The sequence below is a fragment of the Streptomyces sp. NPDC006140 genome (assembly GCF_040628815.1).
GTDB lineage: Bacteria > Actinomycetota > Actinomycetes > Streptomycetales > Streptomycetaceae > Streptomyces.
The window spans coordinates 544920-602054 of the sequence record NZ_JBEXTS010000001.1 but is presented as its reverse complement, the minus strand read 5'-3'; the positions used below and the strand labels follow the sequence as shown (position 1 = coordinate 602054).

Genomic DNA, 57135 nt, shown 5'->3' with positions numbered 1-57135 from the left:
GTCCGGTGCTCGGGAGAGCGGTACCGCTTGGCCGCCATGACCACGCCGGCGGCGGGGTCATGCGGGTCGGCGCGCTCGACGAGATGGACGTCGGCCTCTTTGCCGGTCTTGAGGACGCCGAGCTCGGTGTCGATCGCGCCCTGCGAGGTCACCACCCAGTCCGGTAGCGGCTCGGGGCCTCGGCACAGGGGTTCGACGCTGAGCCAGGTCGACCAGCGCTGGCCGTCCTCGAGGTCGTCGTAGGAACGGAAGTCGAAAACGAACCGGTCGTCGATGTCGCCCAGGTCGTCCGGCGGCGGGACGTGGCGACAGGGGCCGGTGATGAAGTCGTCAGGAAATGCCGGGTGCTGAGGGTGCTGCGAGTGATCGTCGTGAGACATCGCTGGAGGTGCTCCATGAGGCGAGAGGGAGTCGGTCTGCGTGCAGGCCGAAGACAGTCGTGGTCACGGTCGTGCCTCCTCTCGTGGAGCACCGGGCAGCTCCCGGAGTCTCGCCCATGGTGAGGGCGGACACGGGGAGCGGCAACCGAATAAAGTGGGCCCGGGTCGAGGGGCCCAGCGGTGCCCGCGCGGTTGGGCGCGGGAGGAGTAGGCCTTGTCGCCCCGCCACGGCGGTGGGCCGGGTGCGGGGATGGCCGACCGGCAGACGGACCCGCACGTTGTTCAGTACCGGGATGAACTGAGGGCTGTCGGCGGCCTGCCCGGCGGTCAGGACGATCGCCATCGGCCGACAGCGCCGGTCGGCGGCCAGGTGAATCTTGGAGGTCACCCCGCCGCGAGACCGGCCGCTCCCCGGCACTCGGGGCATCGTGCGCTTCAGCTCACGGCCGTCGGCTGTTCCGCAGCGGCGAGCACTGATAGCGCAGCCCCTTGCCCACGATCCGGAACCGCTCGCGACCGGCCACCGAGAACGGGTTGGGTAGCTCGAACACCTGACGGTGCTCCGGGTCCAGGGCGGCGGTGATCAGCAGAATCCGGTACCGACCGCCACGCGCGTGGGTGCGCGCGGCATCCACCTCGGACGGCCCGAGCTCGAACTCCACGCGCTCGCCGACGGGTTCGCTCAGCGCCTTCACCTCGTACAGCCGTGTGGTGTCACGCCAGGCGACTTCGAAGTCGTACCCCAGGCTGTCCGATGCCTCCCGGTCGCCGTTGATGACCGCGGCGTACCCCGACCGCCAGCGCACCTCGGGGTAACGGCGCTGGAGCCAGGCCCGTGCCGCGACCTCCCCGACCAGACCGATGGCCGACCGCTGGTCCTCACTCACATGGTGCAGACGGGCCACGACCACCCGCGACGTGCCGGAACTCCCGCCCCGCCTGAGCTGGGGCACCGGCGCGACCGTGTCCAGGCGTACCCTGCCGGACTGGGCGAGGAAGGCCTCGTCGACGGTCCTGGAGGCCAGGTCCGCGATGGCGGAGAAGTGGTCGCGTCCCACGGCGACCTCCTTCTCGCCGATCATGATCGTGGCCGGGCCCGCCCCGCGTGATCCGGCGGTGCCCTGCGCCGGTCCGGTCCGGGGCGCCAGGTCGGCGGGGGTCAGGCCGAGGAGCCCCGCGTCGGCGGTGAGTGGCATGCCGGTCGGCCAGCCCACACCGCGCCGCACCACGTCGAGCAGTTGTCCCTCGGTCAGCTCGATGAGGTCGCTTAGCCCGGAGCCGTCAAGGAAGGTCCGCGCCTCCAGCAGGGGCGCGCCCTGCCAGCCGGTCGGTACAGGTGCTCCGTGCCGGTGGCACCAGGCGGACACGAGCCGGGCCAGCGCCGGAACCAGGGGGTCCAGTGCGGCGGTGTTGAGTTCGCGGAGCCGGTCGACGGGCGGGAGATCGGTGGTTCGGCCGAGATCGTCGTCGGCGCCGTGCGAGCGCAGCCAGGCCTGTGCCCTGGCCCGCATCTCGTCCTCGGGCGGGGTGACGAACCGGGGCAGCCAGTCGGGGTCCGGCAGCAGGTCGTGGAGCCGACGGGCCCCGGCGTACGCGGAGAGGTCCGCGCCGTCGCGGGCCGCCGCCACGTACCGTTCCCGCAGCCGGTCCACCAGGGTGCCGGCGTGGCCGCGTACGAAGTCGCCGAAGGCCTGCTCGTGGAGATCGGGGTGGGAGTAGGGGGCGTAGCCGGGGCCGAGCGTGCTGAGCGCCTCGTTGAACCGCTGGAATTCCAGGCCCAGTTCGTCGCGGAGTTCGGCCGGTGTGGTGCAGGAGCGGGCGAGGGCGACGAGTTCGGCGGCGGGCATGGGAAGCGAGACGGTGTACCGGTCGATGATCTGGACGAGTTCGTCCTCGCCTGCCGCGCGGTCGAGCGCCCGCGCGCTCTCCTCGTCCCATGCGGGGCCGAGGAGACAGCACAGGGCCGGGCGCAGCAGTCGTACCGTGTCGTGCACGTCTCCCGTGAGATTGCGTCTGATCTCGGCGACCTTGGCCTCGGTCGTGTCCAGTGCCATCGCCAGGGTGCGGTCGTCGATCCTTTCCGGATCATGGGTGTCGAGCTGCCGTTCCAGCTTGACCAGGACCAGCTCCAGCGCGTCCTGCAGCCCCGGCCTGCCCAGCAGTTGGGCGAGCGCGGACGTGCACGCCTGCAGTTCGTCCCAGCCCTCCTCGCTGCGCCAGACGACGACAGTGGGATATTCGGCGTCCTGCAGCGGCAGAGCGCGGGTGGTGGGCGGTGGTTCGGTGAGCACGCCCGAGATGACGACCTCCACCTCGTCGGCCCGGACGACACGCACGGTGCGCAGCCGCTCCACCAGGGCCCGCACACCGCGCTCGCTGCGGCGTAGGAACGCCCCGGACTTCAGTTCCACGGCCAGGGCCACCACCGTGACAAGCCATTCCCTGTCGGCGATGAGCGTGTCGGCGTGTCCGGTGGGGGTGATCGGTTCGCCGTCGCGGTGGCGGACCTGCACAACGGTCGCCGACGTGCGCAGGGTGCGGATGCCGTGCGCGTCGGCCATCTCCACGATGGCGTCCCCGCTCTCCGGTCCGGCGACCAGGACGGGATGGCCCGCCAGTTCGACGAGTGCCTCCTTCAGCGGCGCCTGCTCGTCGCAGACGTGCACGGGCACGTCCTCGGCCGTCGGTACGAAGGTGCCGAGGGCGTTGCTGCGACTGACCACGAGCCGTACCTCCTCGCCGGTGAGCCACGGCCAGCGGGTGTTCTGCGCGAGGTGCGACCACGCCCGCCCGTAGTGCTTCTTGAAGGAGACGCTGAGGTGCGTCGGCACGTCTCCCCGGTGGAGGATCTCGCCGAGGTGCTTGACGGCTGCTCCGGCGTGCCGAGGGTCCTCCCAGCTCCGCAGCCCGCACCGGTGGAGCCTCTCGGCCGCGGCCTTGTCGGTGAGAAGCCGCCGGGTCTGCAGCGGCAACGCCGGGACGAAGCCGGGCAGTTCCCCGTCAGTGCTGAACCACGCCTCGCCGGGCGTGACGAAGACCGGGCCGTCCGACTCGGCGTCCTCCACCGGAAGCCAGGGCGTACGCCGCAGGAAGGACGCGAACGGTGTGGGCCACGAGTGCTCGTCCCTCTTGTGCGGGTGCTCGGGCCGGTAAACGGTGACGTCGAACACCTCGTCGCCCCAGGTGCGGAATCCCAGGATGAGCAGTTCGGCGAACTCCCGCCGTGCGGTGGGGCCGAGGCCCGCCACCTCGGTCGCTCCCGGGAGATGGGCCAGTGGCCGCTGGAACGCGTAGGGCGTCCACGGGTGGGCGAACTTGTTCCACCGGGACCGTATGTCCGCCGTCCACACAGGCCCCAGGTCGTCGCCGAGGCCGAACCGCAGGGCCAGGCCACGGGGTGCCAGATCGTTCCCCTGCTGGGCTCCCAGGCGGTCCCCGACAACGGACAGCCGTAGTCCGTCGACCACGCCGACGGCCGTGAGGAATTCGAGGTACACCTCCCGGTCCCGCACCGGAGCGGGCCAGTCGTCGGGGCCGCTGATCCAGTGCCGCCGCTGGTCCGCCAGCTCGGGGATCCGGGAACCGCCCGCTTTGAGGAACCTCTCCAGCCGTTGCGCGCCTTCGGTGCCCCAGCCCGGTGAGATCGAGCAGCGTGCCGCCCTCGCCCAGCCGCCGTCGGCGAGCGGGACCCGGAAGGCAATCCGCGACAGCCGGTCGCGCTGCCCTGGCGTGAGCGCCGGGAACTGCCGCAGGGCGAAGGTGAGGGCGTCGCGGCTGAGGGCCTCCGAGGGCCGTGCCCCGAGCAGGTCGTGCAGCGCGTCGAGGACCTGGTCCAGCTGGTAGGAGCGGACCAGCCCGCCCCGCAGCAGGAAGTCCCGTCCGAGGCTCTCCCAGGTGATGTCGGGGTGGGTGAAGGCGATACGGCGGCGCAGCGCCTTGAGGTCGCCGGGGACGCGGGTACCGGCGTCGTCGTGCTCGTCCCCGGGGTGGAAGAAGACGGTGCCTTCCTTCTGGCCCTTCTTTCCCTGCTCCGCCACACCGCCGAGCGCAGGCCGCAGGCCCCCGTCCTGGTCGAGGATGATCCGCCGGCCCTGCAGCGCGGTGTGCTGGCCGGTGAAGGCCTGAGCCAGGTCGTTGTAGAAGTCCGCCCAGCGCGGGCTCGGCAACTCGCCACCTTCTGCCCGGATCTCCTCGGCCACCGCCTCGACCCAGTCGGCGGTCCTGAGCAGCGGAGGACGCAGGGCCCGGGAGACGACCGCCTTGGCCAGCCGGTCGGCACGGGCGTGCCGGACCTGGCCCGCGGAGGCGGCCAGTAGATGGGCTCCGGCCCTGGCGAGCGCCCCGGCGGTGAGGACCCGCCAGGGGCGTCGGCCGTCCGGCCAGGCGTAGGTGTCCCTCAGGGTGCCCCAGGACTCCCCGCCCTCCAGAGGGAGAAACGGCTCGAGGGCGAGCCCCCCGTCCACCGCCTTGCCGAGGCGGGCCGGGGCGTCCCAGCACATGAGGTCGAGGACGAGGTCCCCGGCACGGGCGTGCGGGGTCTCGGTACGCAGGCGTCTCGCCGATTCCACGCAGAGAACCGCCAGTTGGTCGAGCAGCAGATCGTTGAGGGCCACCGCCTCGCTGATGTCGAGCCGGGCGAGCTTGGTGAAGAACGGCGCGTGGGCGTGGCCCGGGAACGGCGCGGAGGACGCCTCCGACATCGGGATGAAGGTGTACATCCGGCCGTTCCGCGACAGCGGCCGGTCCAGTCGGAGCGCGACACCTACCCACGCCTCGCCCTGCCAGGCCACCCATTTCGCGTCGATCCCGTGGACGTCGACGCTGCGCTCGATCGCCACGCGCAGCGCCTCGGCGTCCAGGGTCCGCCGTGCCAGCAGATACCGCCCGGCGTCACCGAGGTCGACCTCGCTGATCCAGTCCGCGGTCCGGGACGCGACCAGGTCCCAGGGGCGTTGGGCACGTGACAGCACATGTCGTGTGCCGTCCTCGACCCCGTCACGGATCTCCACGACCAGTTCCCGTACGCGGTCGAGGAAGAGCAGCAGGGGCGCCTCGTCGTCCACCACGTTCTCGGCCTGCGCCACGACGAGGCTCCAGGCGTGGTCGTTACGCAGCGGCAGTCGTACGACGGTCGCGTAGCCGTCCGTGGCGAGTTCCTTGAGCACGGGGTCCGCGGCCTCGGCGGGCACCGGCAGTGCTAGCGGGGAGACGTCCTTGATCACCCGGGCGGCGAGGGCCGGGTCGTCGACGACGGCGTGAATGTCGTCCGGTCGGGCGAAACGGAAGCAGTAGCCGTCGAACGAGTCGGCGGCGGGCGACGCCTTGGAGTAGATCTCCGGCCAGTCGGTCAGCTGCAGCACACTGCGGAAGCCGAGCCCCTTGTTGCCGATGCCCTCACCGGCTCCCTTGCTGGAGAGGGCCAGTTCGGTGATGGCCTTGAAGTTCTCCACGGTGAATCCGGTGCCTTCGTTGGCGACGTACAGGACACCACCACCGTCCTCCTGGCGGATCGCCAGCACGGCGATCCTGCCGGTGCCCCCCGCCGCCAGGGCGTCGTGTCCGTTCTGGATGAGCTCCAGGATCGTGCGGCCCTCGTACTCCTTGGCCGTGTCCTCGCTGACGGACTTCAGACTCTCGGCGAAGCGCCAGTCTCCTCCCGCCCCGTCGAAGATCTCAATCCGCCGTCGTGTCAGGGCGGTGATCGCGTCCCCGAACCCCGCTCCTGATCCGTTGCCCCTCATCGGTGTGATGGCCGTTCCCCCCTCGCTGAGCCGGCATGCCTGTGCGTGCCTGCCGGGAATCGTGCTCGTCAGTGTGTCCGGAAGGGGGCACCAGCCACGTTTTCCAGCCAATTCCCTGAAAGCTCACATGTCGATGCGAGAGGGGGTGGGGCCCCCTCGGTCACCTGCGACGTCCGGGCGCCCTCAGATGTGGTGAACGGTGGGACGACCGAAAGAAGCTCGTCGGCAGCCCGAATTGTCAGAGGCGGGTGCTAGGGGCTGTCTGCGGTTGTGATCAAACGCGGGTTAAGCGAGAGCTGGTCGTTCTCGGGAAACCTCATGAGCCTGAGTGCATGCGCCACCGGGCGGCGTCTACGGCGCTTGGTCGCAGGCCCTATTCGGGCCTGGGCTCGGTCAGATAGACGCCGGCGAGCGTGCCGTCGTAGCCCGCGGCCTGGGCCGCAGCCTCCAGGCTCGGGTAGTCCTGCCCTCCGACGTCGATCATCGCCTCGTAGTCCGCTTGGGTCAGTTCACGCTCGACCCACTGGTGCGCAGCGGCAGCGGATGCTGATCTCGTTGCGGTCGCAGATCACCATCCAGTCGCGCCGGGCGCCGCACTGCGGGCACATCACGGGGATTCCGGTGATGACGATTTCCTCGGGGTGGGTGGTGGCACGGAGACCGATGTCGCCGTCGCCGAGTTGCATCTCCTGCTGGAGCCGCAGCAGAGGGTCGTTGCCGAGGGCCGTCTCCGGCAGAACGGTTCTCTTGGGGTGGAGGCCTTCGTTGAGGATCTGCATCATCTCCTTCTCCATATCAACCAGCCCTAACAGGCGCCGGCGGTCGGTGTCGAGCCCCTTGTGCAGCTCAGCGCCTCGGTCCTCGGGAGCGAGAGGCGACATGGCGGGTCTCAACCGGCGTCTCGGGCGGGGACGAGTGGGAGCGTGATTGCACGGCCCGCGCGTTCGTACGGGCACGGGGCGGGTCCATGGTGGCGGGGAGTTTGCCGATGCGTCGCAGCCGCCAGACGAGGACGTCGGTGACGCTGTCCGCGGTGTTCAGTTTCACGCCATTCGATGGCTTGCTGGAGCAGGGCATCGGGGTCGTGTCCTGCGCGCTCGGCCTGGTCCAGGGCGGCGGCGAAGGCGTCCCAGCCGGGCTCGCGGCGTACGGAGTCGGCCTGCTCGGGCGAAGCGGTTTCGAGGGTGCCGGCGTACCGCTCCCGTACGGGTTCGGGAAGGCGACGGCCGTGCTCGCGCATGACCTGCATGGGGGCAGCGGCGGCTGATCGGTAGGCAGTGCGCAGGTGTTGAGCGGCTCGTTGAGCGGCGGCTGCTTGCTGGGCGTGTCCGCGGGCGGAGTGCCAGCGCACTGCGGCGATGGTGACGAGGACCATCGTGGACAGGAGCATCGCGGTGGTGCCGCCGTCTTCGCCTTTGCCGAGGGCGTTGCCGGCGCGGATGATGCCGCGGGCGGCGGAGCGGACGGCTCGGTTGTCGGCGTGCTCGGCGCGGATGTGGGAGCGGGTGGCGCGTTCGAAGGCGCGAGCGGCCTCGGCGAGTTCCTTGCGGGTTGAAGCCGGGGCGGTCTGGGCGAGTGCGTCGAGGAGTTCGCCGACGCCGGCCAGTTGGGCGGCGGAGTCCTCGTCGTCGATCCCGTCGAGGATCGACGCAGCCCGTTCGACGACCGGGGCTGCCTGGCGTCGGGCGCGGGCCGGGCGAGGTGCTCGTTCACCGGCATGGTCGACGAGGGGTCCGTCGTCGGGAGGTCCGGCGTCGAGGCGCTGGCGGATCCTTGGCAGGGAGAGGTCCGGGGCGCGTTTTGAGCCGGAGAACCAGACGGGTTCGCCGTCACGGTTGCGGTCGCCGGGGAGGGCGACCTTGTATCCGAGGGTGTCGCCGGACGGGGCGATGCGCCGTTCGACCCGAAGGCCGGCTTCGGCCAGGCGGTAGAAGAACTCCTCCTCGCTGGCGGCTCCGGCCAGGGCGTGGCGGACGCTCTCCCGCAGCGTCTCGCGTGGCGTCTCGGTACGACCGGATCGCTCGGCCTTGGAGCGTTCGGCGCTGGTGGGGCGCTGGGCGGCGGTGCGGTCGCCGTCGTTGAGGACCTGAAGGCCGAACTCGGCTTCGATTTGTCGGCATTCGGCCTGGGCACGGATGCCGTCCTCGTGGCGGCGGGGGCGGCGGCCGTCTTCGCGGACGAGCGTGGCGACGATGTGGATGTGGTCGTCGGCGTGGCGTACGGCGATCCACCGGCAGGCCTTGGCGCCACCTTCCTCGGCGATACCGGTGGCGTGGACAATGCGGCGGGCGACCTCGGCCCATTCGGCGTCGCTGAGGTGACGGTCGCCGGGTGCCGTGCGGACGGGGCAGTGCCACACGTGCCGGGCCGGACGGCGGTTCTTCGGAAGGACGAGCACGGGCAGGTCGAGCCGGTCGGTGAGCTGCTTGAGCGTGGCGGCCGGATCGCGTCCGGGGTCGGGGGCGAGCCCTGACATCCAGGACGCGACGAGGTGCGGGTCAGTGTGCTCGTCCCGACGGCCGGGAGCATAGAGGTAGTTGGTAGTCCGTAGGTCCGGCTGCCGGTGGAGATGTCCGGGACCACCGTCAGCGCCGCGCGACCTCGATCGCGGCGGCCTCGACCCGGTCCGCGGCACGCAGGACACGGGCGATCGCGTCGTCCGCGTAGGCCGCCTGACCGCCGGAGTTGAGGATGCGGGCCACCTGGTTGAGGTTGTTGGCGGCGCGGGCGAGCTGTGCGCTGGCGGCCATCAGTTCTTCGACTCGGCCGCGCTGGTCCAACAGCCATGGCCGGGGACCTCCTTAGGCCTGGGCGACCGCGACCGCGGCGTCGGCCAGGAACCCGGCGGTCTTCAGGCCGACGGCTTCCGCGGCGCGCTTCACCAACTCGAGTACGTCGTGGGTCAGGCGGACGCTGCGGACTTGGTCGCGGTGCACACTCTGGCGCAGGCGGGGGCGCGTACGTGGCGTGGCGGCGGGGTTCGGTTCCTCCCCTGGCTGCGATCCGCCCTCGGTCGCAGCCTCCGAGTCCGGCACCCCCTGGTGCCGGGCCTCCCCCGCCCCTCCCGGGGCGGGGGCATGCGCTTCCGAAACTCCTCTGCGGCCCGTGGCAGCGGAGGAGTTTCAGAAGCTAGCGTGCCGGGCAGTGGTCTTGCTGCAGGTCGGAGGTGGTGTCGGCAGACTCGGAGCGTGTCATCAGAGCGTCTGGGCCTTCGTACGGCGCATGTCGCGGAGGACCTCGGCGACGAAGTCGAGGGCGAGGACCGGGTGGTGCATGGTGCGGGGGGCCTCGGAGAAGTGCAGTACCTGTCCAGGTTCTGGCCGCATCGGGCATGCTAAGCCCACACACACGAGGCTCGCCTTCCGCATTCCAGCCCGGGTCGGAGTTGGCTTGATCTTGAGGGTGGCCGTTCCGCCTTGCCGCGTCTGGTACGGCCGGGCCGCCTGCACCAGTGTGCCCGACGAGGTTCTGTCTCATTGGATAGCGAGGGGCGTCCGCAGCCATGACAGCTGGGACGCCCCTCGCGCCTGATGCGGCCGCAGCCCTCGATCAACCGCCTCGCTCGTACTTCACAACGGCCTCGGCCAAGGTGCGCTTCAGCTCACCCACCCAGCCGCCTTCCGGGTGGAACGTGAACATCGGGAAGTAGTCGTCTCCGAGCGGTGTCGGCTCCATCGAGGAGACGTACTGGCCCGGCCCGGTCTCGATGTCGAGCCACACCCGCACGGCAGTGCCGTCCTCCAGGAGCAGGACCGGGGAGTCATACCAGTCGTTGGTCTCGGGGTGCACTCCCGAGGTGTTCATCAGTCGCCAGCAGCGCTGATCCGACACCACACTGAAGCGGCGTCCGCCCGGGCCTCGGTACCGGCCCACTGGCGACCGTCTGACCCGGAAGAACACCTCATCCCCGTACGGCTGCAGCCGCTCCAGCGCCTCCGCGAGCAGAGAGTCCGCTTCCTGCCTCTCCCGTGTCTTCCGCTCGGCTTCCCGACGGATCCGGTTCTCCCAGAAGTCGGCCTGCTGTCGTGCGCCGCGTATCGCATCATCAAGGCCCATGCCACCAGGCTATCGGCGTGTGCTGACATACCAACTCGGCCCAGCGGAAAGCCGTTTGAGCCAGACGGGGACGGTGATACCAGGCCTGTCGCCTGAAGTAGCCCCTGCTTTCGTACACCGTGCGCACAAACCACGCCACCTTCGTGAGACACGCTCCGTCGTTCCGTGTCATGGCGCTAGCATCCGCAGGTTCTGGCACTGGGGGAAGGGCGAACGGATGCTGCCGTTACAGGACTGGCTGGACCGCTGGGGGGCGAAAGCAGAGGACTTCCTGAGCGGGGGTGACACGGCCGAGATCTACAACCGGTGTGTGCGGGCCGCGCTTGCCGATCCGGAGACGGAGCGGCTGCTGGGAAAACGGGACGGAGTGACCTGGGATGCCGTCCTGGAGCGGATGGGGACGGTGACGTACCACCGCTACGCCACCATCCGGTGCCCATCTACCGACCTGGACGAAGCGGTGGAGAAGCTGGATGAGGTGCTTGAGAAGCACGAAACGGCGGCTGGCGAGACAGAGTGGGACTGGCGGGTCGTCTGCTCACTCATCGTGCTCGGAGCCCTTGCCGTGCTCGTTTTCGGCGGACTGCTCGCGCTTCTTGTCGCGGTTCTGACCGCAGCCGGCGTGATGTTCACGCTGTTCTGGCGCGGTTCGGCAGCCTGGTTCAACCTGAGACACTCCCTGGCGGCCGCAGGGCTGGGCATCTCCTGGCTCGTGCAGCGCTTCGAGGTCGGGGTGTGCGCCGTGCGCTGGGGCGAAGACCTGCAGGACCGGGGCACAGGCCCGGTCGTCGCCGACTTGGTCCGCCACATGCTGGGCGACGACCCCGACTCCCTGTTCATCCCGGACAACTACGACTGGGGCCTGCGTGCGCCGCGGGCACCTGGCTACGTCGTTGAGAACGGGGCACGGCGGCAGCTGGAGCGCAAGCTCTCCCACATCGAGGACGGCACCATCGCCGTCTGCGGCCCGCGGGGCGCGGGCAAGACGACGCTTCTGGAGCAGAGCGTCAAGAAGGCCGGCTTCGGTGTGATCGTCCAGGCGCCGGCCACCTACACCCCGCACGACTTCCTGCTGTCGCTTTCGGTGCAGCTGTGCGAGAAGTACATGCGCGGCAGGCGCTGTGAACCGCCGGAGTTCACGCGGCTGTCCCCGGCCCGCAGAGTGCTGCGGCGATTGAAGGTTCAGGTCAAGCGACTGGGGCGGTGGAGTTCGTTCGCGGTGCCGGCTGCCACCCTGCTGGTGCTCGGTCTGTCCGCCTCAGTGCGCACCCTGTATACGCAGTACGCCACGTCCGTCGCCGACTTCGCCCGCACGCAGGCCGACTCCATCCGCGACGACGCGACGCAGATCTGGCAGGGGCACGCAGTCGTCGCGAGCGTGACGGTCACCATCGCCGGAATCGCCTGGTGGCAGGCGCGGCACGAGGCCTGGCTGCCCCGCTTGCTGGGACGACTGTGGATGCGCGGCAGCAGGCCTCTCGGTCTCCTTCTGACCTGGTTATCCGTCGGCACAGTGCTCTTGGATGAACAGATCCGCCAGCAGGTCCAGCACTTTCAGCGCACTCAGCCGGACGAGCTGGGCAAGACCGGCCTCTACGCTGTGGTGCTGATGTTCGTGTGGTGGCTGTTGCGCCACGCCCGCGATTCGGACGTCGAGTTTCCCCTCGGCAGGTGGCAGGTCTCTCTGGAGAAGGTGTTCCGCCCAGTGGCCGCCGCTGCCGGGACGTACCTGCTGCTTTATCTGATCGACAACCCGCAGACACACGCCCTTCTGGCGGACCCCGAGAACCCGCTGCGGCTCGCGGGCATCATCGCCGGAGTCCTGCTGTCGAAAGCGGGAGGCTGGAGCCCGAGGCCGGAGGAACCGGCGCTGGTCACCCAGTGCCGCAACCACCTCTTCCGTCTTCAGACGATCCAGCAGGCCACGAACGGACTGACCGCCGGAGGCGCTGCCCAGATCCTGAGCCTGGGAACGAACCACACCACGTCCGTCTCCACCGTCCCCCCAAACTACCCGGAACTGGTAGAAGAGTTCCGCACCCTGCTCAAGGGCATCGCCACTGAGAAGGCCAGGCAGGGCAAGACCGTAGTGATCGCCATTGACGAGGTGGACCGCCTCGGCACGGACACCCAGGCACTGGCCTTCCTCAGCGAGATCAAGGCGATCCTGGGCGTGCCCGACGTCTACTACCTGATCTCGGTAGCCGAAGACGTCGGGGCCGCATTCGTCCGCCGGGGCCTGCCGCACCGGGACGTCACCGACAGCTCCCTGGACGACATCATCCACGTCCAGCCCAGCACCGTGGAAGAATCCCGCGCCATCCTCGCCAAGCGTTCCCAGTCACTCAAAGACCCCCACGTCATGCTCGCCCACGCTCTGTCCGGCGGCATCCTGCGCGACCTGCTCCGCTACGGACTGCAGATCCGCGAAATACAGGACAAGACACAGTCCCACGAGCTAACCGACATCTCCCGCCACCTCGTCCTGGAAGAACTGGCAGAAACGTTCGCCGGCTTCCGAACCCTGCTGAGCAAACAGCAGTGGACCCACAACACCAGCGACGTTCTCGCCTCATTCCGCACCCTGTGCGGCTATCTACGCGACCTATGCCCGTGCACCGAAGACGAGATGCTGCACACCCTGGAGCAGTTCGCCTTCTACTCCCACGTCACCCGGCCAAACCCAGCAACCGGAGATGAGGAGCCGGGTTCCGCAACTCGTCAGGAGCTCTCCAGCGACGCACGCCAGCTCGTCGACGAGGCCTCCGCCTACGCCTACTTCTCGCTCACTCTGCTCGACATCTTCAGCATCGAAGGACTCGAACGCCGCACCCAACTGGCAGCTGCACACGGCCCGGACGGCGATCCAGAAAGGCTGGCCGACGCCCGCCAGGAACTCGGCATCTCGCCCTACAGCGCCCGACCTCTGATCGACACCATCCGAAAAGCATGGTCGCTGCCCCTGACGCCGACCATCAGCGGCCGTATCCCAACCTCCCTCGTGAACTGTCCGCGCCACAACCGCACCGAATGACGGCCCAAGCCACGAGTGATCACAAAGTGGATGGAGGCGTGGGTGGTGCCGCCTGGTCGGCCGGCTGGTCCAGCTGCTGTTCACGGCGCCGTTGCTCGTTGCGTAGCGCCTCGATGCGCTGGGTGAACTTGGCGAGCGCCTCGTCCTCTTGCTCCGCGGTGAACTCCCGGTACTCGCCGACTCCCAGGGCGAGCGCGTTGGCCTCCTCCTCGATGGCATCTGCGGTCTGCCGCAAGAAGTAGCTGCGCTCCCGGTACTTGTAGTACCCGCTGAAGGCGGTAGCGATGGTCACGCTGAATCCGAGGCAGACCACCGAGATGGTCTGCCAGTTCCATACCTTGGAATCCAGAGCGGCAAGCGTGGTCATGGCCGTGGACCCAACCATCACCAGAGACTGAAGACCGTTGTGAACCCGCCGGTACTTCCGACTCTCACCCTGGTACTGCGCGATGACATCGGCCACGTCCTCGCGGTATAAGCCCCTGCGCTCTCGCAGAGGCGCCTGCACGAGGGCACTCATCCGACGCAGGGACTCCCTCTGCGTCTCCAAACGTTCCTGCAGTTCCGCCGCGCTGTGGGCGTACCGGTCCGGGGCGGTGACTGGTCCAAGGTCCAAGAAGTTGTGCGCCTTCACGACATGGTCGATGAACGTCACCAGCAGAGTCAGCACCGAGAAGACCAGCACAGAAATCAAGACACCTTTTCCGGCGACAAGAAGCTTGTGATGATCGGCTTGCAGTGCCGACCACGCCACGAGGGCCGGAATGGACAAGACCGCCAGTGCCAGTGCTGTCCTGTACCAGCGCGCGCGCCGCTTCTTCCAGGCAAGATCCCGTTCCGTCTCCTGGACGGCTGCCTTGAGGCCCCTGATCCGCTCCCGCACCACAGCTAAGGGAGTGTCCTGCCCGCTACTGGTCAACTCCGCTCCTGATTCCGTGTACCAGCCCGATAGGGGAGCCGAGTATCACTCAGTCGCTGGCCACCCCTCACACGATCACTCTGGCCGTGACAGAGCCCTTACAAACGCTCCGGCAAAGCAGCCACCGCTGACGGCAAGCTGCTACCGCTGCTGTACGCGCTGACCAGCGTCAGCCGACCCAGCTGTCCGCCTAACGGAGCAGCGAGAAGGCCCGGGGCAGCTCCTTCTTCCGGCCGGGCCTTCTCGCTGTTCATCAGCTGGCGCACCTTGCTGCCGCTTTGACATCAGGTAGTGGCCTGGTCTCCCCGCTCTCCGTGGAATCCGAGACCGACACATCCTCGGCTCGCACATCTGGCGCGACGAAGCGCTGCTCACGCGACCGTTGCTGACGCTCGACCGCCTCGATCGTCGGCAACCATCAACTCGCTGCTGGCAAAGGCGGTTGTTGTCAAGGGACTGTCGTCGAATTTCTGCGGACACTTTGTCCGCTCGCGGCGCTCGCGTAGTGGAATCGTCCTTTCACGCTCCGTTGCCCAGAGCTTCCGATGGACCGCATCGCCCATGCGCGACCCAGGCAACTCCCTGCGTCAGCCACCGATGCCTCCCGCCGATCCCGCACTGGAGGCGTCTGCCCATGGCATCCCCCAAACAAGGTTCACAGGGCGTGATTCACGTTCCGACCGGTGATGCGATCCCCCCTCAGCGGCAACACTGTGGAGGGGGAGTCGTCGGGCCGGTCTCCAACACGACCCAGCCGAAGATCGTCGTCGCGCTGCACGACGGCTACTACGGCTGCACATCGGGCACGGGCTTCAGCAACCAAGCACTCCTTGAAGTGCTCACGCGTGCTCTGCCCCTGGGACGCCTCCTGGTCATGCCCGTTCACATCCGACGCTCCGACCCCAGCTACGACTCGGCATGGGTGGCGGAGACGGAAAGGATCGTGCAGCGAGCCGGGGCCGAGGTTGTTCCGGTTCCGGGCGGTCGCGCGGCGACCGCCGCCCTCGCAGGCTGTGAAGCTCTGTGCGAGCGCGTAACGGAAGTCGCCCGAGAGCACCTTGCCCGTGCACCCATGGCCCATCTGGTCGGCTTGGACATCCCCTTCCTTGGTCTCGGACTGCATCGACGCGCCGACGACCCGTTCAGCCTCTTACTCGTGCCCCGGTCAACGAGCGAACTCGCCTCGCCCGAGGACCGGCGGCGTATCCACTGGGAACGCAGAGGGCTGACGGCCGCGGTGAGCGGCGGTGCGCGCGTCGCAGCCATCTCGCACCACATGCGCGGCCACCTTGAGCAGGTGTACGACATCCCACGGCACGCGGTTGTCGACCTCCCCAACGGCCTGCTCCTGAGTGACCACGAGGACCTTCCCTCTGCTCCGCTGCCGCCACGGGCCAGAGCGGGCTTCCTCCTGGCGATGGGCCGTGCAGTGGAGAGCAAGGGTTTCGAAGACCTGCTGGAAGCCCTCCACCTCCTCAAGGTGCAGGGGACACACGTGCCGCACCTTGTACTCGCGCCCACTACGCACGCGGAAGGTCTCACGGACTACCAGCGGCGGCTCCAGGCGATGGTCCGTGACTACGCGATCGACTCGACGTTTCTGTCGCGGTTCTCACCCCGGTACCGCTCGTGGCTGCGCAGCCCAGCTCTCCGTGGCGTGGTGGTGCCCTCCCGTGCCGAGCCGTTCGGGAGGATCCCTCTCGAAGCGTTCGCCTCGGGGGCGACGCCGGTGGTCGCGACGCGGGCGGGCGGACTCACAGAGACGGTCGTCGACGGGGTGACCGGATTCGCGGCAGAAGCCCGTGACCCGATGGACCTCGCCTGGGCGATCAGGCGGGCGCTTCACATAAGTGCCCGGAGCGTGAGCAGATGCGTGCTCGGAGCAGGGCGCTGCTCACGGCCCGGCACGACTACGAGGCCACGATCCGCTCCTACCTGCGCCAGTACACCCCCTGGGCGATAACGCTCAGCGCCGGTGCGAGAAGTTGAGCGTGCCAACCAACGCCGTGATCTCCCTCAACTCGCCATATCCTTTCTGGCAGGTATCAGACGGCATGCCGAACAACTGCGGTCCGCTTTCCCGGACGTCCGCTTTCGACTTGCCGAGGAGCACGACGTCGCTGCCGCGATCCGTACCGCTGACGTCTATTTCGGTTGGGCCTTCGACGCGACTGGCTGAAGGCCCCGACGCCGTTGCGCTGGACGGCCACCCCGTCCGCGGGTGTCGATCACTGACCAGTCGCCGCTCGATGCTTCCGGCGTCATGCTCAGCCGCGAGTACGGCTACCACAGTCAGCCGATGGCGGAGCACGCGATCGGGCTACTTCTCGGCTTCTCGCGTGGCCTGTTCGAAAGCAGCAGACGTCAGGCCGGGTCGGTCTGTGGAAGGACGACCTCGCCAGCAGTTTCTTCGATCTGTACAGCCAGACCCTCACGATCGTCGGGTGTGGTTCCGTCGGCGTCCGCGTCGCCGAGGTCGCGCAGGCCTTCGGCATGCACGTCATCGGCGTACGGCGCAGACCCCCCTCGCTCCGAACCCGGCGGGATCGAGTGGGTGCCGGCAGATCGTGTTCGTAAAGCGCTTACCCTTTCCCGCGCCGCCGTGAACCGGATCCCCGCGACCGACGAGACACACGGGTTCTTCGACCAGACGGCCTTCGAGGCGTGCGGTCCCGAGACGATCTTCCTCAACCTGGGGCGGGCCAGCACCGTCGACCACGCCGCGCTCCTCGACGCACTGGACACGGGCCGATGACGTCCCGGTTCAGCGAACCCGTCCTGCTCGGTCTCGCCGCCCTCGCAATCCGAGGACGCGTCAAACGCGGCAACTAGTGTGCGTCCGCCGCACTGTGCAGGCTCTTCCCAGTCAGAGAGCTCCGTTCCGTTGCGCGAAGTTCCTCATGAAGCGGAACGCCGTGTCTCCTGCTAGTGATCAGCCGTACTTCGTGACGAGACATCGTCGTCCTAACGGGCCGCAAAAGGCGCGTAGTTTACCGCCGAACGGCAGCCCTGAGGACAGATGTTGCTAGGACGGAGAACGTGTGCGCGGGCTGAGCGAGGCTGAGCAACGAGGAGCCAGGCAACAGAAGGCAGGAAGCCAGCGGTCACACCCGCACCCTGCCCCAGGCATCCGAATCCGGCCCGTCTACGACAAAGGACGAGAACGTGAGCATCGCCGTATCGACGACGGACAGCAGCAGCACCAAGGAGTTCACCGCCCTCAAGGATGACGGCCAGCTCTGCGCCGTCCACCCGGACTGGTGCACTGAGACCGGTGTCCACGATGACCACTTCGGAGCCAGGCATGCCGTCATGGGCAATGACGATCGCCAGCTTCTGGACGCGCGTTTGCTGGACTTCTCGGGTTCCGACCCGGTGATAGGTCTGGGTGAGACGGACACGGACGCGATCGAGGCCCGCGCGAAGGCGAAGGAGCTCCGCAGGTTCGCCGATGCCCTTGAGGCCCTCGCGGACACGATGGATGCCTCCACCAATGGCGAGCCGACAAATGGTTCGGACACGATCTCCTGCCCCGACGGCGTCTCTTTCTGCACGGGAGACCCGGCGGACCACGAGGACCCGAACGAGCACTTTCACCACGGCCCGTTCACCGCCATGGGCGCCCACCGCCCGTACGCTGGACGGCACAGGGACGGCATCATGGCGTTCCACCTGTCCCAGGTCAACGACGAAGCGCCCGGACTGGACTTCGTGGCCGACGGCGACTGGCCGACGCTCAGCCTCGGGGAGATAGACGAACTGATCAGCGATATGAGCGTGCACCTGGCGAAGCTCCGGGCAGCACGTACGCAGATCGCTGGCCTGATGTCCGGGCAGACCATCGAAACCGCCGCAACGGCCGGCCGCACTTGGACGTACGACGACAGGTACGGTACCCGGCACACCGTCACGTGTCCGTCCTGGTGCACGGTGGATCACACCGACGACATGGATGGAACGCGCCACCCGGCCGACGTCCACCACCAGCTGTACGGCACTGTGGCCCACGCCGAATACACCGAGGGCTACGAGGACTACAAGTCCTGGCAGCTGCTCTGCGCGCACCTCGCCGTAAGTCCGGACTCAACAGTCAGCCCGGCCTACCGCGTCCCGCACGTTCTGGTGGAAGTGGCCGCCGACATGTACACCCGTCCGATGGATCCCGACCAGCTGGCCGAGTTCATCGAGACGGTGGCCGGGCAGCTGGAAGAGCTTCGCGCGATGCACCCCCGGCTCGCCGCAGCGCGCGCCGAATGGGCCGCACGGCCCCACACGACCACCAACGCCGAGGCCGCGTAATCCCGCCAGCCCAAGGGCCATCCCGAGGACTGCGACCCCTACGTCATGCTCGACGGCTGACGCGAATGCCCAGCCCAGAGGCCTCGCCCGCCCCTCCGTTCCAGGGACTTTTCAGGGACTTTCAGCCCTGTCCGAGGGACTTCCGAGGGACTTTCCGCCGCGTAACGCGGCAAGCCCCCGAAAGACCGGAAAGAGCCTCCGTCCCAGATCAGAGGCCCTTTCCAAGGCAAAGCCGCAGGTAGCGGCAGACGAGTCGGGCTGTACGCCGGGTTCTGTTCCCCGGTTCCCTCGCGGGAGCCGGGGCGACGGCCATCCATCTAGGGCCGGCGTTGCCGCCGGCCTCGTGCGGTCTACCCGCGGACTCGGGCGGGCAGCCCTCGAACGTCCGCGCAGAGCCGTCTTTTACAACGGCTCCTCTTGACCTTGCTCCGGGTGGGGTTTACCTAGCTGCCCAGGTCACCCTGGGCACTGGTGGTCTCTTACACCGCCGTTTCACCCTTACCGAGGGCCGGAGCCCTCGGCGGTTTGTTTTCTGTGGCACTGTCCCGCGGGTCACCCCGGGTGGCTGTTAGCCACCACCCTGCCCTGTGGAGCCCGGACGTTCCTCGGGAAGCTCCCCGTCAGGGGGACTCCACGCGGCCGTCCGCCCGGCTCGTCTGCCGTGTCGACCATGGTACCCGGCGTGGTGCGGGCTTCGGCGACGCGGCCGTGGCCAGGACCGAGCCGGCCAGGATGAGGGCGAAGGCGGCCAGTACCGTCGGGGTCAGGTGCTCGTCCAGGAAGACCGCGCCCGCCGCCACCGCGACCGCCGGGTTGACGTACGTGATGACCGACGCGCGGGTCGGGCCGACCTCCTTGATCAGTTCCAGGAAGGTCACGAAGGCGATGGCCGTGCACACGACGCCGAGGGCCGCCAGGGCGGCGAGGGTTTCGGGCGACGGCAGGACCGCGGGGCGGGAGGCGATGGCCGCGGGGGTGTAGACCAGGGCGGCCAGGGCCAGGCAGGGCGTGATGAGGTGCAGGGTCGGGACGTTCTTGAGGTGGCGGCTGGCGATCAGCGGGGCCGTGGCGTAGCCGACGACCGTCACCAGGACCTCCGCCAGCGAGAAGGCGTCGCCGCCGGTCAGGTGCGGGACGGTGAGGACGCCGACGCCGGCCAGGCCCAGCGCGAGGCCGGTGATGCGGCGGGCGCCCAGCGACTCGGCCGCGCCGAAGAAGCGGGAGAGGATGACCGCGACGATCGGTACGCCCGCTATCAGCAGGCCCGCGGTGGAGCTGGAGAGGTGGCGTTCGGCGTCGGTCAGGGTGTACCAGGGGCCGACGATCTCGATGCCCGCGAAGGCCAGCATCGGCTTCCAGTGCGCGCGGACGGTGCGTGTCAGGCCCGGCTGGCGCAGGGCGAAGGGGAGGAGGAGGGCGGCGCCGAGGGCGCAGCGCGCGAACACCACCGCCGACGGGGACAGGTCGTCCACCGCCACCTTGATCAGCAGATAGGGAATGCCCCAGACCACTCCCATCAGGGAGAACAGGAACCAGCCGCGTGCAGTCATGCGCTGAGTCTCCGCATCTCAGCCTGCCGCGTCTTGAACGCTGTTGCGGTAGGCCGCCGGGGTCACGCCCAGCACCCGGCGGAACCAGCGGGTGAGGTGGGCCTGGTCGGCGAAGCCGACGAGACCCGCGACCTCGGCGGGGCGCAGGCCGGATTCCAGGAGGCGGCGGGCGCGGGACACGCGGTGCTGGGCGAGCCAGGCGTAGGGCGGCACGCCCGTCGCCGTGCGGAAGGCGCGCAGGAGCTGGTAGCGGGAGAGGCCGAGGTCGGTGGCGAGGTCGGCCAGGGAGGGGGGTTCCAGCAGTTCGTCCGCGAGGCGGTCGCGTACGGTCCTGGCGATGTGGTCGGCACCGGGCACCGTGTCCGTGCTCGCCCTGGCCGTGGAGTGGCGGTGGGCCAGGGCCGTGAGCAGCCAGGGCAGCCGGGACTCGGCCTCCAGTGGGTCGGGGCAGGCGCTGATGTCCGTGTGGGCGGCGCGCAGGGCGGTGGCGAGTTCCAGGTCGTGCAGGACGGGGTCGCGGAAGTGGGGCAGGACGCCGAGGGTGCCGTCGGTGAGCAGGGCCGGGTCGGCGTAGAGGGCCTGGTAGGCGTAGCCGTCGGCGGCGGCCGGGCCGCCGGTGTGCATCTCGCCCGGCTCCAGGACGACGATCGAGCCGGGGTAGGAGTGGATGTGCCCGCCCCGGTACGCGATGACCTCCGACCCGCCGACCGTGACGCCGACGGTGAATTCGTCGTGGGCGTGGGGTGCGTAGGTGTGCCGGTCGAAGTGGGCGGTGAGCAGGTCCAGGGTCGGCCCGGCCCGGCCCAGTCGGGCTCTGGTCCAGCTGGCTCTTTCCCGTGTCCCCATGACGCACCCCCGGGCCTCAGGGGATCAGAGGAACTCTGCCGTGTCCAGGTCGAAGGACAAGGGGTCCGGAAGGGAGATGCATCTGCCGAGTGGGCGGGTGCAGTGCTCTCGGTAGTCGTCCTTCCCCGGGTCGCTGAACAGCGTGATGGAGGAGGTCTCGCGGTCGACCAGCAGGTAGAGGGGGATGCCGCCTCTGGCGTAGCACCGACGCTTGGCCTCTCGATCGGCCTTCGGCTTGGTGGAGGTCACCTCGAGGACCATGCTCACGCCGTCGCAGGGCATCCAGGAGTCGGCGCCTCTGAAGAGACGGCTTTCTCGGGGTGCGAAGGTACCGTCCGGGATGGCGCGGTCCCCCGAGGCGTGGCCTCCGCTCCCGAGGATCAGTCCCTTGGTCCCGGCGAACTGCATCCTGGTGCGGGAACGAGTGAGCACCTGTTCCACAATGAGTCCGATGAAGTCCTCGTGATCCCCGTCCGGCGGCGGCGTCACAACGATCTCCCCCTCGATCAGCTCGGCCCGGAAACCCTCCGGGGTGTCCAGGGCGAGAAAGCCCTCCAGCAGGACGTCTTCCTGCGAGAGCGGCTCGTGGGCCATGGCGGTCATGTCACGCCCCTCCTTCGGTCGCTCGCCAGACTGGGACATCGGCTGATCACCTGCCGGTGGAATCGGGGTCCGTTCCCTCGATCGTGGCACACGATCACCGCCTTCGCCGGAAGGCTGGAGAGCCGCCGCTTGACCCTGCCGCAGCGTCAACGTCTTCACTGGTGGCATGCGGATCGGAGAACTCGCCGGGGTCGTCGGCGTCACCACGCGGGCCGTGCGGCATTACCACCATCTGGGGTTGCTGGCCGAGCCGGAGCGGCGGGCCAACGGGTATCGGGAGTACACCCTGCGGCACGCCGTCGTGCTGGCGCGGATCCGGCGGCTGACGGAGCTGGGGCTGGGGCTCGCCGAGGTGCGGGACGTACTCGCGGACGACGCGGGCAAGGACCTCGTCGAGGTGCTGACCGAGCTGGACGAGGATCTGGCGCGGCAGGAGGAGGCGATCCGGGAGCGGCGGGGGCGGTTGCGGGCGCTGCTGGAGGCGGAGGGCGGGCTGCCGGCCGAGGGGCCCGTGTCGCCCGAGCTGGCCGCGCTGTTCGCCGGGACCGCGCATCTCACGGACAGCCCCATGGCGGTGAAGGACCGCGAGATCATCGCCTTTCTGGAGACCTCCATGCCGGACGAGGCGCGGGAGCGGATGGTGGCGTCGATCGGGGAGGCGCTGGGGAGTCCGGGGGGTGTGGCGCGGGCCGGGGTGGCGTACGCGCTGCTGGATGCCCTCGCCGATGCCGCGCCGGACGACCCGCGGGTCGAGGAGGCGGCCCGGGCGCTCGCCGACTGCATTCCCCCGGGGCTGTTCCCGGAGGTCGGGGACCTCGACCACGACGACAACGTCCTGCGCGCGTTCTACGACGACCTGGCCCCGGCGCAGGCCGCGGCGATCCGCCGTACGCTGCGGATCCTCGCCGAGGAGCGGCGATGAGGATCGCGCGGCTGCTGGTCCGGCACGAGGTGCGGGTGCTGGTGAGTCTCGTGCTGTGGGTGGCGCGGCGTACGCACGGCGCGCAGCGGGGTCGGGCCTTCGGGTACGCGCGCGGGCAGGGCGCGATGACGGCCGGGTTCGCGTTCGTGTGTGTGGTCGAGACGGTGGCGATGTCCGTGCTGCTGCGGGACTTCCCGACCGCGCACGCGGTGTTCCTCTTCCTGGACGTGTACGGCGTCGTGGTCGTCGTCGGGCTGCACGCCTCGTCCGTCGTACGGCCGCACGTGCTGGACCTCGAGGACGGCTCGCTGCGGATACGGCGGTACGTGCACGTCGATCTGCGGGTGCCGCTGGAGCGGATCGCCTCGGTGCGGCGCGAGCTGCGGATGACGCACGAGCCGGCCGACGGCGAGCTGAACGTCGAGGTCGGTTCCCGGACCAGCGTCACGCTCGAACTGACCGGGCCGGTCACCCACGTCACCTTCTTCGGCCGGCGCCGCGAGGTGCGGGTCGTCCGCTTCCACGCCGACGACGCCGACGGTCTGGTCCGCGCCCTCGGACGGGCGCGCGTCTGAGGCCCCGTACGCTGTCGGCTGCAGTTCGATCGAAGGAGTACGCGTGCTTGTCCTGCTGCCGCCGTCCGAAGGAAAGGCATCGTCCGGCCGTGGTGCGCCGCTGAAGCCGGAGTCGCTGTCCCTGCCGGGGCTCGCCGAGGCCCGGGAGGCCGTCCTCACCGAGCTGGTCGAGCTGTGCTCCGGCGACGAGGACAAGGCGCGCGAGGTGCTCGGGCTGAGCGAGGGGCTGCGGGGCGAGGTCGCGAAGAACGCGGAGCTGCGGACGGCCGGGGCACGGCCGGCCGGGGAGATCTACACGGGCGTGCTGTACGACGCCCTCGGTCTGGCGTCCCTGGACGCGGCCGCCAAGCGGCGTGCCGCGCGGTCGCTGCTGGTGTTCTCGGGGCTGTGGGGGGCGGTCCGGGTGACGGACCGGATTCCGTCGTACCGGTGCTCTATGGGGGTGAAGCTGCCGGGTCTGGGTGCGCTGGGGGCGCACTGGCGTACGCCGATGGCGTCGGTGCTTCCCGAGGTGGCCGGGGGCGGGCTGGTGCTGGATCTGCGGTCGGCCGCGTACGCCGCCGCGTGGAAGCCGAAGGGCGAGGTGGCCGGGCGGACGGCGACCGTGCGGGTGCTGCACGCGCCGACCCGGAAGGTGGTCAGCCACTTCAACAAGGCGACGAAGGGGCGGATCGTGCGCAGCCTGCTGACCGCCGGGGCGGTCCCGGGGTCGCCGGCCGAGCTGGTGGAGGCGCTGCGGGACCTCGGGTACGTCGTGGAGGCGACGGCGCCGGTGAAGGCGGGGCAGGCGTGGTCGCTGGATGTGCTGGTGGACGAGGTGCACTGACCCTCGTTGCGGCATGCGCAATGCCCTTTGCGCAGGCTGCTCGGCCGACGGCAGGATGAGCGGCATGGCCTCCTCTCCCCTGCCCGCCTCCGTGCTGGACCTCGCGCCCGTCGTCCCCGTTGTCGTCATCGAGGAGGCCGGCGACGCCGTACCGCTGGCGCGGGCGCTGGTCGCGGGCGGGCTGCCCGCGATCGAGGTGACGTTGCGGACGCCCGCGGCGCTGGAGGCGATCCGGGAGATCGCCGGGCAGGTGCCGGAGGCGGTGGTCGGTGCCGGGACGGTGCTCGGCCCCGGGCAGGTCGCGGAGGCGGTGGCCGCGGGCGCCCGGTTCCTGGTCAGTCCCGGCTGGACGGACGTCCTGGTCGAGGCGATGCGGGCGTCGGGCGTGCCGTTCCTGCCGGGGGTGTCGACGGCGTCCGAGGTGGTGGCGCTGCTGGAGCGCGGGGTGCGGGAGATGAAGTTCTTCCCGGCCGAGGCCGCGGGCGGCACGGCGTATCTGAAGTCGCTGTCGGGGCCGCTCCCGCAGGCGCGGTTCTGCCCCACGGGCGGGATCGGCCCGGGCTCCGCCCCGGACTACCTGGCGCTGCCCAACGTCGGATGCGTCGGCGGGAGCTGGATGCTCCCGCCGGACGCGGTCGCGGGCCGCGACTGGGGGCGTGTCGAGGCGCTGGCCCGGGCGGCGGCGGGACTCAGCGCAGGTGGGACGTGTCGTTGAGGAGGCGGACGCTGGCGTTGCCGTCCGCGTAGTACGCGACGACCGACAGGGACGCGGCCGACAGTTCCATGCGGAACAGGGACTCCGGCGGGGCGCCGAGGGCGAGCCGGACGAGCGTCTTGATCGGGGTCACGTGCGTGACGAGCAGGACCGTGCGGCCGGCGTACGCCGCGATCAGCTTGTCGCGGGTGGCGGCGATCCGGGTGGCGGTCGCCGCGAAGCTCTCGCCGCCGCCGGTGGGTTCGGCGTCCGGGGAGGCCAGCCAGGCGTTCAGGTCGTCCGGGTGGCGCTCGCGCACCTCGGCGAAGGTGAGCCCCTCCCAGGCGCCGAAGTCGGTCTCGCGGAGTCCGTCCTCGACCTCCACGTCCAGGCCGAGCCGGGCCGCGACGATCCCGGCGGTTTCCCGGGTGCGGGCGAGGGGCGACGACACGACCGCCTGGATCGTCCCGCGCCGGGCCAGCAGAGCCGCCGCGCGCTCGGCCTGCTCCCGGCCCGCGTCGGACAGCGAGGGGTCGCTGCCGCCGCTCCCCGAGAACCGCTTCTGCGGCGTCAGCGGCGTCTCCCCGTGCCGGAGCAGCACGAACGTGGCAGGAGCCCCCATGTCGGCGGGCGCCCAGCCGGGCGCGGCGACGACCTTCGCGGCACGGGTGTCGGCACCGGCCTTCGCAGCGCGAGCGTCGGCGTCGGCCTTCGCCGCACCCGTGGTGTCCGCGTCGGCCTTCACCTCCGGGGCCCCCGTCTGCGCGGCATCCGGCCCCGGGCCGGTCGGCACGGTAGCCGTGCGACCCGCCGCGGGGGCACCCGCCGCCAGGGCGTCGCGCACGCGAGCCGCGCCCGCCGCCGCGTCGCCGGGCGGCTCCGGCGGCGTCGTCGCCGCCGCTCGGGCCGCCGTGTCCAGTTCAGCCGTCGACGCCGGCTCCGACCACTGCTGTCCCTTCGCCCCCGCGTCCATCGCCTCGTTGGCCAGTCGGTCCGCGTGTTTGTTGCGCTCCCTCGGGATCCACTCGTAGGTCACCCGCCCCGGCGGGAAGACCCGGGCCGCCTCGGACGCGAGGGGCTTCATGTCGGGGTGCTTGATCTTCCAGCGGCCCGACATCTGCTCGATGACGAGCTTGGAGTCCATCCGGACGTGGACCGTCGCGGCCGGGTCCAGCGCGTGGGCGGCGTGCAGGCCGGCGAGGAGGCCGCGGTACTCGGCGACGTTGTTCGTGGCGACGCCGATGTACTCGGCGGTCTCCCGCAGGGTCTCCCCCGTCGCCGCGTCGCTGACCACGGCGCCGTAGCCCGCGGGCCCCGGGTTGCCCCGCGACCCGCCGTCGGCCTCGACGATGAACTCCCGCACCGCAACGGCTCCCTGAAGGCCTAGAGACCGGACTCGGACGTGCGCACCAGGATGCGGCGGCAGTTCTCGCAGCGGATGACCGTGTCGGGCGCCGCCTTGCGGATCTCACTCAGCTCCGTGATGGCGAGCTCCTGCCGGCAGCCCTGGCAGCTGCGCGCGTACAGCTTCGCCGCGCCGATGCCGCCCTGCTGCTCGCGCAGCTTGTCGTAGAGCTTCAGCAGGTCGGCGGGGACGGACCCGGCGATGACCTCGCGCTCCTTGGTGACCGTGGCCACCTCGGCGTCGATCTCCTCGAACGCCGCGTCCCGCCGCGCGGTCGCGTCGTCGATCTTCGACTGGACGGAGGAGACCCGCTCGGTCAGCTCGGCCACCCGCTCCTGCGCGGACTCCCGGCGCTCCATGACCTCCAGCACCACGTCCTCCAGGTCGCCCTGCCGCTTGGCGAGGGAGGCGATCTCGCGCTGGAGGTTCTCCAGGTCCTTGGGGGAGGTGACGGCGCCGGAGTCCAGACGCTGCTGGTCGCGGGTGGCGCGCCGGCGCACCTGGTCCACGTCCTGCTCGGCCTTGGTCTGCTCGCGGGCGGTGTCGCTCTCCTCGGTCTGCGCGGCGACGAGCAGGTCGCGCAGCTGGGTGTGGTCCTTGGTCAGCGACTCGATCTCGGCGTGCTCGGGCAGCGACTTCCGCTTGTGGGCGAGCTGCTGGAGGCGGACGTCGAGGGCCTGGACGTCGAGGAGGCGGATCTGGTCGGCGGGCGCGGCGTTCAGTTGGGGGCTCCAGGTGACGGTGAGTGGCTGGTCCAGGGGTCGGTGACCGTTGTCGAGACGTGGACGCGCAGGTCCCATCCGTGCCGGTCGGAGATCTCGTCGAGCTGGCTCGCGGCCAGCTCGCACCAGGGCCACTCGGTGGCCCAGTGCGCCGCGTCGAGCAGCGCGAGGGGGCTGTGGGCGCGGGCCTCGGAGACGGGGTGGTGACGCAGGTCCGCCGTGAGGAAGGCGTCGACGCCGGCCGCGCGAACCTGGTCGAAGAGGCTGTCGCCGGAGCCGCCGCTGACGGCGACCGTGCGGACGAGGGCCTCGGGGTCGCCGGCGACGCGGATGCCCTGCGCGGTGGCGGGCAGCCGCTCGGCGGCGCGGGCGGCCAGCTCGCGGACGGTCAGCGGGTGGTCCAGGGCGCAGACGCGGCCCAGGCCCCGGCGGCCCTCGGGGTCGCTGGGGTCGGGCACGAGCGGCCCGGTGACCCGGAGGTCGAGGGCGCCGGCGAGGGCGTCGGAGACACCCGGGTCGGCGGTGTCGGCGTTGGTGTGGGCGACGTGCAGCGCGATGTCGTTCTTGATGAGCGTGTGCACGACGCGGCCCTTGAAGTGCGTCGCCGCCACGGTCGTCGTGCCGCGCAGGTACAGCGGGTGGTGGGTGACGAGCAGGTCGGCGCCCAGTTTCACCGCCTCGTCGACGATCTCCTGGACCGGGTCGACGGCGAACAGGACCCGCGTGACCTCCTGGTCCGGGTCGCCCACGACGGTGCCGACCGCGTCCCAGGACTCGGCCCGCTCGGCGGGCCACAGGTTCTCCAGCGCGGCGATGACTTCAGACAGACGGGGCACGGGTGCAAGGCTACCCGCCTGATCTGTGGCGTCGAACCGCCACCGCCCGCTCCCGGCACCCCTCGCCCCGCTGAGCACAAACTCCCCCTTTCCCTCAGGCGAATCGTTCCTGGAACACCCTTATGTGTGAAGCCGGAGCTCACGGAATTCCCCGCCCGCACGTGCGAAAACTACGTTCGTCACTGGAGGTGACCGAACGATGACGGCCTGTGCGATCGAGCCTTCGGCGGGACACGAGGACGGGGCGGCGCCGGCGGGCTGCACGCTCACCGTGGACGGTGCCTACGCCGCACGCCTCGCCTCGGCCGGCGACTCCTGGTTCCCGGAGCGCTGGACCCTCGACGGCCCGGAGCCCTACGCGGTACCCCTGCCCCGCAACCAGCCGGAGGAGCCCGGCACCGAGGTGCAGCCGATGGGGGACGGGCGGGTCCTCATCCACCGGCTGGTGGCCCGGCGGCACGCCTTCTCCCTGCTGTACCCGACCGGGCCGGGCACGGGTGAGCTGCCCCTGGGCGCGGTCGAGTGCCCGGACGACTCCGCCCGGCTGCGGCTGCTGCCGCCGGTGCCCGGTGGCGAGAAGGCGTACGCCCTCGCCGTCGGGCCGCGCTCGACGTCGGTGTGGCTGGTGGCGGGCGGCGCGTTCGGGCCCGAGCGGCTGGCCGAGCTGCCCGGCCGCTGCTCGGGCGGGGTCTGGCTGGACCGTACGGCGCGGCTGCTGGCCCTGGACCGGGAGACCGGCGGCCGCACCAAGGCCGTCGTGGTGGACCTGGAGCGCGGCGGCGAGGTGTCGCCGCTGCTGCAGATCGCCGCCGACAGCGACGACCGGCTGCTGCTCGCCGACCACGACAGCGGACTGCTCATCGTCCGCTCGGACGCGCCCTCGCCCGGGCGGGCCCGGCTGGGCTGGGGGGTGCTGGGCAGCACCCTGCCGGTGCGGTTCCCGGAGTGCCTGCGGCTGCGGGACTGCTCCGTCACGCCGTTCGCGATCCAGCCGGGGCAGATGCTGACGCCGGAGAGCTGTGCGGTGGCGCTGCGGGTCGACGGGCCGGCGGGCAGCTGGATCGGCGTGTGGCGGCCGGCCGAGCGGCGGGTGCACCATCTGCGGGCGCCGGAGGGGTGGTTGGCGGGCACCGGCCTGTGGACGGCGGACGGGGTGCTGCGCCTGCCGTTCGTGACGCGGGACGTGCCGTGCGGCGTGGCCCAGGTCAGCCCGCCGACGGCCGTGCCGTCGGAGCCCGGTGCCGGGCCGTCGGAGCCTGGCGTCGTGCTGCCGGAGCCTGGCGCCGCGTCACCGCCTCCCGAACCCGGGGCCGTGCTGCCGGAGCCCGGCGCCGTGTTGCCGGAGCCCGGCGCCGCGCCACCGTCTCCGGAGACGGGCGCACACCCCGGGGGGACGGCGCCCTCGGGGCATCCGCCGGAACCGGTACCTCCGGGTCCGGGCCACTCCGGGCACCCGTCGGAGGCCGCCTCGCCGGCCGGTGCCGGGCCGTCCCCGGCCCCCTCGGCCGCGCGCCCGGTCCCGTTGCAGCAAGCGCCGTTGGGACGCCTTGTAACGAACTAGTGCCGGTTGTCGTGGCCGCCTGGATCCGGGGTGCGGGGTGCCGGTTAGACTCGCCCGGCTGTAAGAAAGATCATGTTGACGGGGTGAATTCCATCCGATGAGCGACGCCAGCACGAACCAGCCGCGCAATGACGTCCAGGAGATCTCCGCCGGCCACGGCCGGCACCGTGGCGAGGTCTCCACGCAGGACTGCGAGACGGCTCCGCGCGGACGCCACCGCAAGCCGGTGGCGGAGACCGAGCAAGCCGTGACTGCGGCCTGACGGCACGCCAGTCACCGACGCGCGAACGGCCCCTCCCACCACACGGCGGGAGGGGCCGTTCCTGTCCTGGGGTCGTCCCCATTCCCTGGGGCGTCCCCATTCCCTCACCCGCGTTTCAGCCCGAGCACCTCCGCCGCCGCGAACGTCTCCCCGGCCGGCCGGTCCGCGTAGTACGGCCCGAGGACCGCGTCCAGTTCGTCGTACGTGAAGGTGTCCTGCTTGCTGTCGAACTTGGCGGCGACCCGGGGCCGTTCGACGACGGCCACCATGCCGCCGTGCACCACCAGGAGCTGCCCGGTCACCCGGGCCGCGGCGGGCGAGGCCAGATAGCCGACCAGGGGGGCGACGTGCTCGGGGGCGAGCGGGTCGAGGCCGCCTCCGGAGGGCTGTTCGACGCCCGCGAAGACGTCCTCGGTCATCCGGGTGCGGGCGCGCGGGCAGATGGCGTTGGCCGTCACGCCGTACTTGCCGAGGGCGAGGGCGGTGGAGGTGGTGAGGCCGACGATCCCGCCCTTGGCGGCGGCGTAGTTGGGCTGTCCGGCGGATCCGGCGAGGAACGCCTCCGAGGAGGTGTTCACGATCCGCCCGAACACCGGCGCCCCGGCCCGCTTGGACCGCTCACGCCAGTGCGCGGCGGCGAACCGGGTGGTGTTGAAGTGCCCCTTGAGATGTATGCGGAGCACGGCGTCCCACTCCTCCTCGGCCATCGAGAACACCATGCGGTCGCGCAGGATGCCCGCGTTGTTGACGAGGATGTCGAGTTTGCCGAACTCGGCGACGGCCAGCTCGACGAGCTCGCGCGCCTGCTGGAAGTCGGAGACGTCCCCGGTGTGCGCGAGGGCGGCACCGCCGGCGGCCCGGATCTCGGCGGCGACCCGATCGGCCGGACCGGCGGAGGTCTCGCCCGTGCCGTCCCGGCCGGGCCGCCCCTGGTCGTTGACGACCACGGCGGCGCCGAGCCGGGCGAGTTCCAGCGCCTCGGCCCGGCCGATCCCGCGGCCCGCGCCCGTGACGATCGCGGCCAGTCCCTGGAGCGGAAGCGGCATGGCGTGGTCCTCACATCTCGATGCAGGTGCGCAGGGCGGTCCCGGTCCGCATCTGGTCCAGGGCCTCGTTGACGTCGGTGAACGGGACCCGGTGGGTGATCAGGCCCGCCAGGTCGACGCGGCCCGCGCGCCATAGGGCGATGGTGCGTTCGTAGGAGCGCAGGACGTCACCGCCGCCGTACATGGACGGCAGGATCCGCTTCTCGTCGAAGAACAGCTCGAACATGTTGAGCTGGAGGAAGTCGTCCATGGCTCCGGCGCCGACCACGACGAGGGTGCCGCCGCGCCGGGTGGTGTCGTAGGCGGTGCGTGCCGTGGCCGACTTGCCGACGACCTCGAAGACGTGGTCGAAGCCCTCGCCGCCGGTGATCTGCTGTTTGGCGTCGGGCAGTTCGTCGGGCGAGACGGCCCGGGTGGCGCCGAAGCGGACGGCCGCCTCGCGCCGGGAGGCGACCGGGTCCACGGCGACGATCTCGGCGGCCCCCCGCAGCCGGGCGCCCTGGATCACGGAGACGCCGACGCCCCCGCAGCCGATGACCGCCACCGACGAACCGGCGTCCAGATCCGCCGTGTTGAGCGCGGCGCCCAGTCCGGTCGTCACGCCGCAGCCGATGAGGGCGGCGATGTCGAAGGGCACGTCGTCGGGTATGGGCACCGCGCACCCGGCGTCGACGACGACCTCCTCGGCGAAGGTGCCGGTGCCGGCGAAACCGAAGAGGTCCCCGCCGGGGCGCTTGAAGTTGGGGGTGCCCGCGTTCATGAACCCGGCGAGGCACAGCTCCGTCTGGCCGCGCTTGCAGGCGGGACAGGCACCGCAGGCGGGCAGCCAGCAGACGATGACCCGGTCGCCGGCCTTCAGGTGGTCCACGCCCTCGCCGACCTCGAGGATCTCCCCCGCGCCCTCGTGCCCGGGCACGAACGGCGCGGGCTGCGGCAGCACCCCGCTCATCGCGGACAGGTCGGAGTGGCACAGCCCCGTGGCGCGCACCCGGATGCGCACCCTGCCGGGGCCGAAGCCCACCGCCTCGACGTCGTCGAGGACCTCCAGCTTGTCCTGGCCGATCTCGTGCAGTACGGCTGCGCGCATGGTGCGGCTCCCCTAGTACGGCGTTGCGGGACTCAGGTGTGTTCGACGACGGTGTCGGCGAGGACGGGCGCGTCCTGCCGCTCCACGGCGCTCACGGCCACCCGGACCTCGCCGTCGAGCCGCCACATGCGCACGCGCAGCGTCTCCCCCGGGTACACGACCCCGGCGAACCGCGTGGCGTACGAGCGCACCCGGGTCACGTCCCCGCCGAGCAGCGTGTCGACGACCGCCTTGAGGGTCATGCCGTAGGTGCACAGGCCGTGCAGAATGGGCCGCTCGAAACCGGCGACCTTGGCGAACTCCGGGTCGGCGTGCAGCGGGTTCCAGTCGCCGGAGAGGCGGTAGAGCAGGGCCTGGTCCTCGCGGACGGGCCGCTCGACGGTCCGGTCCGGGTCGCCGGCGGGCGGGTCGAGCCGGCCGGACGGCCCCCGGTCGCCGCCCCAGCCGCCCTCTCCCCGTACGTAGATCTGCGCGTCACTGGTCCACAGCGGCCCGTCGGTGTCGGCCACGTCGGTGCGCATGACGAGGACGGCCGCCTTGCCCTTGTCGTACACGGCAGCGATGCGCCCGGTGGCCCTCGCACGGCCCTCGGCCGGGAGGGGGCGGTGGATCCGCAGGCTCTGCCCGCCGTGCAGGACCCGGGCGAGGTCGACGTCGATGCCGGGCATGGCCAGCCCGCCGGTCACCCCGGGTTTTCCGGCGCCCGCGACGGTGGCGAAACTCGGCAGGACGTGCAGCCGGGACTCCAGGGTGTAGCGCAGCTCGTCGGGGTCGGTGGCGGGAGTGCCGGCGCCGATGCCGAGGTGGTAGAGCTGCACGTCCTTGTGGTCCCAGGAGATCTCGCCGGTCCGGGGTTCGGCGGCGAGCGCCTTGGCTGCGTCGATGGGCATGGGGCTCCTGATCGCCGTGGGGGAAGACCTCGGTACGGCCGTCCGCACCGTCGGCCGCACCGAGGCCGTCTGGGACCGAACTGGAACGCGTTCCAGTCCTGCGCCTCTGTATAGCCCAGCCCCCCGCACTTGTGAAGGCTCCTGACGCCGTGTCAGATGACTGCCCACACCGGATCAGGACCGTGTCACCGACGCCGGAAAGCAAGCGGCGGCCGCATCGAGAAAGTCGATACGGCCGCCGCTGCCGTGACGAGGTTCCGTCGCCCGACGGTGATGCCGGGATGACGAGGATCAGACGCCGTAGGGGTTTTCGATGACGTAGATCCAGTCCCCCTCGGTCGTCCTCCTCATCACCTCGACCGACTTTCCTTCCACGACGCCGCCCTCGCTCGTGATCCGCCAGGGCACCTGGACCATCGCCAGGTCGCCGTTCTGATGGACCGACGCGGCCCCCATCTCAAAGGTGCCGGGCGCGGCGAGGTAGGGCTTCAGCGCTTCCTTGATGCCTTCTCTGCCGTAGACCGGCTGCTGTTCCGGTCCCGGTACGAACATGGCGTCTTCGTCGAACAGGGAACCCAGTCCGTCGAGATCCTGGTCCTTGAGGTACTGCGCGAAGCGCTCGTGCACGACTTCCGGTGTCATGTTCTTTCCGTTTCTTTTCGTTTCTTCGTAGCGGACGGGCGGGCCGGCGTGTCAGACGCCGTAGGGGTTGTCGATGATGTAGACCCAGTCCCCCTCGCTCGTCCTCCTCATCACCTCGACCGCCTTTCCTTCCACGGTTCCGCTCTCGCTCGTGATCCGCCAGGACGGCTGGACCATCGCCAGGTCGCCGTTCTGATGGACCGACGTGGCCACCACCTCCATGGTGCTGGGCGAGGCGAGGTAGGGCTTCAGCGCTTCCTTGATGCTTTCCCTGCCGTAGACCGGCCGCTGTCCCGGTCCCGGTACGAACATGGCGTCTTCGTCGAACAGGGAACCCAGTCCGTCGAGATCCTGGTCCTTGAGGTACTGCGCGAAGCGCTCGTGCACGACTTCCGGTGTCATGTTCTTTCCTTTGCTTTCCTTCGTTGCGGACGGGTCCGGCAGGGTGATGGGCTCGCCGGGGGTGGGCCAGTGCAGCGGGACGCCGGCGGCGTCGAAGGTCTGCTGGACGTGGCTGCGGTCTTCGGTGTAGTGCGCCCAGCCCTCGGCATGCACGGCCACCACGAGGGGGTCGCCGAGCAGGCGGCGGGCCTCGACGGCCTGGGTCGCGGTCAGCGACAGTCGTATGTCCCCGAATGCCTCGAAGCCGGCCGCGCCCAGGTGCAGCAGCGCCACGTCGATGCGGTACCGGTCGGCCAGGGCGCTCATCGCGTCCAGGTCGACGGTGTCACCGGAGACGTACACGCTCGGTGCCGAGCCGTCGTCGGTGTGCAGGAGGAAGCCGGTGACCGGACCGGTGATGTCCTCGGTGCCGACCGGACCGTGGCGGGCGGGGACCGCGGTGATGTTCAGCGGCGTGCGACCCGGCTTCGACAGGGTCCGGGTCTGCCAGGGCTCCAGGCCGACGGCCGCACCCCCGAGATCCTTGGCGCCGACGACGGTGGTGAACACCTTTGAGGCAGCGGAGGCCACCGTACGCCCGGCGGTGTCGAGGTTGTCCTGATGCCCGGTGTGGCTGACCAGGGCGGCGTCGAGAGCGGGCAGTTCGCCGGGCTTCAGCGCCGGGTCGGCGGTCTTGCGCACCATGACCGGGCCGTCCTGGTGCTCGGTGCCGGCGGCGTCGAAGGTCGGGTCGGTCAGCAGCGTCCAGCCGGCCAGGCGGATCAGCGCGGTGGGGCCGCCGAGCACCGTCACGGTGTTCGCGGCACGGGTCACGGCATCGTCGGTTACCACAAGTACTCCTTGACGATCAGTGGTTGGCTCCCTCACTCTGGCTGAGTTACTTTCTCCTGGGAAGTACATACCTTTGGGTGAGGTGAGCACGTGCAGGAAAGCACGCGAGGCAACGTCCGTAATCCGGCCTGCCCCAGCAGGCAGCTGTTCGACCTGGTCACCGCCCGGTGGGCCACCCTGGTCCTGGTGGATCTCATGGAGGGCCCGCAACGCTGGTCCGAACTGCGCCGGCGGGCCGGCGGCGTCAGCGACAAGATGCTCGCGCAGACCCTGCGCGACCTCGAAGCCGGCGGACTGATCACCCGCACCGTGCACGCCGACCGCCCGCCGACGGTGCAGTACGCCCTGACCGACCTCGCCCGCGGCGCCACCGCAGCACTGCAACACCTGCAGAACTGGGCCGAAGAACACACCAGCGACTACGCCCACCGACACAGCCACACCACCCACCCGAAGCCCTGAAAAGGGCAGTCTCGGTGTGCTCCTGACCGAGGACGCTGATCGGTGTGAGCATGCTGTGTCCACTACAGTTCAGCGTGGGCCGTGACTGGCGCTGAGGTGGAGCACCACCGGGGAGCGGTCTGACGAGACGTCGTTGCCGTGCGCCTGGGCGAGTGGTCAGCAACGCCTGGAGGGCAACGATGTCCGCGACTCAGACGGCCCAGCTCATGGATGGCACCAGCCTCGCCAAACGCATCGTCGAAGAGGCTGCTGCCAAGGCGGCGGAGATCTCACGACGCACGGGGACCAGTCCCTGTCTGGCGACGGTGCTGGTGGGAGAGGACCCCGCGTCGGCCACATACGTTCGCATGAAACGAGCGCGGTGCGCGAAGGCAGGCATCCGGTCCCGGCATATAGGTCTGCCCGCCACCACCACGACCGCCGAGCTGATCGACACCATGGCTGACCTGTCCGGCGATCCGGACGTGCACGGCATCCTGCTCCAACATCCTTGTGGCCCGCACATCGACGAGCGAGCGGCGTTCGAGGCCATCGCTCCGGAGAAGGATGTCGACGGGGTCACGATGCGTTCCTTCGCCGCGATGAGCTTCGCGCTGCCGGGCTTCGTGTCCTGCACTCCGGGCGGGATCATGCGGTTGCTGGATGCCTACGATGTCGAACTCGCCGGCAAGCACGCCGTTGTGGTGGGTCGCAGCGCGATTCTGGGCAAACCGGCCGGGATGCTGCTGCTTGCCAGGGACGCAACGGTGACGTACTGCCACTCGCGGACGACGGACCTGCCGGCGATCGTCCGGGAGGCGGACGTCGTGGTGGCAGCCGTGGGACGGCCCCGGCTGATCCGCGGTGAGGACATCAAGCCCGGCGCGGTGGTGATCGACGCCGGCTACAACCCGGGCAACGTCGGCGACGTGGACTTCGACACCGCCCTCACCCGAGCCGGTCTGATCACTCCGGTTCCCGGCGGCGTCGGGCCGATGACCATTGCCGTCCTGCTCGCGCAGACCGTGGAAGCCGCCGCGAACCAGCTCGGGATGCGGCACCACTGACGCCTCATGGAGGAGGCGGTGGGGGTGATCGGGCGATGACATTTGTCCTGCCGGATTCCGTACAAGCGCATCTGCCGGACGGGCCCGGCCGGTCCGTAGCGTCGCTGCCGTGAACTGGTTCGTACGCCGTGCTTCGTACCGCCGCTGCACGGCGCACCTCTGATCGGAGGCGGGACATGTCCTGGAGACACGAGGTCCGGTGCCGCGTCGAGGCGCTACGGTCGGCCGCCCGCGAGGGCCGGGAGCGGCAGCGCCACTACGCGGCGAACAAGGAGCGCCTGAAGGCCGAGTGGCGAGCCGCGCAGCGGGCGGGTGAGCACCCCGGCCCGCCGCCCAGCGGCGTCACCCTGCTGCCGTGGCTGCTGCTGGGGATGGGCGCGTGCTCCAACCTCGTCCAGGGCCGCACGCCCAACCCGTGGATCGGCGGCCTGGGCCTGCTGGCCTTCAACTCGCTCTACATCTACGTGGCGCTGCGCTCGTTCCACAAGGAGAAGCGCGAGGCCCGTTCCACCCGGGTGGCGCTCGCGCTGCTGACGGCCGTGACGTGCGCCCTCGCCGCCGGCTACGGCGACAACTGGCTGCTGTTCTTCCCCCTGCTGGGGCTCGCGACGGGCGCGGCCCTGCGTCTGTCGCACCTGCGGCCGGCGGGGACGGCGGTGGCGGTGCTGGCGGGCGCGGTGGCCTGCTTCCACGACGGCTGGGGCGGCCTCGACATCGCGTACGCCACCTGGATCTCGACGATGGTGACGGCCGCGATCATGCGGCTGTCCGAGGCGGTGCGCGAGTTGCGCGCCGCGCGGGAGGCGCTGGCCCGCCGGGCGGTCGAGAAGGAACGGCTGCGGTTCTCCCGCGACCTGCACGATCTGCTCGGGCACACGATGTCGGTGATCGTCGTGAAGTCGGAGGCGGCCCGCCGGCTGGCCGCCCGGGACCTGGACGCGGCGCTGGCCCAGATCACGGACATCGAGGCCGTGGGCCGCCAGGCCCTGACGGAGATCCGGGAGGCGGTGACCGGCTACCGGCAGGGCAGCCTCGCCGCCGAACTCGACCGGGCGCACTCGGCACTGACGGCGGCGGGCATCACGCTCGTCGTCAGCCGCTCGGACCCCCCGCCCGGTCCGCAGACGGAGGCGCTGCTGGGCTGGGTGGTGCGGGAGGCGGTCACCAACGTCGTCCGCCACAGCGGGGCGAACCGCTGCGAGATCACGCTGACGGGCGCCGGGGAGCGGGTACGGCTGACCGTGGCGGACGACGGGGGCGGGGCGGTCGGCGGGGGCGGGGCCGTCGCCGAGGACGGGGCCGTCGCCGAGGGCGGGGCCGTCGCCGGGGCCGGGGCGGGCACCGGAGGCCGGGCAGCCACCGGTGGTACAGGGCTGGTCGGGCTGGCGGAGCGGCTTGCGGTGGCGGGCGGCTCGCTGGCGGCCGGTCCGCGGGCCCGGGGCGGGTTCGCGGTGACGGCCGAACTCCCCCTGGACGCGGCCGATGCCCGGCCGGAGGGGGCGGAACGTCCGCACGACGACGCCGGCGTGTACGTTGGCCGACGGTCCGCGTCACACGTCGGCGGCGCCGGCACCGGTCAGGGCGACAGGCCCTAGGGGAAGCCGACGACAGCCAGGGGAAATGGAGCACATGGCACGCGTCGCCGTCATCACCGCGCCGAACATCGGGTACCGCAACACCGGCATGCTGACCGTCGACTTGGCCTTCGAGTCCCTGCGGCGGCGGATGGGCGGCGGGCTCGACGCCAACTGGTACACGCTGCACACGCCGGAGACCGTACCCCTGCGGGAGTGCGCGCGCGGCACCCGCCTGCCGTTCCGCTTCCTGCCGCTGACCGAGCACCTCGACTCGCTCCGCGACCACGACGCCGTCGTCTTCTGGGGCGACTTCCTGCACACCCGGCACTACCTGGCGCAGGACGCGACGAACCGCCTGCTCGACTTCGGCTTCGCCGCCGACCGGAACGCCGCCCGGGGCCTGCTGCAGCGGACCATGCTGCTGGCGGACCAGCCGGACGAACTCCTCGCCCGGACCCTCAGCTACGGCGGGACCATCCTGCACAACACGCAGTCCGACTACGAGGACAAGGAGTACGGGCCGCTGTTCTCCCGCCTGGTGACGCGCAGTCACCGGATGTGGGTGCGGGACCCGCTCTCGGCGGCCAAGATCGCGCACCTCCGCAAGGACCGTGCGACCGACTACTTCGGTTCCGACGCGGCGCTGCTGTCCCGCCCGGGCGACCTCGGCCACCTCCCGGCCACGGCGTGGTCCCGGTCGGTCCCCGAGGGCGGTGCGATCGGCGTGTTCCTCGGCGCCCGTACGCCGGTCCCCGACTGGCTGCCGGGCTTCTGCCAGGGCCTGTCCGACCGGCTGGGCGCCCCGCTGGAGTGGCTGCCCTGGTTCGACCGGGACGTCCCGGCCGCGGTCGGGCACATCGCGCAGCGGCCGGGGGAGCACACCATCGGCGATCTGCTGGGGGTCCTCCCCCGCTACCGGCTCGTCATCACCGACACCTACCACCTGGCGGTCAACGCGTGGGGCGCCGGCACCCCGGCGGTGAGCGTCGGCGCGCCCGAGCCGACGCCGAAGACGCACGACGACTACCTGACGCTGAGCGATGTGAAGAAGCACGTCTTCCACATGGCGTACGACGCGACGGACTTCTATCTGTCCACCCAGGAGGGGTACGGGCAGGACCTGGACCGGATCGTCCACCTGGTGGAGGGCGGCGGAGCCGACGCCGTCGCCGCGCGCATCCGCGAGCACGCCGACCACTCGGCGACGTCCTTCACCGAGACGCTGGCGTCGCTGCTCGGCGCGCCCCGCCCTGCCCTGGCCCCGTGACCGACAGACCCGTCCGCGTGCTGCTCGCAGAGGACCAGGGCATGATGCGCGGGGCGCTCGCGCTGCTGCTCGGGATGGAGGACGACATCGAGGTCGTCGCCCAGGTGGCGGCCGGTGACGCGATCCTGGACGCGGCGCTCGCGCACCGCCCGAACGTCGCCCTGCTCGACATCGAACTCCCGGGCCGCAGCGGCCTGGACGCCGCCGCCGAGCTGCGCGCCCGGCTGCCCGAGTGCCGGGTGCTGATCCTCACGACCTTCGGCCGCCCCGGCTACCTCCGCCGGGCGATGGAGGCGGGGGCCACCGGCTTCCTGGTGAAGGACGGCCCCGTCGAGGAACTCGCCGCCGCCATCCGCCGTGTCCTGGCCGGTGAGACCGTGGTCGACCCCGCCCTGGCCGCCGCCGCGCTCAGCGCCGGTCCCAGTCCCCTCACCGCCCGCGAGAGCGATGCGCTCAAGGCGTCAGCGGACGGCGCGACCGTCGCCGACATCGCCGCCCGGCTGCACCTCTCGGAGTCCACCGTCCGCAACTACCTCTCCGCCGCCATCGGCAAGACCGGCACCCGCAACCGCATGGAGGCCCTCCGCGAGGCCCGCCGCCAGGGCTGGCTGTGAGCCCCGGCTCCGCCGGAACAAAGCCGCCCACAGGAAGGGCTCCCCGAAGTACTCCGACTCCTCCGGCTCGTCGCGCATCCGCCGCAGTTCGACCTCGGTCAGTGCGGAGAAGATCTGCCGCAGCGCCTCGGGCGGGTAGGCCAGCCCGCCGCGCAGCCCCGCGCCCTCGCGGTAGAAGTCGGCGTCGGACAGCTCCGATCCCATTCCGTCGGCCCCGGCCGCGAAACACGTCAGGCCGAACAGGCCCCCGGGGGCCAGGAGTCGCTCCAGCAGCGCCAGGTAGCTGACCCGCCGGTGCGGCGGCAGGTGGTGGAAGCAGCCCGAGTCGTACACGAGGTCGTAGGGCCCGGTGAGTTCCGTGCCGGCGAGCGCGAAGGCGTCCCCGCAGTGGAACCGCACGCCCTTCACCCCGGCTTCCAGGGCCCGGTCGCGGGCCCAGTCGACGGCCGTCGAGGACAGGTCGACCGCGTCGACCTCGAAGCCCCGCGCCGCCAGGTACAGCGCGTTCCGCCCCGGGCCGCACCCGAGGTCGAGCGCGCGTCGCCCGGTGATCAGTCCGCTCTCCACCTGCCTCACCAGGCTCTCGTCCGGCTTCGCCACGAAGAACGGCACCGGCCGGGAGCGGTCGGCGTAGAAGCCGTCCCACCAGCCGGCTCCCCGCTCGGACCATCGGTCGGCCTCGGGTGCGAAGAGCCCGTCGAGCAGGGCGAGTACGTCGTCGACAGTGCGTATGTTCCGGTCCATCCGGCCCCCTTCCGCGACCGCCAACGGTAGGGCGAGAACGATCGAAAGGCCAGGTCAGAGGGGGTGGGCAGGCATGGGCGGAGGGGTTTTACGGCCCGCCGCGCACCCTGGGCGGCACCGGCCGGAGGGACCACACCGCCCCTGCCCCGAAATACCCCTGGCGCACCGCCCAGAGGCCGTCACGGGGCTGTTCCGGGCCACGCGACGGGCACTCTTTTCCCCGTCAGCGGTCCTGTCGTGCGCCCGCCTCCCGGGGCAGCCAGACCCACATCAGCAGCACCCCCGCCGCCAGCACCGCGGCCCCCACCCGGAACGCCGACGCGTAGCCCTCCGTCAGGGCCTGCGGCGTCGTGCTCCCCGCCGACCGGGCCGCCGCCAGGGTGGAGAGGACCGCCAGGCCCAGTGAACCGCCCATCGTGCGGGAGGTGTTGACGAGGCCGGACACCAGCCCGGCCTCTCCGGCGGGCGCGCCGGACGTGGCGAGGGAGGCGAGCGGTGTCGCCGCCAGGCCCGCGCCGAGCATCATCAGGACGCCGGGGATCAGGATGGCCGTCGCGTAGGAGCCGTCCGCGGTCATCGTGGACTGCCAGGCGAAGCCGGCCACGGCGACCAGCGTCCCCAGCACCGCCACGGTGCGCGGCCCGGCCCCCCGCATGAGCCGGGGCGCGAGCTTGGAGCCGAGGATGACGGCGAGGGAGCTCGGGACCAGGGCGAGGCCGGCCTCCAGCGGGGTGTAGCCGAGGACGTTCTGGGCGTAGAGGGTCATGAAGAACCACATGCAGAACATCGCGGAGCCGCACAGGAACATCGCCGTGTTCGCCGAGGAGACCGCGCGCAGGCGCAGCAGCCCGAGCGGCATCAGCGGGCTCGCCGTGCGGGCCTCCACCGCGAGGAACAGCCCGATCAGCAACAGCCCGGCGAGCAGCGGGAGCAGCGCGTCCGGTGCCGTCCAGCCCGCTGCCTCCGTCCGGGAGATGCCGTAGGCCAGGGTGCCGAGCCCGGCCGTGACGAGCAGCGCGCCGGGCAGGTCGAGCCGCCGCCCGTCCCGCTCCCGGCCCTCGGTGAGGAACCAGGCGGCCGCGCACAGCACCACGGCACCCACGGGCACGTTGATCAGCAGCACCCACCGCCAGGACAGCGTCTCCACCAGCAGCCCGCCGACCAGGCCGCCCGCCGCGCCGCCGCCGGCCCCGACCGCCGTCCAGGTCCCTATGGCCCGGGCCCGGGCGGCGCCCTCCGGCACCGAGGCAGTGAGGATCGTCAGCGTCGAGGGCGCCAGCACCGCCGCGCCCAGTCCCTGCGCGGCCCGCGCGGCCAGCAGCTGCCAGCCGTCCAGGGCCAGCCCGCCGGCCAGGGAGGCGAGGGTGAACAGGCCCAGCCCGACGAGGAACATCCGCTTGCGGCCGTAGAGGTCCCCGGCCCGCCCGCCGAGCAGCATGAACCCGGCGAAGGCGATGGCGTAGGCGTTCACGACCCACTGCAGGCCCTGCTCGCTCAGCTGGAGCCCGGTCCGCATCGACGGCAGTGCCACGTTGACGACGGACACGTCCAGCACGACGAGGAACTGCCCGGCGCAGGTGAGCGCGATCACGAGCCAGGTGGGCGGCGCGGCCCGGCGGGGCGTACGGGTCGTTGCGGCGGCTTCGAGCATGGGTGTCATGCTCTCAACCACTCCATGCTCCTGGCATCGGGATTTCGACCTAGGGCCACGGCGGATCCGGCCTCCCGTCCCAAGAGGAGGTCAAGATTTCGTTAGAGTGCCAAAGCAACGGAATAGTTGCCTGCGCATACAAGGTTCGCACCCCACGTAACCGTGCACGCCCGACCCCCCGGCCTGGAGGCCTCTCTCAATGACGCAGACGACGACAGACCGTCCCGCCGGCAGAGCGAGCGGGGCCGTGGTCCCGGTGCTCGCCTTCGCGGGCATCGTTGTCGCGGTGATGCAGACCCTGCTCGTCCCGGTCATCAAGGATCTGCCCCAACTGCTGGACACCGCCCCCAGCAACGCCACCTGGGTCCTGACCTCGACCCTCCTCTCGGGTGCGGTGGCCACCCCGATCATGGGCCGCCTCGGCGACCTCTACGGCAAGCGCCGCATGCTGATCCTGAGCCTCTCGGTGATGGTGGCCGGCGCCCTCGTCAGCGCGCTCACCAGCGACCTGCTGCTCATGATCACCGGCCGCACGCTCCAGGGCTTCGCGATGGGCGCGATCCCGCTCGGCATCGGCCTGATGCGCGACATGCTGCCCCGCGAGAAGCTCGGCTCGGCGATGGCCCTGATGAGCTCCTCCATAGGCGTCGGCGGCGGCCTCGCCCTGCCCGCCGCCGCGCTGGTCGCCCAGCACAGCGACTGGCACGCCCTGTTCTACGGCGCCGCCGGACTCGGCGCGCTCTCGATCGCCCTCACCCTCCTCGTCGTACCGGAGTCCCCGATGCGCGCCGAGGGCTCCTTCGACCTGCCGGGCGCGCTCGGCCTCTCCGCCGGCCTCGTGCTGTTCCTGCTGCCGATCACCAAGGGCAGCGACTGGGGCTGGGCCTCCGGCACCACGCTCGGCCTGTTCGCCGCGTCGGCGGTCGTGCTCGTGCTGTGGGGCGTGATGGAACTGCGCGTGAAGGCCCCGCTGGTCGACCTGCGCACCACGGCCCGCCCGGCCGTGCTCTTCACCAACCTCGCCTCGATCATGGTCGGCGTCTCCTTCTACGTCGTCTCCCTGGTCCTGCCCCAGCTGCTCCAGCTGCCGAAGTCCACCGGCTACGGCCTCGGCCAGTCGATGGTCGTCGCGGGTCTGCTCGTCGCGCCGCTCGGCCTGACGATGATGTTCACCGCGCCCGTCTACGCCCGGCTGTCCGCGAAGTACGGCCCCAAGGTCACCCTGATCCTCGGCCTGCTGATCATCGCGATCGGCTACGGCGCCGGCCTCGGCCTGATGAGCGCCCCGTGGCAGAGCCTGGTCATCTCGGTCCTGCTGGGCGCGGGCATCGGCCTCGCCTACTCCTCGTTGCCCGCGCTGATCGTGGGCGCGGTCCCGGCGTCGGAGACCGGCGCGGCCAACGGCCTCAACACGCTGATGCGCTCCATCGGCACGTCGGTGTCGAGCGCCGTGATCGGCATGGTGCTGGCCAACACCGCCCACACCGTCGGCGGCGTCGAGATCCCGACCATGCACGGCTTCCGGGTCTCCTTCCTGATCGCGACCGGCGCGGTCGCCGTGGGCCTGCTCCTGGCGCTGTTCCTGCCGGGCCGCCGCCCCTCGGGCAAGCCGCAGCTGCGTGCCGGCAGCGAGGAGGACGCGGCGCTGGAGCGGGCCGAGCAGGTGCTGCGCGGCTTCCGGGGCCGGGTGCTGGCCGCCGACGGCTCCCCGGTCGCCCGGGCCAGGGTCACGCTGATCGACCGCCGGGGCCGCCAGGCCGGGGCGACGCTCTCCGCCGAGGACGGCGGCTACGCGCTCGGCGTCCCCGCCCAGGGCTCCTACGTCGTGGCGGTGCGGGCGGCGGGCCACGAACCGCTCGCCTCGTCCGCGAGCCACGCGGGCGACGACCGGCCCGTCGACCTGGACCTGTCGCTGCCGGGCCGGACGGTCGCCGCGCCCTGAACGGCACCCCGCACGGCACCCCGCGGGCGGGTCCGGGAGGACGGGTCCGCCCCGGACGGGCAGGCTCCACATCGCCCCGACCCACCACCGCCCCACCCCCTGTCCCGCGCGGGCAGGGGGTGAGGCACCATGGGCGCCCGGAGTGTCGTACGACCGGAAGGAACCCCATGCCCGCGGCCCCGAAGCCCGAGATCCTGGCCGCGTTCGAGGCGGCGAAGGGGTTCATGCCCACGGCCGAGGGCCTCGCCCTGTACGCGGCGGCGGTGGAGGCCGGCCGGCTGGGGCTGCCCCTGCTGGAGGTCGGCACGTACTGCGGCCGGTCCACGATCCTGCTCGCCGACGCCGCCCGCGCGGCCGGGGTCAGCGCCCTCACCGTCGACCACCACCGCGGCAGCGAGGAGCAGCAGCCCGGCTGGGAGTACCACGACCCCGAGACGGTCGACCCCGAGATCGGCCTGATGGACACGCTGCCCACGTTCCGGCGCACCCTGCACCGGGCGGGCCTGGAGGAGCACGTGGTCGCGCTGGTCGGCCGTTCCCCGCAGATCGCCGCGTTCTGGCGGACCCCCCTGGGGTTCGTCTTCATCGACGGCGGCCACACCGACGAGCACGCGGGCGCCGACTACGAGGGCTGGGCCCCGCACGTCGCCGAGGGCGGCCTGCTCGTCATCCACGACGTCTTCCCCGACCCGCAGGACGAGTTCACCGGCCAGGCCCCCTACCGCGTCTACCTGAGGGCCCTCGCCTCCGGCGCCTTCACCGAGGTCTCGGCGACGGACTCGCTGCGCGTCCTGCGGCGCACCGGGCCGGGCGTCTAGCAGAACGGCTGGGCGGGTGAACCGCGCCCTCCGTACCCGGTCCCGGTCGGCCCACGGGCGGCGTGGCGAGTCGGCGGGCGACCGACGCTGCCCAAGGATCCGGGCGCGTGGCACACACCTTCGCAGAGCTCGTCGAGAAGCAGCGCGCGGCGGACGAGGCGTACGCCCGCGTGCGTGAGCTGCAGGACGCGTACGGGCCGCCCACCCAGACCGAGTGGAGCGACCGGCAGACCACCACCTGGGAGACCGCCTGGCGCGCCTGGCGGGACCTCGCCCGGGACGTCCAGGCGGCGGTGACCGCGTACGCGAAGCAGGAGGAGACGCCCCGCCAGGAGATCGAGGCGCGGGTGAAGGAGGCGGTACGGCACGGCGGCGAGGGCGGCGACGCCGGGTAGCCGCCACCGACCGGGAACGCGCAACGACCCGCTCCCGCCCTGCCGGCACGGCGACGACGGCGGCAACGCCCGGTAGCCGCCACCGACCGGGAACGCGCAACGACCCGCTCCCGCCCTGCCGGCACGGCGACGACGGCGGCAACGCCCGGTAGCCGCCACCGGTCGGGGACGTGCAGCGGCCCGCTTCAGCCCTGCCGGCACGGGGGCGACGGCGGCAGCGAGGGGGTGACCGCCACCCGTCGGGCCGTCCTCGGCCCGCTGCGCCCCGGCACGGCCGCTAGGGTGGCAGGCGTGTCGTACGCAGGCCCGGAATTCGAACCTCCCCAGCCCCGCCGCCCCCGCCGCGGCCCGCTGACCGTCGCGCTCGCCGCGCTCGTGCCGGGGGCGCTGCTCGGCTGGCTGGTGTACGAGACGGTGGGCGGCTCGGGGGACGCGGGCGGCTCGGACCGGGCGACCGTAGGGTCCTCTCCGCCCGCCGCGTCGAGCAGCCCCTCCGACGACGCCAAGGAGCCGGGCACCTCCCCGGCCCCCTCGGACGCGCCCGCCCCGTCCACGCCCGCCGCCTCCGGCCCGCTCAAGGGCAAGGTCGTCGTCATCGACCCCGGGCACAACCCGGGCAACTTCCAGCACCCGTCCGAGATCAACCGCAAGGTGAACATCGGGACGAACTGGAAGGAGTGCGACACCACGGGGACCTCCACCAACGACGGGTACACCGAGGCGAAGTTCACCCTGGACGTGGCGCACCGGATGCGCACGCTCCTCGAAGAGCAGGGCGCCACGGTCAAGCTGACACAGGACGACGACCGGCCGTACGGCCCCTGCGTGGACGAGCGGGCCCGGATCGGCAACGAGGCGAAGGCCGATGCCGTGGTCTCGGTCCACGCGGACGGCTCGGGCGCCGGCAACCGCGGCTTCCACGTCATCCTGCCCGGCGCGGTGCACGCGGGCGCCGCCGACACCCGTGCCATCGTCGGCCCCTCCCGGGACCTCGGCGAGCGCGTCGCGGGCCGCTTCGTGGCCGTCACCGGCAGCGCGCCCTCCAACTACATCGGCGACGGCAGCGGCCTCGTCACGCGCAAGGACCTCGGCGGTCTCAATCTGTCAACGGTTCCCAAGGTGTTCATCGAGTGCGGCAACATGCGCGATAGCAAGGACGCGGCGTTGCTGACCAGTGGCGCCTGGCGACAGAAGGCGGCGCAAGGGATCTCTGAGGGAATCGTGCTTTTCCTGCGTGGGTAGCACTCGGCGGGCCGGTCCCGGCGGACACCCTGATCGGGCGGACGATAGTGTCCTCCTTACGATGAGGGGCCACCCCCACGCTTCACACAGGGGCCAGACGGCGACAGGGTGACAGCGACGCCTCCACCGACGATGAGACGATCTACGAAGGACCTGAAGTGAATATCCGCTCCCTCACTCGAGGCGACGGCGTGGTGATCGGAGCAGCGGTATTGCTGTTCATCGCGTCGTTCTTCGACATCTATTCGATCGATGGTGCGCCCGACAGCCTCGAAATTCCGAGCCTCTGGGGAAGCGGGCCGGTGGTGCTCGGTGTCGTCCTGGCGGGAATCATCGGGGCCGCACTCGTCGTCGTGTCCCGGGGTCTGCCCCAGTCGCCGAAGGTCGCGGGGCTGGACCTGGGCCAGTTCGGGGCCGCCTTCACGGTCTTCGCCGCGTGGAGCGCCCTCGGCAACGTCTTCGACCCGGGCGGTGCCGTCGACAACGTCGGCAGTTCCTCCGACGGTCCCGACGCCGGCACGGGCCTGATCCTCGCCCTCGTCGCCACGCTGCTCATGGCCGCCGCCGCCCTCGCCACCCCCCTCGTCCCCGCCCTCAAGGGCGCCCTCATCCCGGCCCCCCGCCCGGCCGCTCCCCAGCCCTACGGGGCTCAGCCGCAGGGTGGTTACGGCTACCCGGGCGCCCAGCAGCCCGGCGGTTACGGCCACCCGCAGCCGGGGCAGCCCTACGGTGGTCAGCCGCAGCAGGCGCAGGCCCAGCCGCAGCCGCCGGCCGGGGACTTCTCGCCGTTCTGGTTCGCGGTGCCGGTGCCGCGGCCGCTGTTCGCGGAGGACGGCTCGCCGACGCCCATCGCCGAACTCGCCCCGGGTACCTGGTACCTGGCGGTCGAGCAGCGCGGCGCGGCCCTGGTCGCCCAGACGCAGGACGGCCGCCGCGGTGTCCTCCAGGACACCTCCGGCATCCAGCGCGGCTGAGCCCCACGGTCTCTCGTACGGCCCCTCGCCCTTCCGGGTGGGGGGCCGTTGCCGTACAGTCGTCGCCCCGTCAGCTGACATATCGTCAGGAGGCAGGCATGCGGCTCGGACTCGCGCTCGGCTACTGGGGCCGCGGCCCCTCCCCCGGCCACGTGCACCTCGCGCAGGAGGCGGAGCGGCTCGGCTACGACTCCGTGTGGACGGCGGAGTCCTGGGGCTCGGACGCCTTCACGCCGCTCGCCTGGATCGCCGCGCACACCAGCCGCATCCGCCTCGGCACGGCGGTCGCGCAGATGGCGGCCCGCCCGCCGACCACGACCGCGATGCACGCCCTGACCCTGGACCATCTCTCCGGCGGCCGCCTGCTGCTGGGCCTCGGCCTGTCCGGCCCGCAGGTCGTGGAGGGCTGGTACGGCCGCCCGTTCCCCGCCTCCCCGCTCACCGCCACCCGCGAGTACGTCGCCGTCCTGCGGCAGGTGCTGCGCCGCGAGGCCCCCGTCGAACTGCCCGGCCGCTTCCACTCCCACCCCTACCGGGGCCCGGACGCCACCGGTCTCGGCAAGCCCCTCAAGCCGATCACGCACCCGCTCCGCGCCGACCTGCCGGTCCTGCTCGGGGCGGAGGGGCCGAAGAACGTCGCCCAGACGACCCGCATCGCCGACGGCTGGCTGCCGCTGTACTGGGCGCCGACCCGGCCGGAGGTCTACGGCCCGGCCCTGGCCGAACTCCCCGAGGGCTTCCTCGTCGCGCCGATGGCCCAGGCCCGGGTCTGCGACGACGTCGCCGAGGGGCTGCTGCCGGTGAAGGCGATGCTCGGCTTCTACATCGGCGGGATGGGCCACGCGACCAGGAACTTCCACGCCGACCTGATGGCCCGCATGGGGTACGGGGAGGAGGCCCGCCGGATCCAGCGGCTGTTCGCGGAGGGCCGCCGCGAGGAGGCCGTCCGCGCGGTGCCGGACGCCTTCGCCGACGAGATCTCCCTGGTCGGCCCGCGCGAACGCATCGCGGAGCGGCTGGAGTCGTGGCGCGAGGGGCCGGTGACGGACCTGCTGGTCCTGGCGCCCGATCCGCACACCCTGCGGGTGCTCGCCGAGCTCAACTCCCGCTGAGCGGCGGTCACCAGAAGATCGCGATGGCCTCCAGCGTCACCTCGCGGGTCTCCTCGCGCCAGCCGGTCATCTTGCCGAGGCAGCGGGCCGTGAAGGTGCCGGCCGGGATCGAGCGGCGGGCGTTGCCGGGGGCCACGACGCGCATGTACACCGGGGGCTGCTCGTCGCCGTACTCGGCCCGCAGGACGAATCCCTCCGTCACGTCCGGCACGCGGGTGAACACGCCTTTGACCGAGACGAACTCGCCGATGCGGCTCAGGGTGACCGCACGGCCGTCAGCCAGGTTGTCGGCGAGGTTCCGGTTCGGGACGACGGTCAGGGTCGTCAGGTCGGCGTGGACGATGGCGTCGGCCCGGTCGAAGGCCTCCAGGACCACGCCGATCACGTTGATCGGCTTGTCCTTGCGCACGAACTTGCGGAACGTCTCCTGGCTGACGTCCCGCTTCAGCCGGAACCGGAACAGCCACGTCAGCACCCGGCTCCAGAAGCCGACACTCGTGTCGACCTTCGTGCGCAGCTCGACGGCCTCCTCCAGCGCGGACCGGTAGTTGCCGAGTTCGTACAGGTCCATCACCGCCTGCTCGTCCAGATACAGGCAGATGCTGTACGCCGACTGCCAGCGCCGCTGGTGCCTGCGGCGCTCCCGGGCATGGCGCACCAGGACCACCGCGAGCACCACCGCGCCGGCGGCCGTCACCAGCCAGACCGTCATCCACGGCCACCAAAGGCTCCACCACAGTGCGTCAGTGACAGCCACGGATCTCCTTGAAAGCCTCGGAAAGGGACGAGCCGCCGGCCTCCACCATCCGTCCCCCCGTCCGCGCCGCCGCGCGCCGCAGCTCGCGCGCGTCGGCCTCGCCGAAGTGGACGGGGTAGGTGGGGACGGCGGCGCGCACGGCGGCGGGCAGCGCGTCGTGGCGGCGTACGAACTCCGCGTACGACAGGCCCGCGTTGTTCTCGCCGTCCGTCATCAGGACGAGGGAGACCGAGCGGTCGGGATCGGCGGCCAGTGCGCGGGCGGCGGTGCGGTAGCCGTGGTCGAGGGCGGACCACACGGCGGTGGCGTCGCCGTAGCCGCCCCGGGCGACGGTGTCGGCGAGGGCGGTCAGGTCCTTCGGACCGGTGACGGTGACGGTCTTCTCCGCCAGCACCCGGCCGCCGAACCGGACGACGGTCAGCCGCTCTCCCCGGTAGAAGCGGGTGAACTTGCCGGAGGCGGACGGGTCCGCGCCGCTGAGCCCGGCGAAGGCCTCGCGCAGGGCGGCCATCCGGGCGCCGCGCATCGAGCCGGAGAAGTCGAGCAGGAAGACCACCTGGCTCGGGGTGCGGCGGTCGGGGTCGCCGTAGTCCGCCAACAGGGTCGTGATGACGGCTGGTCGGTCGGGGAAGAAGAGGGCGTTGCCGACCGGTTCGCGCAGCCGCGCGTCCCGGGGGACCGTCGTGTTCACGGGGCGGCGCAGGGTCTGCCGCATGATCTGCCGCTGCACCGGGTCGCGCCGCAGCCACTGCGTGACCTTGTCGTACGCGGCGCGGTGGGCCGGGTTCAGCAGGAGCAGCGGGAAGTCCGCCAGGACCATGCCGTCCTCGGGGCGGACCACCTCCAGGCGGTTCTCGAGGCGGCCGGTGGCGTTGAGGGCGAGCAGGTCGGACTCGTAGGTGATGAGGGCGTTGGTCTCGTCCTGGTGGTCGACGTAGGAGTCGACGAGGGCGGGGCCGGTGTCGGCGGTGAGGGTCTGCCCGGAGCGGAAGCCGCGCAGCCGGTCGCAGGAGACGTCCTCGGGGCGCAGCGCGGCTCCGGTACCGGCCGCGGCGGTGGCGACGCCGACGAGGGCGGCGAGTCCGCTGCCGGCGTGCCGGGGGTCGGCCATGCCGAAGCGGACGGTGCCGTCGGCGGCGGCGTCGGCGATGTCGGCCCAGGTGAGCCGGGAGCCGGGCACCTGGGCGCGCAGCTCGTGCGCCACGTCCGGCTTCAGGCCGATGACGACGGGGGACGTCATGGTGGGCGTGCGCTGGAGCCCCCGGGTGGCGTTCTTGTCGGTGAGGCGCAGGTAGCGGTCGGAGGACAGCCACGCGAGGTCGTACCCGCCGCGGTCCGGGGTCTTCGTCTCGGCGTCGGCCCGGAGGTCCAGGCGCAGGTCGACACCGGTCTCGTCCTTCAGCTCGCCCAGCAGCGGGGCCAGCACGGCGAGGTCGGGACTGGCGAGCACGCGCAGCCGGACCGTGTCGTCGCCGTCGCCCGAGCAGGCGGTGAGGAAGGTGGCCACGAGCGCCAGGCAGAGCGCCGTCAGGCCCGCCCCGCGCCTCACCGGCTGCCCGTCCGGTCCGGGCAGTCGCCGACGATCTCGATCATCTTCTCCAGCAGGGGCAGGCTGGGCAGGACGGCCCGGGTGTCGTCGGAGGAGGTGGTGGGCACCGGGATCTGCCGCTCGGTGAGGAACCGGGTGAGCTCCTCGCTGGTCGAGCTGCTGGTGGCGTTGCGGGCCCTGAAGCCCAACTCCATGGCCCGGTGCTGGAGTTCGGGGTCCTTGCTGACCAGCTCGCCGAGCCGGGCGCCGTCGCCGGTCAGCGCGACGAGCTGGGGTTCGGTGACGAAGCGTGTGGAGGGGTAGAGCAGGACGCGCTCGTCGTCGGTCGTGCCCTTCGCGGCCTCGTGCCTGATCTGGTGGGCGAGGAACTGGTGCTCGTAGATCACCGAGATCGGGGCGATGCTCTGCCCGTCGGGGGACAGATACGTTTCGGCCCGTTCGGAGGACGGCAGGCCCTGTTCGACGAGGAGCGGCTTGATCTCGCGGGCGAGTCGCTCCGCCTCGGCCTCGCTGTCCGGCGCGTCGTTCCCGTGCTCGACGAAGGCCACGAGTCCGAGGTAGGTGCCGGCGGAGTTGGCCTCGCAGATGTCCGAGGTCTGGGCGAGGATCTTGTTGCCGTTGCGGACGTAGTCCTTGTGCTCGGGGTCGATCTCGTCCCAGCGGTAGCCGCCCTTGGAAGCGCGCTGGACGCCCTTCCTCTTGCCGTGCGCGAGGTCGAGGAACTTCCGCATGTCGAGGGTGTAGTACATCGGCGGGCCGCCCGAGCCCGGCAGGCGCTCCGCGACGCCTTCCGCGGTGAGCACCTCGGCGTAGTCCCGGTAGGTGGCCAGCACGATGGGGCTGACGAACGGGCGGTACAGCAGCACCGGACGGTTCGCCCGGGCGCGCTCCCGGCTGATCAGGTCGGCGGCCGGCTGGCCGGAGGGGAAGACGACGTCGTATCCCTCGTAGTCCTGCTTGGCGATCTCACGCGAGCCCATGTTGGTGATGTGCACGCGGAAGCCGTGCTTCATGAGCAGCCGCTCGACCTCGGGGTCCTGGAAGAAGTCCCGCTTCGAGGCCATCTTGGCCTCGATGGTGACCACCTGCCGCAGCGGCAGCAGCAGGTTCCCGGAGGTCACGAGCAGGACCAGCCCGATGACCGGGACGGGCAGCGCCGACGCCAGCGCTCTGCGCAGACGCCGGCGCGGGGGTCTGGTGACGGTCAACCGCGGCTCTTCGGCAGCGGGCCTGTTCGCGGGCACCTGCGTTCTCCCCCCGTGACACCGGCGCGCTCCCCGGCCGGCCGGGCCAGGATCGTCGGTGATGCGGGTGTACCCCGAACGACCCGGCCGGGAACGTCGGTTGAACACGGCGGGAAGCGCGCGGCGGGTTTCGATCCGGCCGCAGGGGCAACCCGTTGAACATGTCCCCTCGATATCGCAACGGCGCGAATCAGGCCGGCACGATCATCGCGGTCGTCGCCGACATCATGGCCCTCATCCTGGGCCTGTGGATTCTGATGTACCTGCTGGACGCGAACCGGGCGAACGACTTCGTCCAGTTCATCCATGACGCGGCCCGCTGGCTGGCCGGCTGGTCCCATGACCTCTTCACCTTCGACGAGGCCTGGGCCAGGGTCGTGGCCGGCTACGGCCTGGCGGCGGTGGTGTACCTGTTCGTGGGCCACGCCATCGCCAACCGGGTGCACCGGCACTGACTGTCCTGGGGGCGCGGGGAACCGCGCGACAAGCCACGCACGACCCGCGCCCGCACACCCGGCCCGCCCCCCCGAGTTCCTAGGCGCAGCACTCCGCCTCGAGCCCCACAGGCAACTGCTCCCCGCCGAACACCGCACAGGTCGCCTCATGGCCGCCCAGCGCGGCGACGGCGAGCAGCAACGACCCGGCCGTCCACGTCGTCAGCTCCCGCGGCCAGATCGCGTCGTCGTCGAAGACGTACCCGGTCCAGTAGAGCCCGCTCTCCGCGTCCCGCAGGTGCTGGATCGACTGCAGCACCTCAAGCGCCCGGTCGGACTCCCCCATCACCCACAGTGCCAGGGCGAGTTCGGCCGACTCCCCGCCCGTCACCCACGGATTGGGCACCACGCACCGCACGCCCAGCCCGGGCACGACGAACCGGTCCCACCCTTCCTCGATACGGGACTTGGCCTCGGCGCCGGTCAACGCGCCGCCCAGCACCGGGTAGTACCAGTCCATGGAGTAGCGGTTCTTGTCGAGGAACCGCTCCGGGTGGTGGCGTATGGCGTGCCGCAGGGCTCCGGCCGCCAGCTCCCAGTCCGGCTGCGCCTCCTCCCGCTGCTCGGCGATGGCCAGCGCGCACCGCAGCGCGTGGTGGATGGAGGAGCAGCCCGTCAGCAGGGCGTCGGTGGTCTCCGTGCCGTCGTCGTCGCGGCGCCAGCCGATCTGTCCGCCCGGCTGCTGCAGGCGGAGCACGAACTCCACCGCCGCGTACACCGTCGGCCACATCCGGTCCAGGAACGTGTCGTCGCCGGTGGAGAGGTAGTGGTGCCAGACGCCCACGGCTATGTAGGCGACGAAGTTGGTCTCCCGGCCGCGGTCGGTGACGGCGTCGGACTCCCCGTCGGTGTAGGCCGCGTACCAGGAGCCGTCCTCGTTCTGGTGCCGGGCCAGCCACAGGTAGGCCCGCTCCGCGGCCTCGTGCTCGCCGGCCGTGTCGAGGGCCATCGCCGCCTCGACGTGGTCCCAGGGGTCGAGGTGGTGCCCCCGGAACCAGGGGATCGCGCCGTCCTCGCGCTGCACGGCGAGGATGCCGGCGACGGTTTCGGCGGCCTGCCCGGCGGTGAGGACCCCGGGCAGGACCAGATGTTCCGTCCGGGGAGTCGTCACTGGGCGTCCGCCCCGGTGTCGGCCAGGCGCGGCAGGTGCGGCTTGGTCGCGTACGCCACGAAGCTCTTGCCGATCAGCGGGTTCAGCGCCTGCTCGGCGACCCGGGTGGCCAGCGGTTTCTTCATGATGTCCCAGACGAGCAGTTTGTGGTACGCGCGCACCGGCAGCGCCTTGTCGTTGTCGACGCCGAACGCGCACTTCAGCCACCAGTAGGGCGAGTGCAGCGCGTGCGCGTGGTGGGTGCCGTAGGGCTCCAGGCCGGCCTCGCGGATCTTCTCCAGCAGCTCGTCGGCCCGGTAGATGCGGATGTGGCCGCCCTCGACCTCGTGGTAGGCGTCGGACAGGGCCCAGCAGACCTTCTCGGGGCCGTAGCGCGGCACGGTGACGGCGATGCGGCCACCCGGCTTCAGCACGCGGACCATCTCGGCGAGGACGCCCTTGTCGTCGGGGATGTGCTCCATCACCTCGGAGATGATGACGACGTCGAAGGACTCGTCGGGGAAGGGCAGCGCGAGGGCGTCGCCCTCCATGGCCGTGGCGGTGGCGCCCTCGGGGGCCTCCCCGGCCTCCTTCATCGCCGCGAACCACTTCGCGACCTCGCGGATCTCGTCGGCGTTCTGGTCCAGCGCCACGACCTGCGCGCCGCGCCGGTAGCACTCGAACGCGTGCCGGCCGGCACCGCAGCCGAGGTCCAGGACACGGTCGCCCGGGGCGAGCGGGAACCGGGAGAAGTCGACGGTCAGCACGTGGCCCTGCTTTCGGAGTTGACGCCTGTTACATCTGCCGGGGCCGGGGAGACGGCACCCGCCGAGGACACGGAAACCTGAGGGGTGGCAGCCCGTGAGCCGGCACCCGCCGTGGCCGCCGCGACGCCGGAGGCCCGGCCCGGGGTCCGGGTCCGGTGGCCCCCGGCCCGTTCGATGGCCTCGCGGTACCGCGCCACCGTCCCCTCCGCCGCCCTGGCCCACGTGAAGTGCCGCAGCACCCGCTGCCGCCCGGCCGCCCCGAGCCGCGCCCGCAGCTCCGGGTCGCCCAGCAGGCGGCCCAGCCCCGCCGCGAGTGCCTCGGAGTCCCCCGGCGGCACCGCGAGGCACGTCTCGCCGTCCCGTCCGGCGACCTCGGGGATCGCACCCCCGGTCGTGGCGAGCAGCGGCGTCCCCGTCGCCATGGCCTCCGCGGCCGGCAGCGAGAAACCCTCGTAGAGCGACGGCACGCAGGCGACCTGCGCCGAGCGCACCAGGTCGACGAGTTCGGCGTCGGAGATGCCCTTGACGAACTCCACGGCGCCTTCCAGCCCGTAGCGCTCCATCGCCTGGGCGACCGGCCCCTCGGCGGGACGCTTGCCGACCACGACGAGATGCGCCCCGGGGTGCTCCGTACGGACCTTGGCCAGCGCCTCGACCAGGTACACCAGGCCCTTGAGCGGCACGTCCGCGCTGGACGTCGTCACGATCCGGCCCGGCACGACCGGCACGGACGGATCCGGCGAGAACAGGTCGGTGTCGGCGCCGATGTGGACGACGTGGATCCGGTCCGGCCGGACGCCGAGGTGGTCGACGATCTCCTGGCGGGACGTGCCGGAGACGGTGAGCACGGACGGCAGCCGCCGCGCCACCCGCTTCTGCATGCGCGTGAACGCGTACCAGCGCCGCACCGAGTAGCGCCGCTGCCAGCCGTCCGCCGCGTCCAGCTCCAACTGCCGGTCCACGGTGATGGGGTGGTGGATGGTCGTCACCAGCGGCGCGCCGACGTCGCCCAGCAGGCCGTAGCCGAGGGTCTGGTTGTCGTGCACGACGTCGAACTCGCCGCGGCGGGCGCGCAGATGGCGGCGGGCGCGCAGCGAGAACGTCAGCGGCTCGGGGAAACCGCCGGTCCACATCGTCGCGACTTCCAGCGCGTCGATCCAGTCGCGGTACTCGTCGCGCCCGGGTGTGCGGAAGGGGTCCGGCTGGCGGTACAGGTCGAGGCTGGGCAGCTCGGTCAGGCGCAGTCCGTCGTAGCCCTCGTCGAGGACGGGGTAGGGCTGGGCGCCGATGACCTCGACGCGGTGGCCGAGGCGGGCCAGTTCGCGGGAGAGGTGCCGGACGTAGACGCCCTGGCCGCCGCAGAACGGGTTCCCTTTATAGGTGAGGAGCGCGATGTGGAGCGGTCGCAAGCCGTCGGCAGCCGGGCCCTCCGAGGCCCCGGCCTCCCTGGCCTCAGCGGTCACTCTGGGCCCCCTTCTCCCTGCACTGTCCCGCGAGATTACGCCGGGACGCTAATCTAGAACAAGTTTCAGACTTGATCGTTCGGAGGCTCCGAATCTACCGGCAGGTAGGGGCGCTGTGACCAGTGGATCAGGTGATTCACGCCACGGCCGGTGCCGTGCCATGCTGTGTGATCACTCGTCCTCACGGACGGTCACGGAACGGGACGACCCATGCCCGCGGAAGCCAAGGTGAACGCCAAGGTGAACAAGGTGGCCAAGGTGGAAGCCAGAGCCGCAGCCCCCGCCTCCGCTCCCCTCACGGAGCGGCAGGAGGCCCGGCGTCGCCGCATCCTGCACGCGAGTGCGCAGCTGGCCAGCCGGGGCGGTTTCGACGCGGTGCAGATGCGCGAGGTCGCGGAGTCCTCGCAGGTGGCGCTCGGCACGCTGTACCGCTACTTCCCCTCCAAGATCCATCTGCTGGTCGCCACGATGCAGGACCAGCTGGAGCACATGCACGGCACGCTGCGGAAGAAGCCCCCGCAGGGCGAGACGGCGGCCGAGCGGGTCGCGGAGACGCTGATGCGGGCCTTCCGCGCCCTGCAGCGGGAACCGCACCTGGCCGACGCGATGGTCCGCGCCCTCACCTTCGCCGACCGCAGCGTGAGCCCGGAGGTCGACCAGGTCTCCCGGCAGACCACGGCGATCATCCTGGACGCGATGGGGCAGGAGAACCCGACCCCGCGGCAGCTCTCGGCGGTCCGGGTCATCGAGCACACCTGGCACTCGGCCCTGATCACCTGGCTCTCGGGCCGGGCCTCGATCGCCCAGGTGAAGATCGACATCGAGACGGTGTGCCGGCTGATCGACCTGACGGCCCCGGACACACGTGAATGACCTACGAGACGGGTTCCCTTCGCCGGCATGGTCCGGATCAGGTGTTGGGGGTCGCCTTCGGGTCGCCGGCCTTGCGGCCTGCTTCCTTCCGGCCTCTCAGCCCTACCGTCGCAGTCGGCACCGGCGGAAGCCGAGGCTTCCGGCCAACGTCGGCTACTCCGGTCGGACTCCCTCACTCGTCCCGTAGGCCTATCTCCAGATTAGAACTTCTGCCCGTGGAGAGAAGACCCCGGGCGGAATTTTTTTCCTGAATGTACAGAATGTCCCGAGTGACCCGTATGGCCCTGTTCGCACCCCTCGTCGCCGCGACGGCAGCCCGCAACGGAAGGAGCATGAGGGAGTCGAAGCGACTCCTCGGGCGGAAGTGAAAGGTGGCCCCGATGCCGAAGTACCTCTTCAAGGTGAAGCTGACCCCGGACGGACTCAAGGGTCTGCTCAGGGAAGGCGGGAGCGCCCGGCGCGAGGTCGTCGCGCGCATGGTCGACGGACTGGGGGGCCGGGTCGAGTCGATGTACTGGGCCTTCGGCGACGACGACGTCTACGTCACGGCGGAGCTGCCGGGCAACACCTCCGCCGCGGCCATGGGCATGGTCGTCTCGGCGGCCGGCGGGGTCCGCACGAGCACGGTCGTACTGCTGTCGGCCGACGAGGTCGACGAGGCCGTCCGGCAGCAGGTGGACTACCGCGCGCCGGGCGCCTGAGGGACCGCACACCGGGCGCGTGACGGACCGCGCGCCCGGCGCCAGACGACGCGCACCCTGCGCCTGACGGACCGCACCCCCGGCTCCAGACGACGCGCACCCTGCGCCTGACGGACCGCACCCCCGGCTCCAGACGACGCGCACCCTGCGCCTGACGGACCGCACCCCCGGCGCCAGACGACGCGCACCCTGCGCCTGACGGACCGCACCCCCGGCGCCAGACG

Annotated in this window: 50 protein-coding genes, 1 other RNA gene, 4 pseudogenes and 1 riboswitch (1 of these 56 cut by a window edge); of the genes and pseudogenes, 25 read left to right on the top strand and 30 right to left on the bottom strand. The window is 71.3% G+C overall.

What is annotated here, in order from left to right:
• The 9 genes and pseudogenes from ABZ386_RS02860 to ABZ386_RS02820 all read right to left on the bottom strand — a co-directional run.
• Nucleotides 1–380, bottom strand: the beginning of a protein-coding gene (locus ABZ386_RS02860) for an RIO1 family regulatory kinase/ATPase (RefSeq protein WP_358963311.1). It extends 559 nt beyond the left edge of the window; only the first 380 of its 939 coding nucleotides appear in the window; it begins with the start codon at nt 378–380; its stop codon lies beyond the left edge, outside the window.
• A 177-nt stretch (nt 381–557) separates the two neighbouring features.
• A pseudogene (locus ABZ386_RS02855) lies at nt 558–786 on the bottom strand (transposase); the annotation flags it as partial.
• 34 nt (nt 787–820) lie between these two features.
• Complete coding sequence (locus tag ABZ386_RS02850) at nt 821–6121, bottom strand: hypothetical protein (RefSeq protein ID WP_358963308.1); 5301 nt, start codon at nt 6119–6121, stop codon at nt 821–823.
• A 509-nt stretch (nt 6122–6630) separates the two neighbouring features.
• Nucleotides 6631–7002: a hypothetical protein gene (locus ABZ386_RS02845; RefSeq protein ID WP_358963306.1), complete on the bottom strand. Its 372-nt coding sequence runs from the start codon at nt 7000–7002 to the stop codon at nt 6631–6633.
• Between the two features lie 91 nt (nt 7003–7093).
• Nucleotides 7094–8704 (bottom strand): annotated as a pseudogene (locus ABZ386_RS02840) (relaxase/mobilization nuclease domain-containing protein); the annotation flags it as partial.
• A gap of 2 nt (nt 8705–8706) precedes the next feature.
• The gene (gene mobC / locus ABZ386_RS02835) at nt 8707–8871 is read right to left on the bottom strand and encodes a plasmid mobilization relaxosome protein MobC (protein WP_358963304.1); all 165 of its coding nucleotides are present in this window, start codon (nt 8869–8871) and stop codon (nt 8707–8709) included.
• A gap of 51 nt (nt 8872–8922) precedes the next feature.
• On the bottom strand, nt 8923–9057 hold the full coding sequence (locus tag ABZ386_RS02830) for a hypothetical protein (protein ID WP_358963301.1): 135 nt from the start codon (nt 9055–9057) through the stop codon (nt 8923–8925).
• A gap of 258 nt (nt 9058–9315) precedes the next feature.
• Nucleotides 9316–9447 (bottom strand): hypothetical protein, encoded by a 132-nt coding sequence (locus tag ABZ386_RS02825; RefSeq protein ID WP_358963298.1) that lies wholly within the window; start codon nt 9445–9447, stop codon nt 9316–9318.
• Nucleotides 9448–9670: 223 nt separating this feature from the next.
• On the bottom strand, nt 9671–10177 hold the full coding sequence (locus ABZ386_RS02820; protein WP_358963296.1) for a hypothetical protein: 507 nt from the start codon (nt 10175–10177) through the stop codon (nt 9671–9673).
• 217 nt (nt 10178–10394) lie between these two features.
• Between ABZ386_RS02820 and ABZ386_RS02815 the strand changes: the two genes are divergently transcribed.
• A complete protein-coding gene (locus ABZ386_RS02815; RefSeq protein WP_358963293.1) occupies nt 10395–13211 on the top strand; it encodes a hypothetical protein in 2817 nt (938 codons plus the stop codon).
• A 19-nt stretch (nt 13212–13230) separates the two neighbouring features.
• On the opposite strand, the gene ABZ386_RS02810 is transcribed toward ABZ386_RS02815, so the two are convergent.
• A complete protein-coding gene (locus ABZ386_RS02810) occupies nt 13231–14130 on the bottom strand; it encodes a DUF4231 domain-containing protein (protein ID WP_358963291.1) in 900 nt (299 codons plus the stop codon).
• A gap of 664 nt (nt 14131–14794) precedes the next feature.
• Here ABZ386_RS02810 and ABZ386_RS02805 point away from each other — a divergent pair.
• From ABZ386_RS02805 to ABZ386_RS02790, 4 genes are all read left to right on the top strand, one after another.
• Nucleotides 14795–16093 carry a glycosyltransferase family 4 protein gene (locus ABZ386_RS02805; protein ID WP_358963289.1) on the top strand — a complete coding sequence of 433 codons (1299 nt, stop codon included), beginning with the start codon at nt 14795–14797 and terminating at the stop codon, nt 16091–16093.
• 416 nt (nt 16094–16509) lie between these two features.
• A complete protein-coding gene (locus ABZ386_RS02800) occupies nt 16510–16707 on the top strand; it encodes an NAD(P)-dependent oxidoreductase (protein WP_358963672.1) in 198 nt (65 codons plus the stop codon).
• Nucleotides 16708–16732: 25 nt separating this feature from the next.
• Nucleotides 16733–16885, top strand: a complete 153-nt coding sequence (locus tag ABZ386_RS02795) for an NAD(P)-dependent oxidoreductase (RefSeq protein WP_358963287.1) — start codon at nt 16733–16735, stop codon at nt 16883–16885.
• 410 nt (nt 16886–17295) lie between these two features.
• Entirely contained in the window at nt 17296–18429 is a 1134-nt protein-coding gene (locus ABZ386_RS02790) for a hypothetical protein (RefSeq protein ID WP_358963285.1), read from the top strand.
• A gap of 245 nt (nt 18430–18674) precedes the next feature.
• On the opposite strand, the gene rnpB is transcribed toward ABZ386_RS02790, so the two are convergent.
• From rnpB to ABZ386_RS02770, 4 genes and pseudogenes are all read right to left on the bottom strand, one after another.
• Nucleotides 18675–19084: RNase P RNA component class A (rnpB, locus tag ABZ386_RS02785), an RNA gene on the bottom strand.
• A gap of 115 nt (nt 19085–19199) precedes the next feature.
• Nucleotides 19200–19946: pseudogene (locus ABZ386_RS02780) on the bottom strand (EamA family transporter); the annotation flags it as partial.
• A gap of 51 nt (nt 19947–19997) precedes the next feature.
• Nucleotides 19998–20825 carry an AraC family transcriptional regulator gene (locus tag ABZ386_RS02775; RefSeq protein WP_358963283.1) on the bottom strand — a complete coding sequence of 276 codons (828 nt, stop codon included), beginning with the start codon at nt 20823–20825 and terminating at the stop codon, nt 19998–20000.
• 24 nt (nt 20826–20849) lie between these two features.
• Nucleotides 20850–21428 (bottom strand): Uma2 family endonuclease, encoded by a 579-nt coding sequence (locus ABZ386_RS02770; RefSeq protein ID WP_351332421.1) that lies wholly within the window; start codon nt 21426–21428, stop codon nt 20850–20852.
• A 166-nt stretch (nt 21429–21594) separates the two neighbouring features.
• Here ABZ386_RS02770 and ABZ386_RS02765 point away from each other — a divergent pair, with 166 nt between their 5' ends.
• The 4 genes from ABZ386_RS02765 (at nt 21595) to eda (ending at nt 24466) form a co-directional block, all read left to right on the top strand.
• The gene (locus ABZ386_RS02765; RefSeq protein WP_356499621.1) at nt 21595–22350 is read left to right on the top strand and encodes a MerR family transcriptional regulator; all 756 of its coding nucleotides are present in this window, start codon (nt 21595–21597) and stop codon (nt 22348–22350) included.
• Nucleotides 22347–22925, top strand: a complete 579-nt coding sequence (locus tag ABZ386_RS02760; RefSeq protein WP_351332427.1) for a hypothetical protein — start codon at nt 22347–22349, stop codon at nt 22923–22925. The genes ABZ386_RS02765 and ABZ386_RS02760 overlap by 4 nt, the downstream gene beginning before the upstream one ends.
• 43 nt (nt 22926–22968) lie before the next feature.
• The gene (yaaA, locus tag ABZ386_RS02755) at nt 22969–23751 is read left to right on the top strand and encodes a peroxide stress protein YaaA (protein ID WP_356499617.1); all 783 of its coding nucleotides are present in this window, start codon (nt 22969–22971) and stop codon (nt 23749–23751) included.
• Between the two features lie 64 nt (nt 23752–23815).
• Entirely contained in the window at nt 23816–24466 is a 651-nt protein-coding gene (gene eda / locus ABZ386_RS02750; RefSeq protein ID WP_358963280.1) for a bifunctional 4-hydroxy-2-oxoglutarate aldolase/2-dehydro-3-deoxy-phosphogluconate aldolase, read from the top strand.
• Here the strand turns inward: eda and ABZ386_RS02745 are convergent.
• From ABZ386_RS02745 to ABZ386_RS02735, 3 genes are read right to left on the bottom strand one after another with little or no spacing between them, the layout of a single operon-like run.
• Complete coding sequence (locus ABZ386_RS02745; protein ID WP_358963277.1) at nt 24441–25808, bottom strand: bifunctional RNase H/acid phosphatase; 1368 nt, start codon at nt 25806–25808, stop codon at nt 24441–24443. The two genes, eda and ABZ386_RS02745, sit on opposite strands and share 26 nt — an antisense overlap.
• A 20-nt stretch (nt 25809–25828) precedes the next feature.
• Nucleotides 25829–26572: a C4-type zinc ribbon domain-containing protein gene (locus ABZ386_RS02740; protein WP_351333012.1), complete on the bottom strand. Its 744-nt coding sequence runs from the start codon at nt 26570–26572 to the stop codon at nt 25829–25831.
• Nucleotides 26569–27408: a Nif3-like dinuclear metal center hexameric protein gene (locus tag ABZ386_RS02735; protein ID WP_114251865.1), complete on the bottom strand. Its 840-nt coding sequence runs from the start codon at nt 27406–27408 to the stop codon at nt 26569–26571. Before ABZ386_RS02735 ends, ABZ386_RS02740 begins: the two co-directional genes overlap by 4 nt.
• 199 nt (nt 27409–27607) lie before the next feature.
• Between ABZ386_RS02735 and ABZ386_RS02730 the strand changes: the two genes are divergently transcribed.
• A complete protein-coding gene (locus ABZ386_RS02730) occupies nt 27608–28969 on the top strand; it encodes a hypothetical protein (RefSeq protein WP_358963273.1) in 1362 nt (453 codons plus the stop codon).
• A 97-nt stretch (nt 28970–29066) separates the two neighbouring features.
• Nucleotides 29067–29231 (top strand): hypothetical protein, encoded by a 165-nt coding sequence (locus ABZ386_RS02725; protein ID WP_351332445.1) that lies wholly within the window; start codon nt 29067–29069, stop codon nt 29229–29231.
• Nucleotides 29232–29335: 104 nt separating this feature from the next.
• On the opposite strand, the gene ABZ386_RS02720 is transcribed toward ABZ386_RS02725, so the two are convergent.
• The 5 genes from ABZ386_RS02720 to ABZ386_RS02700 all read right to left on the bottom strand — a co-directional run bounded on the left by ABZ386_RS02720 (nt 29336) and on the right by ABZ386_RS02700 (nt 34129).
• A complete protein-coding gene (locus tag ABZ386_RS02720; protein WP_351332447.1) occupies nt 29336–30277 on the bottom strand; it encodes a 3-oxoacyl-ACP reductase in 942 nt (313 codons plus the stop codon).
• 10 nt (nt 30278–30287) lie between these two features.
• Complete coding sequence (locus ABZ386_RS02715; protein ID WP_356519553.1) at nt 30288–31364, bottom strand: Zn-dependent alcohol dehydrogenase; 1077 nt, start codon at nt 31362–31364, stop codon at nt 30288–30290.
• Between the two features lie 32 nt (nt 31365–31396).
• On the bottom strand, nt 31397–32254 hold the full coding sequence (locus ABZ386_RS02710) for a MaoC/PaaZ C-terminal domain-containing protein (protein WP_358963270.1): 858 nt from the start codon (nt 32252–32254) through the stop codon (nt 31397–31399).
• 291 nt (nt 32255–32545) lie between these two features.
• On the bottom strand, nt 32546–32896 hold the full coding sequence (locus ABZ386_RS02705; RefSeq protein WP_351332455.1) for a DUF4440 domain-containing protein: 351 nt from the start codon (nt 32894–32896) through the stop codon (nt 32546–32548).
• 51 nt (nt 32897–32947) lie between these two features.
• Nucleotides 32948–34129, bottom strand: coding sequence for a DUF4440 domain-containing protein (locus ABZ386_RS02700; protein ID WP_358963267.1), 1182 nt, complete (start codon nt 34127–34129; stop codon nt 32948–32950).
• 90 nt (nt 34130–34219) lie between these two features.
• Here ABZ386_RS02700 and ABZ386_RS02695 point away from each other — a divergent pair, with 90 nt between their 5' ends.
• The 5 genes from ABZ386_RS02695 (at nt 34220) to ABZ386_RS02675 (ending at nt 39095) form a co-directional block, all read left to right on the top strand.
• Entirely contained in the window at nt 34220–34591 is a 372-nt protein-coding gene (locus tag ABZ386_RS02695) for a helix-turn-helix domain-containing protein (protein ID WP_351332460.1), read from the top strand.
• Nucleotides 34592–34662: 71 nt separating this feature from the next.
• A riboswitch (ZMP/ZTP riboswitch) is annotated at nt 34663–34748 on the top strand.
• 22 nt (nt 34749–34770) lie between these two features.
• Nucleotides 34771–35637 carry a bifunctional 5,10-methylenetetrahydrofolate dehydrogenase/5,10-methenyltetrahydrofolate cyclohydrolase gene (locus ABZ386_RS02690; RefSeq protein WP_356618199.1) on the top strand — a complete coding sequence of 289 codons (867 nt, stop codon included), beginning with the start codon at nt 34771–34773 and terminating at the stop codon, nt 35635–35637.
• A 176-nt stretch (nt 35638–35813) separates the two neighbouring features.
• Complete coding sequence (locus ABZ386_RS02685; RefSeq protein WP_358963264.1) at nt 35814–37232, top strand: histidine kinase; 1419 nt, start codon at nt 35814–35816, stop codon at nt 37230–37232.
• Nucleotides 37233–37266: 34 nt separating this feature from the next.
• Nucleotides 37267–38481 carry a hypothetical protein gene (locus ABZ386_RS02680; RefSeq protein WP_358963261.1) on the top strand — a complete coding sequence of 405 codons (1215 nt, stop codon included), beginning with the start codon at nt 37267–37269 and terminating at the stop codon, nt 38479–38481.
• Nucleotides 38478–39095, top strand: coding sequence for a response regulator transcription factor (locus ABZ386_RS02675; RefSeq protein WP_037763063.1), 618 nt, complete (start codon nt 38478–38480; stop codon nt 39093–39095). The genes ABZ386_RS02680 and ABZ386_RS02675 overlap by 4 nt, the downstream gene beginning before the upstream one ends.
• Before the next feature lie 6 nt (nt 39096–39101).
• On the opposite strand, the pseudogene ABZ386_RS02670 reads toward ABZ386_RS02675, so the two are convergent.
• Nucleotides 39102–39839 (bottom strand): annotated as a pseudogene (locus tag ABZ386_RS02670) (class I SAM-dependent methyltransferase); the annotation flags it as partial.
• Nucleotides 39840–40062: 223 nt separating this feature from the next.
• A complete protein-coding gene (locus tag ABZ386_RS02665; protein WP_351332473.1) occupies nt 40063–41499 on the bottom strand; it encodes an MFS transporter in 1437 nt (478 codons plus the stop codon).
• 190 nt (nt 41500–41689) lie between these two features.
• Between ABZ386_RS02665 and ABZ386_RS02660 the strand changes: the two genes are divergently transcribed.
• The 6 genes from ABZ386_RS02660 (at nt 41690) to ABZ386_RS02635 (ending at nt 47973) form a co-directional block, all read left to right on the top strand.
• Nucleotides 41690–43432: an MFS transporter gene (locus ABZ386_RS02660; protein ID WP_351332476.1), complete on the top strand. Its 1743-nt coding sequence runs from the start codon at nt 41690–41692 to the stop codon at nt 43430–43432.
• A gap of 167 nt (nt 43433–43599) precedes the next feature.
• The gene (locus tag ABZ386_RS02655) at nt 43600–44250 is read left to right on the top strand and encodes a class I SAM-dependent methyltransferase (protein WP_356618196.1); all 651 of its coding nucleotides are present in this window, start codon (nt 43600–43602) and stop codon (nt 44248–44250) included.
• Between the two features lie 107 nt (nt 44251–44357).
• A complete protein-coding gene (locus ABZ386_RS02650) occupies nt 44358–44645 on the top strand; it encodes a hypothetical protein (protein ID WP_351332482.1) in 288 nt (95 codons plus the stop codon).
• 291 nt (nt 44646–44936) lie between these two features.
• A complete protein-coding gene (locus ABZ386_RS02645; RefSeq protein WP_355719685.1) occupies nt 44937–45887 on the top strand; it encodes an N-acetylmuramoyl-L-alanine amidase in 951 nt (316 codons plus the stop codon).
• A 158-nt stretch (nt 45888–46045) separates the two neighbouring features.
• Nucleotides 46046–46861, top strand: coding sequence for a hypothetical protein (locus ABZ386_RS02640; protein ID WP_351332488.1), 816 nt, complete (start codon nt 46046–46048; stop codon nt 46859–46861).
• Nucleotides 46862–46959: 98 nt separating this feature from the next.
• Entirely contained in the window at nt 46960–47973 is a 1014-nt protein-coding gene (locus tag ABZ386_RS02635; RefSeq protein ID WP_355719679.1) for an LLM class F420-dependent oxidoreductase, read from the top strand.
• 7 nt (nt 47974–47980) lie between these two features.
• Here ABZ386_RS02635 and ABZ386_RS02630 read toward each other — a convergent pair whose 3' ends face one another.
• From ABZ386_RS02630 to ABZ386_RS02620, 3 genes are read right to left on the bottom strand one after another with little or no spacing between them, the layout of a single operon-like run.
• The gene (locus tag ABZ386_RS02630; protein WP_351332494.1) at nt 47981–48730 is read right to left on the bottom strand and encodes a hypothetical protein; all 750 of its coding nucleotides are present in this window, start codon (nt 48728–48730) and stop codon (nt 47981–47983) included.
• Entirely contained in the window at nt 48717–50279 is a 1563-nt protein-coding gene (locus ABZ386_RS02625) for a substrate-binding domain-containing protein (RefSeq protein ID WP_351332497.1), read from the bottom strand. The genes ABZ386_RS02630 and ABZ386_RS02625 overlap by 14 nt, the downstream gene beginning before the upstream one ends.
• A complete protein-coding gene (locus ABZ386_RS02620; RefSeq protein ID WP_356618194.1) occupies nt 50276–51487 on the bottom strand; it encodes a hypothetical protein in 1212 nt (403 codons plus the stop codon). The genes ABZ386_RS02625 and ABZ386_RS02620 overlap by 4 nt, the downstream gene beginning before the upstream one ends.
• Before the next feature lie 197 nt (nt 51488–51684).
• On the opposite strand from ABZ386_RS02620, the gene ABZ386_RS02615 reads away from it, so the two are divergent.
• Nucleotides 51685–51978, top strand: coding sequence for a hypothetical protein (locus ABZ386_RS02615; RefSeq protein WP_031112118.1), 294 nt, complete (start codon nt 51685–51687; stop codon nt 51976–51978).
• 79 nt (nt 51979–52057) lie between these two features.
• Here ABZ386_RS02615 and ABZ386_RS02610 read toward each other — a convergent pair whose 3' ends face one another.
• Genes ABZ386_RS02610 through ABZ386_RS02600 form a run of 3 tightly spaced genes read right to left on the bottom strand, consistent with a single transcriptional unit; the run spans nt 52058 to nt 55337 of the window.
• Nucleotides 52058–53128: a prenyltransferase gene (locus ABZ386_RS02610; RefSeq protein ID WP_355719667.1), complete on the bottom strand. Its 1071-nt coding sequence runs from the start codon at nt 53126–53128 to the stop codon at nt 52058–52060.
• On the bottom strand, nt 53125–53874 hold the full coding sequence (locus ABZ386_RS02605; RefSeq protein ID WP_114251908.1) for a class I SAM-dependent methyltransferase: 750 nt from the start codon (nt 53872–53874) through the stop codon (nt 53125–53127). The genes ABZ386_RS02610 and ABZ386_RS02605 overlap by 4 nt, the downstream gene beginning before the upstream one ends.
• Nucleotides 53868–55337, bottom strand: a complete 1470-nt coding sequence (locus ABZ386_RS02600) for a glycosyltransferase family 4 protein (RefSeq protein ID WP_358963255.1) — start codon at nt 55335–55337, stop codon at nt 53868–53870. The genes ABZ386_RS02605 and ABZ386_RS02600 overlap by 7 nt, the downstream gene beginning before the upstream one ends.
• A 210-nt stretch (nt 55338–55547) precedes the next feature.
• Here ABZ386_RS02600 and ABZ386_RS02595 point away from each other — a divergent pair, with 210 nt between their 5' ends.
• Both ABZ386_RS02595 and ABZ386_RS02590 read left to right on the top strand, forming a co-directional pair.
• The gene (locus ABZ386_RS02595) at nt 55548–56210 is read left to right on the top strand and encodes a TetR family transcriptional regulator (protein ID WP_358963252.1); all 663 of its coding nucleotides are present in this window, start codon (nt 55548–55550) and stop codon (nt 56208–56210) included.
• A gap of 380 nt (nt 56211–56590) precedes the next feature.
• On the top strand, nt 56591–56911 hold the full coding sequence (locus ABZ386_RS02590) for a GYD domain-containing protein (RefSeq protein ID WP_114251914.1): 321 nt from the start codon (nt 56591–56593) through the stop codon (nt 56909–56911).
• Nucleotides 56912–57135: the final 224 nt, after the last annotated feature.

Coding starts and splice junctions, on each gene's coding strand:
- ABZ386_RS02850 (WP_358963308.1), bottom strand. CDS start 6,121: ATGAGGGGCAACGGATCAGGAGCGGGGTTCGGGGACGCGATCACCGCC.
- ABZ386_RS02845 (WP_358963306.1), bottom strand. CDS start 7,002: ATGTCGCCTCTCGCTCCCGAGGACCGAGGCGCTGAGCTGCACAAGGGG.
- mobC (WP_358963304.1), bottom strand. CDS start 8,871: ATGGCCGCCAGCGCACAGCTCGCCCGCGCCGCCAACAACCTCAACCAG.
- ABZ386_RS02825 (WP_358963298.1), bottom strand. CDS start 9,447: ATGCGGCCAGAACCTGGACAGGTACTGCACTTCTCCGAGGCCCCCCGC.
- ABZ386_RS02820 (WP_358963296.1), bottom strand. CDS start 10,177: ATGGGCCTTGATGATGCGATACGCGGCGCACGACAGCAGGCCGACTTC.
- ABZ386_RS02815 (WP_358963293.1), top strand. CDS start 10,395: ATGCTGCCGTTACAGGACTGGCTGGACCGCTGGGGGGCGAAAGCAGAG.
- ABZ386_RS02775 (WP_358963283.1), bottom strand. CDS start 20,825: ATGGGGACACGGGAAAGAGCCAGCTGGACCAGAGCCCGACTGGGCCGG.
- ABZ386_RS02770 (WP_351332421.1), bottom strand. CDS start 21,428: ATGACCGCCATGGCCCACGAGCCGCTCTCGCAGGAAGACGTCCTGCTG.
- ABZ386_RS02765 (WP_356499621.1), top strand. CDS start 21,595: ATGCGGATCGGAGAACTCGCCGGGGTCGTCGGCGTCACCACGCGGGCC.
- ABZ386_RS02760 (WP_351332427.1), top strand. CDS start 22,347: ATGAGGATCGCGCGGCTGCTGGTCCGGCACGAGGTGCGGGTGCTGGTG.
- eda (WP_358963280.1), top strand. CDS start 23,816: ATGGCCTCCTCTCCCCTGCCCGCCTCCGTGCTGGACCTCGCGCCCGTC.
- ABZ386_RS02730 (WP_358963273.1), top strand. CDS start 27,608: ATGACGGCCTGTGCGATCGAGCCTTCGGCGGGACACGAGGACGGGGCG.
- ABZ386_RS02725 (WP_351332445.1), top strand. CDS start 29,067: ATGAGCGACGCCAGCACGAACCAGCCGCGCAATGACGTCCAGGAGATC.
- ABZ386_RS02720 (WP_351332447.1), bottom strand. CDS start 30,277: ATGCCGCTTCCGCTCCAGGGACTGGCCGCGATCGTCACGGGCGCGGGC.
- ABZ386_RS02715 (WP_356519553.1), bottom strand. CDS start 31,364: ATGCGCGCAGCCGTACTGCACGAGATCGGCCAGGACAAGCTGGAGGTC.
- ABZ386_RS02710 (WP_358963270.1), bottom strand. CDS start 32,254: ATGCCCATCGACGCAGCCAAGGCGCTCGCCGCCGAACCCCGGACCGGC.
- ABZ386_RS02705 (WP_351332455.1), bottom strand. CDS start 32,896: ATGACACCGGAAGTCGTGCACGAGCGCTTCGCGCAGTACCTCAAGGAC.
- ABZ386_RS02690 (WP_356618199.1), top strand. CDS start 34,771: ATGTCCGCGACTCAGACGGCCCAGCTCATGGATGGCACCAGCCTCGCC.
- ABZ386_RS02685 (WP_358963264.1), top strand. CDS start 35,814: ATGTCCTGGAGACACGAGGTCCGGTGCCGCGTCGAGGCGCTACGGTCG.
- ABZ386_RS02680 (WP_358963261.1), top strand. CDS start 37,267: ATGGCACGCGTCGCCGTCATCACCGCGCCGAACATCGGGTACCGCAAC.
- ABZ386_RS02665 (WP_351332473.1), bottom strand. CDS start 41,499: ATGACACCCATGCTCGAAGCCGCCGCAACGACCCGTACGCCCCGCCGG.
- ABZ386_RS02660 (WP_351332476.1), top strand. CDS start 41,690: ATGACGCAGACGACGACAGACCGTCCCGCCGGCAGAGCGAGCGGGGCC.
- ABZ386_RS02655 (WP_356618196.1), top strand. CDS start 43,600: ATGCCCGCGGCCCCGAAGCCCGAGATCCTGGCCGCGTTCGAGGCGGCG.
- ABZ386_RS02635 (WP_355719679.1), top strand. CDS start 46,960: ATGCGGCTCGGACTCGCGCTCGGCTACTGGGGCCGCGGCCCCTCCCCC.
- ABZ386_RS02615 (WP_031112118.1), top strand. CDS start 51,685: ATGTCCCCTCGATATCGCAACGGCGCGAATCAGGCCGGCACGATCATC.
- ABZ386_RS02595 (WP_358963252.1), top strand. CDS start 55,548: ATGCCCGCGGAAGCCAAGGTGAACGCCAAGGTGAACAAGGTGGCCAAG.
- ABZ386_RS02590 (WP_114251914.1), top strand. CDS start 56,591: ATGCCGAAGTACCTCTTCAAGGTGAAGCTGACCCCGGACGGACTCAAG.